This window comes from Candidatus Symbiopectobacterium sp. NZEC151 (genome assembly GCF_025962655.1).
Lineage (GTDB): Bacteria > Pseudomonadota > Gammaproteobacteria > Enterobacterales > Enterobacteriaceae > Symbiopectobacterium.
Window position 1 is genome coordinate 1 of the sequence record NZ_JAGFPE010000011.1, and the last position, 57671, is coordinate 57671.

The window sequence follows — 57671 nt, forward strand, 5'->3', positions numbered from 1 at the left end:
GTCACACCGGTTACCGTAACGACCTTGCCGTTCACGTCCGTGAACGTCAGATCGACCGTCTTCTCACTGCTGGTGCCGCTGACCGGCGTCGCGGTGGATTCTGCAGTATTGATATAGCCGTCATCGCCGGCAAAGTGCTCGATATCTACCGCAGGACCGGTGACGTCCAGCGTCGAGTTGGCGGTGTCATGCGCCTGATTGCCCGCCGGGTCAGTGGCGGTAGCTTTGGCTTCCACCTTGCCCTCGGCCAGGCTGCTCAGATCGGCCGTGGTGCTCCACTTGCCGTCCACTACCGATACGTTCTTGACCTCAACCGTCTTGCCGTTGACGTCGGTAAACACCAGATCCACGGTCTTCTCACTGCTGGTGCCGCTCACCGGCGTGGCGGTGGATTCACTGGTATTGATAAAGCCGTCGTCGCCGGCAAAGTGCTCGATATCCACGCTCGGTCCGGTGACATCCAGCGTAGAGTTGGCGGTGTCGTGCGCCTGATTACCCGCCGGGTCCGTCGCCGTGGCTTTGGCTTCCACCTTGCCTTCCGCCAGGCTGCTCAGATCGGCGCTGGTGCTCCACTTGCCGTCCACTACCGAGACGTTTTTCACTTCAACGGTCTTGCCGTTGACGTCGGTAAACACCAGATCCACGGTCTTCTCACTGCTGGTGCCGCTCACTGGCGTCGCCGTCGACTCGCTGGTATTGATAAAGCCGTCATCACCGGCAAAGTGCTCGATATCGACGCTCGGTCCGGTGACGTCCAGCGTCGAGTTGGCGGTGTCGTGCGCCTGATTGCCGGCCGGGTCCGTGGCCGTGGCTTTGGCTTCCACCTTGCCTTCCGCCAGGCTGCTCAGATCGGCGCTGGTGCTCCACTTGCCGTCCACTACCGAGACGTTTTTCACTTCAACGGTTTTGCCATTAACGTCGGTAAACACCAGATCAACGGTCTTCTCGCTGCTGGTGCCGCTGACTGGCGTCGCCGTCGACTCGCTGGTATTGATATAGCCGTCATCGCCGGCAAAGTGCTCGATATCCACGCTCGGTCCGGTGACATCCAGCGTCGAGTTGGCGGTGTCGTGCGCCTGATTACCCGCCGGGTCCGTCGCCGTGGCTTTGGCTTCCACCTTGCCTTCCGCCAGACTGCTCAGATCGGCGCTGGTACTCCATTTTCCGTCTACCACGGTCACACCAGTTACCGTGACAACCTTGCCGTTCACGTCCGTGAACGTCAGGTCAACCGTCTTCTCGCTGCTGGTACCGCTCACCGGCGTCGCCGTCGACTCGCTGGTATTGATATAGCCGTCGTCGCCGGCAAAGTGCTCGATATCGACCGTTGGACCGGTGACATCCAGGGTGGAATTGGCGGTGTCATGCGCCTGATTACCCGCCGGGTCCGTGGCGGTGGCTTTGGCTTCCACCTTGCCTTCCGCCAGATCGCTCAGATCGGCGCTGGTGCTCCACTTGCCGTCCACTACCGATACGTTCTTGACCTCAACGGTTTTGCCGTTGACGTCGGTAAACACCAGATCCACGGTTTTTTCGCTGCTGGTGCCGCTGACTGGCGTGGCGGTGGACTCGCTGGTATTGATATAGCCATCGTCGCCGGCGAAGTGCTCGATATCGACGCTCGGACCAGTCACATCCAGCGTCGAGTTGGCAGTGTCGTGCGCCTGATTACCGGCCGGATCCGTGGCGGTAGCTTTGGCGTCGATCTTGCCTTCCGCCAGACTGCTCAGATCGGCCGTGATGTTCCACTTGCCGTCCACTACCGATACGTTCTTGACCTCAACGGTTTTGCCGTTGACGTCGGTAAACACCAGATCGACGGTTTTTTCGCTGCTGGTGCCGCTGACCGGGGTCGCCGTCGACTCGCTGGTATTGATATAGCCGTCGTCACCGGCAAAGTGCTCGATATCGACGCTCGGGCCGGTCACGTCCAGCGTCGAGTTGGCGGTGTCGTGCGCCTGATTACCGGCCGGGTCCGTAGCGGTAGCTTTGGCTTCCACCTTGCCTTCCGCCAGACTGCTCAGATCCGCCGTGGTGCTCCACTTGCCGTCCACTACCGAGACGTTCTTGACCTCTACCGTCTTGCCATTGACGTCGGTAAACACCAGATCAACCGTCTTCTCACTGCTGGTGCCGCTGACTGGCGTGGCTTTGGATTCCGCGGTATTGATATAACCGTCGTCGCCGGCAAAGTGCTCGATATCGACACTCGGACCGGTGACATCCAGCGTCGAGTTGGCGGTGTCGTGCGCCTGATTGCCCGCCGGGTCAGTGGCGGTGGCTTTGGCTTCCACCTTGCCCTCGGCCAGGCTGCTCAGATCGGCCGTGGTGCTCCACTTGCCGTCCACTACCGATACGTTCTTGACCTCAACCGTCTTGCCGTTGACGTCGGTAAACACCAGATCCACGGTCTTCTCACTGCTGGTGCCGCTCACCGGCGTGGCGGTGGATTCACTGGTATTGATAAAGCCGTCATCACCGGCAAAGTGCTCGATATCGACGCTCGGGCCGGTGACGTCCAGCGTCGAGTTGGCGGTGTCATGCGCCTGATTGCCCGCCGGGTCAGTGGCGGTGGCTTTGGCCTCCACCTTGCCTTCCGCCAGGCTGCTCAGATCGGCGCTGGTGCTCCACTTGCCGTCCACCACGCTGACATTCTTGACCTCTACCGTCTTGCCATTAACGTCGGTAAACACCAGATCAACCGTCTTCTCGCTGCTGGTGCCGCTGACCGGCGTCGCCGTCGACTCGCTGGTATTGATAAAGCCGTCGTCACCGGCAAAATGCTCGATATCCACGCTCGGACCAGTGACATCCAGCGTCGAGTTGGCGGTGTCGTGCGCCTGATTACCCGCCGGGTCCGTAGCGGTGGCTTTGGCTTCCACCTTGCCTTCCGCCAGACTGCTCAGATCGGCCGTGGTGCTCCACTTGCCGTCCACTACCGAGACGTTCTTGACCTCAACGGTTTTGCCGTTAACGTCGGTAAACACCAGATCGACCGTCTTCTCGCTGCTGGTACCACTCACCGGGGTCGCCGTCGACTCGCTGGTATTGATATAGCCATCATCGCCGGCAAAGTGCTCGATATCGACGGTTGGACCAGTCACATCCAGGGTGGAATTGGCGGTGTCATGCGCCTGATTGCCCGCCGGGTCAGTGGCGGTAGCCCTGGCTTCCACCTTGCCTTCCGCCAGACTGCTCAGATCGGCCGTGGTGCTCCATTTTCCGTCTACCACGGTCACACCAGTTACCGTGACAACCTTGCCGTTGACGTCCGTGAACGTCAGGTCAACCGTCTTCTCGCTGCTGGTCCCACTGACCGGCGTCGCCGTCGACTCGCTGGTATTGATAAAGCCGTCATCGCCGGCAAAGTGCTCGATATCCACGCTCGGTCCGGTGACGTCCAGGGTGGAGTTGGCGGTATCGTGCGCCTGATTGCCGGCCGGGTCAGTGGCGGTGGCTTTGGCCTCCACCTTGCCTTCCGCCAGGCTGCTCAGATCGGCCGTGGTGCTCCACTTGCCGTCCACCACGCTGACATTTTTCACTTCCACGGTCTTGCCGTTGACGTCGGTAAACACCAGATCCACGGTTTTCTCGCTGCTGGTGCCGCTGACTGGCGTCGCCGTCGACTCGCTGGTATTGATATAGCCATCATCGCCGGCAAAGTGCTCGATATCGACCGTCGGACCAGTCACATCCAGCGTCGAGTTGGCGGTATCGTGCGCCTGATTGCCGGCCGGGTCCGTCGCCGTGGCTTTGGCTTCCACCTTGCCCTCGGCCAGGCTGCTCAGATCCGCCGTGGTGCTCCACTTGCCGTCCACTACCGATACGTTCTTGACCTCAACGGTTTTGCCATTAACGTCGGTAAACACCAGATCCACGGTTTTTTCGCTGCTGGTCCCACTGACCGGCGTGGCGGTGGACTCGCTGGTATTGATAAAGCCATCATCGCCGGCAAAGTGCTCGATATCGACCGTTGGACCAGTCACATCCAGCGTCGAGTTGGCGGTATCGTGCGCCTGATTGCCCGCCGGGTCAGTCGCCGTGGCTTTGGCTTCCACCTTGCCTTCCGCCAGGCTGCTCAGATCCGCCGTGGTGCTCCACTTGCCGTCCACCACGCTGACATTTTTCACTTCAACGGTCTTGCCGTTGACGTCGGTAAACACCAGATCAACCGTCTTCTCACTGCTGGTGCCGCTGACCGGGGTGGCGGTGGATTCCGCAGTATTGATATAGCCGTCGTCACCGGCAAAGTGCTCGATATCGACGCTCGGGCCAGTCACGTCCAGCGTCGAGTTGGCGGTGTCGTGCGCCTGATTGCCGGCCGGGTCCGTGGCGGTGGCTTTGGCTTCCACCTTGCCTTCCGCCAGGCTGCTCAGATCCGCCGTGGTGCTCCACTTGCCGTCCACTACCGAGACGTTCTTGACCTCTACCGTCTTGCCATTGACGTCGGTAAACACCAGATCCACGGTTTTTTCGCTGCTGGTGCCGCTCACCGGCGTCGCCGTCGACTCGCTGGTATTGATAAATCCGTCATCGCCGGCAAAGTGCTCGATATCGACGCTCGGGCCAGTCACATCCAGCGTCGAGTTGGCGGTGTCGTGCGCCTGATTACCGGCGGGATCGGTGGCGGTGGCTTTGGCGTCGATCTTGCCTTCCGCCAGACCGCTCAGATCAACAGAGGTGCTCCACTGGCCGTTCACCACCGGCACGCCAACGATCGTGACTACCTTGCCGTTAACGTCCGTGAACGTCAGGTCTACGGAAGACTCACTGCTGGTCCCGCTGATAACGGTCGCTGTCGACTCAGCGCTATTAATAAAGCCGTCGTCACCCGCGAAGTGGGTAATCGCAACGTCTGGGGCAGAGGTATCGACCCCGTAAGGGCGTGTAGCATTGGCAGTAGTCTGGTTACCCGCCTCATCGGAAGTGGTCACAGAGGCATTAACAGCGCTGTTACTTGCCAGCACGCTACCCGGCACGCCGCTCACGCTCCACGTTTTTCCATCCGCATTCACCGTGGTGGTATAACGTTCATTACCAATCGTCAGCGTGACGGTATCACCCGCCTTCACGTCACCCGAGACCGTTCCACCAATGGTTTGACTTTGTCCGGCCTCTTCTGCGTTAACAACATCGTCATTGGCAATGAGATCGATCGCAATGCCTGCATCAGGGGGCAACGTATCTACGGTTACCGAATCCTGCCCGCCCGTACCAGGAATGCCGTTTTCATCGCTATATGAACCATCAGGCACGGTGACAGTGACCGTCCCTTCAAAATTGGGATTTGGGGTGAGCGTACCCGTCCAGCGGGTAGGGTCGGTGGGATCCTGAACCAGATTGGTGAGCGTACCGTTGCTCACGCTCACATCACTGGCATCAAAACCGACTGGCGGCTTGGTAAAGGTGAAGGTCACCGAGCCATCAGGATTGATAACAATGGTCAACGCAGGAGGCGTAGTATCCGGTGTCGTTTCGCTGCTGGCTGCGGCGGCGCGATTGGCAACATCAGCGCCTGTCAGATCGTCGGTAGACGTCGCGGCAAATGCCAGCCCTTGGGTATCATAACCCGCAGTAGCCTCAACCACCTGCCCTGTCAAGCCAAAGACCATGTCGGCAGCATTGACGTGACTGCCACCACCGTCGCCCGCTTCGCCAACGTCAGTATTACCCGCGGCTGGCGCTTCCAGCACTTGAGTCGGGTCAGCGCCTTGTGCGATGGCATCCTGTAATGCCGCCACATCCTGAGCGTCTTGTGCGGTAGCTTGCGGCACTACGCTGGTAGTGTCACTCCACTGGCTGTTTCTCCCAACATCCAGGGTTTTTCCGTCCGGCAACGTGATAGACACCGAGCCGTCACCGCCCGTGACGATTTCTTCGCCACGATAAATTTTGTCACCTGCCGTTAATAACCGCTGTGTGCCATCAAGAGAAATGACGAAGACTTGCCCGATAACGAATTTAATGATACCGATTACGCTATTCACTACGGCTTCTCCTTGATATCTATAATTATTTTTATACAGATATTGAGTTGTTGTAAGGGGATATCAACATCATCCTGATGGGTAAATCTGCGATTTGCTCTCCTGGCCTTGAAACTGTGCAGTCATCAATCAACGCGCGTTGACCGTACACTTGCTTAAGCAAAAAAACGGCGCTCCAGAAATGTTAACCACTTAGCGTACTAATGAGTTAACCATGATGGAGAAAACCGGTTTGCCGGAGCAAAAAATGACGGTATAAGCGTCAATCACTTGACTCGCTCAGCATAATCATAAAAAATTCGGAATATTCTTGCTACAAACTTTAATACAAAAGAGCATCAAATATTTCTCAGACCTTGAATCAGAATGAGATAACAATACAATCAACTGATCATAAAGGAGTTTCAAAACTCTCGCGGTGTGCTATTGAGAAAAAAAGGCGTGAGGGTAAATTAAGAATAATCACAAAAAAAACCAAGCATTCAAATTAATCACAGCGTTTACATGCCATAAAGGAAAACAGCATTATGCTACCTGTATTTCGATACGCTTTTTTACCTTTAGGGATTATGGTCGCACAGCCCTCCAGCGCCGCGACTTTACAGGATGTAATCAAACAAACTCTTGCCACGCATCCCGAAGTCAGTGCGTCGGTGAACAGTCGGCTCTCCGCCGATCATGATTTACGCTCCGCCAAGGGCGGATACTTGCCGTCAATCAATATGAACGCAGGGACCGGTCGTGAGCAAACGGATACCGTTTCTACGCGCGCCAGCGGCGGCAAAACAGAACTGCAACGCCGTGAATCCAGTATCACTTTACAACAAACGCTGTTTGACGGGTTTGCTACGTCGAGTGAAGTCGGTCGGCAGCGCGCTACCGTTAATTCTCGCGCCTATAAAGTACTGAACACGTCTGAGAACGTGGCCTTGAATACGGTCCAGGTTTACCTTGATGTGCTGCAACGGGCAGAATTTGTCAAACTGGCACAAAACAATCTCGCTAATCACGAGCGTATCTACGATCAGATCCGGCTGCGCAGCCAGCAAGGCGTTGCGCGTCTGGCAGATCTCGAGCAGGCAGAAGCGCGTTTGGCACAGGCCAGGAACAATCTGCTTACCGAGCAGACCAATCTGGATGACGCAAAGACCAACTACTTTAGCGTTACAGGTATCGAGCCCGATAACCTGATACTGCCAGATACCGCATTGTTAACCATTCCCGCCTCGCTGGCAGAGGCCCGGCGCGTCATGCTGACCAACAGCCCGATCCTCAAATCCGCCGAATCTGACATCACAGCGACACAACAACAATATGAGGCTGCAAAGTCCTCCTATTATCCTCGTGTCAACGTCGAGCTCGACCGCAATATGAATAACAACGTGGACGGCGTACGCGGACAAAGCAACGAGTGGCAGGCGATGGTCAGAATGCGTTACAACCTCTATCAGGGAGGAAGCAATAAGGCCAACGCGGATGCAAAAGCGTATCAAATCAAAGAGGCACAGGATATTCGCAACAACACGCTGCGTCAGTTGAACGAAGAACTGCGTCTTGCCTGGACGGCGCTGAATAACGCCCGCCAGCAAATCCCCATCGCAGCCGAGTATGCCGATCGCAGCACGAAAGTTCGCACCGCCTACCAAAAGCAATTCAGCATTGGCGAACGTACGCTGCTGGATTTGCTGGACAGTGAAAATGAACTTCTCACCGCACAGCGTCGTCTGGTAGAGATTCAATTCATTGAGAGGTTTACCGAGTATCGTATCAAGGCCAGAATGGGAGACCTGCTGCGCAATCTCTCAATCCAGAGCCCAACAGCGGGACAAAGTTTGGATAACGTCACGGCAGATGTGGATTTGCCTTCGTTAAACTAGCATCTGCGTCGGAAACGACAGTGGGTTGCACGAGGCCGTGGCTCGTTTGTCTGCCGTGTTTTATCGCACCTATCAAGCGTGTGGTAAGCACGGCAGACTGTGTTATGTAAGGGAAGATCAGTGAGATGAAGTTACATTCCGTCGAGGATATCGATACTCCGGAAGCGCCCGTTGCGCATGAACACAACGATCCTCGCACCCGTCATGACGATCCGTTACTGGATGGTTTGTTGATTTTGTGCGCGCTACAGGGCAAGTCTGCGAGTCGTGCGACGCTTACTGCGGGTCTTCCTTTGGCAAAACAGCGCCTGACGGTGCCATTGCTGCCACGCGCGGCCAGCCGCGCAGGGCTGCAAGGCCGGGTATTAAAACGCCCGCTGGATGGCATTCCCGACATGTCGCTACCTGCGATGTTATTGCTGCGGGAAGGTCGCTCGGCGGTACTGCTTGGCTGGAACGACGATGGTTCCGCACGCATCATGCCGAGTGAGACGGAAGGCGGCGAGATACGCGTCGATCGCAACACGCTTCAGGAGAATTATCTTGGTCTGGTGCTGTTTGCACAACCCAGACACGCCTTTGATATCCAAAACGAATCGCTTATCCCACACACCAAATCCTGGTTCAAGGACACGCTGAGGCTGTCGCGCTTCCTGTATGCCGATGCGGTGCTGGCCAGTTTTGTTATCAATATCATCGCACTCGCCACGCCGCTGTTCGTGATGAATGTGTATGACAGAGTGGTGCCCAATCAAGCAACGGCAACCCTTTGGGTGCTGGCCATTGGCGTTATTGGTGCGTTTATTTTCGATCTTATCCTGAAAACGCTGCGTGGCATTTGCCTCGATATGGCAGGAAAAAAGACCGACCTGATCATCTCCGCCTCGCTGTTTGAACGCATCATCGGGATGTCGATGGTTGCGCGCCCGGCCCGCGTCGGCAGCTTCGCGCAAAATATTCATGAATTTCAATCGTTGAGGGATTTCCTCTCCTCGCTGACCCTGACCACGCTGATCGATTTCCCGTTCACGCTGCTGCTATTGCTGGTGATTGGCCTGATTGGCGGTCCGTTGGTGTGGGTGCCCATACTCACCTATCCCATTGCCTTAGCCGTCAGTTGGGCGCTGCAAAAACCGCTGGTTGATACCATCAGCAAGACGATGGAACTGGCAAGCGAGCGCCAAGCCACCCTGATAGAAACACTCAGCAGCCTGGATGCGCTGAAGGTCAATAATGCCCAGAGCGAGCGCCAGCACAGTTGGGAACAAACGTTGGGAAGCCTCAGCCGATTGGAAATGCGCGCTAAAGCGCTTTCTTCTCTTGCCGTCAACCTGACGATGGGGTTCCAGCAAATCGCCGGGGTGGTGATGATTATCGCAGGCGTCTACCTGTTGATTGATGGCAAACTCAGTATGGGGGGATTGATTGCCAGCTACATGCTCAGTGGCCGCGCACTCATGCCCCTTGGTCAGCTATCGGGTCTGGTCGCGCGTTACCAGCAGGCCAAGATAACCATGACCACCACGGAAGAGATGATGCAGTTGCCGCAAGAGCGCCAGGAAAATGAGCGGCCGCTTAAACGCGAACGTATTCAGGGCAGCCTGGAATTCCGCGATGTGACCTTCAGCTATCCCGAACAGAAGCACCGCTCTTTGCACAACATCAACCTCGCTATCGCCGCAGGTGAAAAAGTCGGCATCATTGGCCGAAGTGGTTCAGGCAAAAGTTCGCTGGAAAAACTGATCGTCAATCTTTATCCGCCAAGCGAAGGGAATATTTTGATCGACGGCGTGGACACACGTCAGTTGGATGTCAGCGATTTGCGCCACAACATTGGCTATGTACCGCAGGATATTCAACTGATCAGCGGCACCCTGCGCGATAACCTGATCAGCGGTGCTCGCTATATTGATGATGAATCCATGCTGCGCGCCGCTGAAATCGCCGGCGTCAACGAATTCGCCCGCCTGCATGCGGATGGCTATAACTTGCAGGTGGGAGAGCGCGGCCTGCAACTCTCTGGCGGTCAGCGCCAGGCCGTCGCCATCGCGCGTGCGCTGTTGCTCGATCCGCCGATCATGGTGTTAGATGAACCCACCAGTTCAATGGACAACACCAGCGAAGACCGCTTAAAACAGGCATTACAGCCGGTGTTGCAAAATAAAACCCTGCTGTTGGTGACGCACCGCGTTTCCATGCTGGCCCTGGTAGATCGTTTAATCATTATCGATAAAGGCCGCATTATTGCCGATGGTCCAAAGGCTATCGTGATGGATGCGTTAAAGAAAGGACAGATCAATGCATCTCGCTAAACGCACCGCGGATTTCCTTCGCTATTTCTCCCGCAGGGATCGAGAAACGCTTCAGGCAATTCCTGAGGTCAGCCGCGCGATGCTGGAAGATTCTCCCAAAGCTATCCGTATTACGCTGTGGGCGATTTTCTTTTTTTTCCTGTTTTTCATCTTGTGGGCCGCGTTTGCCAGTATTGATGAAGTCACGCGCGGCGACGGTAAGGCCATTCCGTCATCCCGTCTGCAAAAAATCCAGAACCTGGAAGGCGGTATCGTCACTGAGGTTTACGTTCACGAGGGGCAAATCGTCAATCAGGGCGATCCGTTACTGCGACTCGATGACACCCGCTTCGCCTCAAACGTTGGCGAGACGGAGGCTGACAGGCTGGGGCTGCTCTCGCGTATCGAACGGTTAACGGCTGAAATCAACGATCGCGAATTAGACTTCGCAGCAGAAATCAAAGAAAAAGCCCCTGCCATCGCCAAGGGCGAGATGGACCTGTACAACAGCAGACGCCAACAATTTCGTAATGAGATCTCGGGTCTGGAAGAGCAACTGGTGCAGAAAAAGCAGGAGCAGCGCGATTATGTGGCCAAGCAGGCACAATTTCGTAATAGCCTCAATTTGCTGCAACAAGAAATAAGAATGTCAGAGCCATTGATTGCAGAGGGTGCAATATCTAAAGTCGAAGTGTTGCGGTTGAAACGGGCTGAAGTGGAAACGCAGGGGCAGTTGGAATCCATGACGCTGGCTATTCCTCGCGCTGACTCTGCCATCAAGGAAATTGAAAACAAGGTTCAGGAAGCGCGCGGACGCTATAAAAGCGATGCACTGACCCAGTTGACTGAAGCACAAACCAGTCTGAACAAGATAGCCGCCACGGGTAAGGCGCTGGAAGATCGCGTAAACCGCACGCTGGTGGTCTCGCCGGTGAAAGGCATTGTGCAGCAGATGATGGTCAATACCATTGGTGGCGTTATCCAACCGGGCAACGACATCGTGGAAATAGTTCCGTTGGATGAAAATTTACTGGTTGAAGCAAAAATCTCACCGCGAGATATTGCCTTTCTACATGCCGGTCAGAATGCAATAATCAAACTGACGGCCTACGATTATACGATCTATGGTGGATTAAAAGGGAAAGTTGAGCAAATTAGCCCTGACACCATGACGGATAAAGAAGGCAATAGCTTTTATATCGTTCGGTTGCGCACGGATAAAAATTACTTGGGCACTGAGGATAAACCCCTGGTGATTATTCCCGGCATGGTAGCATCCGTGGATATTATTACCGGAAAGAAAACCATTCTGAGTTATTTGCTTAAACCCATCATCCGAGCAAATGCCGAAGCACTGCGGGAACGCTAATTATCACGCAGTGCTATTCAAGACTTTCATTGAACAACACAACCTGCCCTGTTAATGACAGTTTGTGTTGTTCATTTCCCTAACGTCCCTGCCATTATCACTGATGACCGTTTTGTACGACGTAGATTTGCGTTTGACTACGCCCCATCGCTTTTGCCTGGTACATGGCAGAGTCCGCGTTGATGGCTAACGTCAGTGAATCAGTGCCGTGCTCGGGATAGAGCGCAATACCGATACTGCACGATACTTCGAGCTTTTTCCCTTCAATCTCAAACGGTTTATTCATGGCATTATGAATCTTGTCCGCGACATAGATGGTGTTAGCTTCTTCTTTAATGCCTTGCAGCAAGATAATAAATTCATCGCCGCTACGGCGATAGACAGTGTCAGTATCACGTACTGAACTGCGCATGCGTGCAGCGGCTTCTTTCAACAACAAGTCACCGATGGCATGGCCAAAGGTGTCATTGATCTGTTTGAATTTATCCAAATCGAGAAACATCAGGGCGATACGGCGTCCCGTCTGTTTTGACAGCAAAATAGCCTGTTCCATCTGTTCCGCAAATGTCAGGCCGTTTGCCAGTGATGTCAGTGAATCATAATGCGCCAGTTGGCGATAATGCTCTTCACTGCGACGCAGCATATCAATGGCACTGTAGCGTTCAATGGCAATGCCAACCAATTGCGCAGATTTCTCAATGGAGAACGTCTCTTCTTCGTTTGGCACATAAGGCTTGCGGTGGTAAACACTGAGCACACCGAGGATCTCTTTATTCTGGCCGATAACGGGCTCAGACCAGCAAGAACGTAACCCGGCATAGAGTGCGAGCCCTTTATACAAGGACCAATCAGGATGAATGGAAATATCTTCCGCAATCACGCGCTTACCGGTATATGCCGCCGTACCAAAAGAGGCTGCACCGTCAGCGATTTTAACGTTATGGATGGCATTTTTATAAAAGCCGGGCAAGCTGGGTGCAGAAGCCAGTGTCAGGCATTTCTTCTCTTTATCCACCAACAACACGGAGCAGACGATCCGGCCCGGGTTTTTTTCCTCCACGCTAAACACGATGGCATCAAGGATATCTTTCAACGGTGCACCGCTGGAGAGAAGTTCTAACGCACGGTTGTAGGAGTTATCGTGGTGTTCCTTGGCTTTACGCTCCGTGATATCCAGCTTCACGCCAACATAATTGGTTGAATCTGTTACCTTGTTATACATCTTCGAAATATTGGCTTTTTCCCAATAGAGCTGGCCGTCTTTGCGACGGTTAATAAATTCACCGCTCCAGATCTCACCACGATCGAGCGTTGACCAGAGATCTTCATAGACGCTGGGGTTGGTCATTCCCGAGTTCATTATATTGGTTTTTTTGCCAATCACCTCATCTGGCAGATAACCAGACATGGTTACAAACTGACGATTTACATAAAGAATTTCACAATTCTCATTCGCAATAATGATCGAGGCCGGGCTATATTCTGTGGCATAAAAAATCGTATCGAGGAAGTCTTGCTTTTCGCGATCCTGCTTAAATTTTTGCTTACTTCCCCTGTTTCTGATAACAGAAACTAACAACAGTATTATAAGTATGGTTATTATTATCTCATACACAATAACACGCCCCTCAGTCCTCGAAAGGACTGGTCATGCAAACCACATCACGGATAGTGAAACACACAGACAAAGCGCCGCTCTCCCATACAGATTCGGGATCGGCAGTTTTCCGGAGAGCGGGAGGGAGGGATAAAAAAACGCTCCTGTGTTCAGATAAACTCAAAAACATAGGAACATCAGCATAAAGCCCCCATCTATCACTGTGTGTAAATAAAAATAACAAGTCCAAACAGAGTATCTTTAATTAGCGTTAAGGTGATGAATAATAACTAGTGTTATAAGTTTATCTAATGAAATAAAAAACTTACGAATTCCAATGTTACGTATTTTGAACATCAAAATTCTGTAAGCAAATCAATTATACCAATAGGTATCACTGTTTTAATCAATAAAATCTATCACCACACGGTAATTGATCGTTCTCATTAAATAAAAAACCCTTTTTCTCATTATATTCATAAAGTTACCATCAATGCAAAATCGTTTCACTTATCATCTGCACCTCTTGAACCCCGATGAGGATTAGGAGCGGCAAGGTTCACTCCACCAATCATTAACAATATAAAACACCATCGCTGAAAAAATTACAAGAATTAAACAATGAAAAGAGCCTATCTAACAAAATGAATCACCATTTTTAACGTTTAGGCGTCAGGCAGGACAGCAAACGGCGAAAAAGCAGCGCGCGAAGAAAGGAAAAAATAAAATGTAAATTATCGTGTCAAGTAACCACGCGCTAACAGTGATACAGGTGCATCAGATTTACCTGATCCTGCACATCGTTACAACGTAGATTTCAGCTCGCTAAAATTCTCAAAAGGCTGGGGGCGCGAAAGAAAATACCCTTGTACCGCGTCAGCCCGCGTTTGCGTTACCATGCCCCACTCTTCCTGCGTTTCGACCCCTTCAACCACTACGTGATTACAAAAGCGGGACAGAAGCGCCACCAGTGACGGGAACAACTGACGCCCCTCTTCACTTTTTTGCAGCAAAATAAACAGCTCGCGCGCCACTTTGATACAGTCGTATTGCGCCTGCATCAGCGATGAAAAATTGGCGACGCCCGCCCCGAAATCATCCAGCCACAGATGCTGCATTTCGGGAAACATCGTCAAGACTTCTTGCGAGAGTGCTCCCTGATTTTCCACGATTTCAAATCGCAGCCAGGGCATGGAGGCGATCAACTGCTTCGCTTCATGGCTCTGTTGTAACGCGTGCAACGTTTGCCCGTCCACATTGACTGACGCCAGAATGCCATCCTGAATAAAACGCGGATGCCAACGGGACAGAAGCTGCATTTGCTCAATCACCACCTGTAACCGCTCGCCCACATTGATACTGGCAAAATAGGTTTCAGGTGAAACAAACCGCTGCGGAAACGCTGGCGAAAACACAGCGGTAAGCAGCTCTATGGCTAACAGCTTGCCGCTGGTGCGGTAAATAGGCTGAAAGTTGTAGCGTCTTTGACAGTGATGCCAATAATGGCGTTCAAAAGCTGCCGCATCCCCAAGTTCAGAAGGCAGCGCCTGTATAACCCCTAAATTCCCCTGCTGCCCGATACATTTTGTCATAAGACCTGATGTGATACGTTGTTAGCTTGCTCATACTTAGAAAAATGGATATCGGCAAAGCCACAGAAAACTTTATTGGTTATTTGGCTTATTACGCTATTTTATGCGAGAGATGTCTGGGAAAGAGAGTGCTCGGCTACGCCGTTACGGGTATAATCCGCAGCTGGTTTTGCAAGGTATAGAGAAATGGCATTACTGATCACCCCTAAATGCATTAACTGCGACATGTGCGAGCCTGAATGTCCCAATCAGGCAATTTCCATGGGGTTGGATACCTATGAAATAGACCCGCTGCGTTGCACGGAATGTGTGGGCCACTACGATGTGCCTACCTGCCAAAAGGTATGCCCGATTGACAATACAATCATTCGTGACCCGCAACAAGTGGAAACGCGGGATCAATTATGGGAAAAATTTGTCGTTATGCATCACGCCGATCGTCTGTGAGCGGGCGTTTTCGCTCCCCCTCAAGGATCACCGTGGCGCAGGCATAGTGCCGTTCATCGGCGATGGTCACGTGTATCTCCGCTACCCCTAAGTTTTCCGCCATTGATTGCGCGCGCCCCCAGAGTCGTAAGCAAGGTTTACCCAACGCATCGTTAAACACGTCGAATTGATCGAAAGCCAGCCCTTGGCTAATGCCGGTGCCTAAAGCTTTCGCCGCCGCTTCTTTGACAGCAAAGCGCTTGGCAAGATAACGGGCGGATTGCGGGTGTTTTTCATAGTGCAACCACTCTTGCGCGGATAATACCCGGCGCGCCAGGCGATCGCCGGATCGCGCGATAATCGCCTCGATACGGGCGATCTCCACAATGTCCGAACCAAGTCCCAGAATAGCCATTAACGACGGGCTTCCCGCAGCAATGCTTTCATCTCCGCGACGGCCTCTGCCAAGCCACTCATGACGGCGCGACCGATAATCGCATGCCCGATATTAAGCTCATGAATTTCAGGCAGGGCTGCGATAGCCTGCACGTTGTGGTAGGTCAGGCCGTGCCCGGCATTTACCTTGAGTCCTTTGCTGGCAGCATAAACCGCCGCATCGCGAATACGCGCCCACTCTTGCTGGCGCAGCGTGTCGTCCTGTGCATCAGCATAAGCACCGGTATGGATTTCGATATAAGGCGCGCCAACGGCTACAGCGGCATCAATTTGCACACGTTCGGGATCGATAAACAGGGATACCAGAATCCCCGCCTCGTGCAAACGCGCCACGGCGGATGTCATGCGCGGCAGTTGACCCGCGACGTCCAACCCGCCTTCCGTTGTCACTTCCTGGCGTTTCTCAGGCACCAGACAACAAAAGTGAGGGCGCAGCTCGCAGGCAATCGTCAGCATCTCTTCCGTCACTGCCATTTCAAGATTCATGCGCGTCTGCAACGTTTGGCGTAACAAACGCACATCGCGATCGGTGATATGACGACGATCTTCACGCAGATGAACCGTTATACCGTCCGCCCCAGCTTGCTCGGCAACAAACGCAGCCTGCACCGGATCGGGGTACGCTGTGCCGCGCGCATTGCGCAGGGTCGCCACATGATCGATATTTACACCCAGCAAAAGCTCTGCCATGAAACCAGTCCTCAAAAAAATCACCGTTAGGCGACCAGTGTACACCGGCCTTTCGGGTTGTTACCACTGCGGTAATCATTGGGTACGGTAAGACGGAAAGGTTTACCGTTCAGGTCATTATTCTTTTGCCACAGGAGGCGTGCGGGTACGTAAAACGGCAGATTTCTGAAACAGTTCACGGCTCTTTAAGGGCTTGCCGCCCAGATAGGGTTTGAGCGCCATACGCGTAAAGCGTTTCGCAGCCCGCAGGGTTTGCACATCAGGAAACTCCCGCGCCGCCAGCGCGCGCAGCTCATAGCCGGTAAAACTGCGCTGATCCACAATCATACTGGCGATAAACCCTTTTTCTTCGCGGTAGCGGTAGGTCATGGTATCGGCAACCGGCTCCCCGCTGCCTGCACAGTGCAGAAAATCAACGCCATAACCGAGATAGCCCAACAGCGCCAGCTCAAAACGGCGCAGTGCCGGTTCCGGTGAGGAGCTCAACGCCGCCAGTTGTTGCAAGCAATGCAGGTAATCGAAGAAGAGTGCGGAAAAGTTGGTTTCGTGCTCCAGCACGCGGGCAAGCAATTCATTGACGTAGAGGCCGCTGTACAACATGATGCCAGTGAGCGGTAATGCCAGGGATACCGGTTCAGCGTTACGCAAAGTTTTTATTTCACCGCGTCCGCCCCAGCGCACCAGCAACGGCGTGAACGGTTGCAAACACCCTTTTAGCGGAGAGCGGCGTGCACGCGCGCCTTTGGCTAAAACGCGGACACGCCCTTCGTCTTCCGTGAAAAGATCCAGCAGCAGGCTGGTTTCACTGTAAGGTCGCCCATGCAAGACAAACGCGCGCTGCCAGCCTTCCATCGGCGTTGACCTTATAAATCGTCGATGTAGCCCAGGCTGCGCAGTGCCCGTTCGTCATCCGCCCAGCCGGATTTCACTTTCACCCACAGTTCCAGGTGCACCTTGGCTTCGAACATGGCTTCCATATCCTGACGCGCTTCAATACCAATCGTCTTGATTTTTGCGCCTTTGTTACCGATCACCATTTTCTTCTGACCCTCGCGCTCAACCAGAATCAACCCATTGATGTCATAGCCGCCGCGTTCGTTGGTCACGAAGCGTTCGATCTCGACAGTCACCGAATAGGGCAACTCTTCACCGAGAAAACGCATCAGCTTTTCACGAATAATCTCAGCCGCCATAAAGCGCTGTGAACGATCGGTGATGTAATCTTCCGGGAAGTGATGCTCGGCCACGGGCAGGTGTTTGCGCACAATGCTGGCAATGGTGTCAACGTTGGTGCCCTTTTCCGCAGAAAGAGGAACCACGTCGAGGAAGTTCATTTTTTCACTTAAAAACTGGATATGCGGCAGCAGCTTGGTTTTATCCGTCACATTGTCAATCTTGTTGATTGCCAACAGTACCGGATGTTTTTGATCGCGCAGCTTGCCCACGACCATTTCATCGTCGTCAGTCCAGTGCGTCCCTTCCACCACAAAGATGATCAGCTCAACGTCGCCGATGGAACTGCTGGCTGCACGGTTCATCAGGCGGTTGATCGCCCGTTTTTCTTCAATGTGCAGCCCCGGCGTATCCACGTAAATGGCTTGATAGACGCCTTCGGTGTGGATCCCCATAATGCGGTGGCGCGTGGTTTGCGGCTTGCGCGAAGTAATGGAGACTTTTTGCCCCAGCAGTTCGTTCAACAACGTGGATTTGCCCACGTTGGGTCGCCCAACTATCGCGACGAAACCGCAGTAGGTTTGTTCTTCGCTCATTCAATCTCCAGTATTTTCAACGCTTGTTCCGCTGCTGCCTGCTCCGCCTTGCGTCGGCTGGAGCCCGTACCAATCACCGGTTCATTAAAACCGCTGATCATACAATGAATGGTGAATTCCTGATCGTGTGCTTCACCGCGCACCTGCACCACCAGATAGGTAGGCAACGGCAGATGACGCCCTTGCAGATACTCCTGCAACCGGGTTTTGGGATCTTTCTGTTTATCCCCTGGACTGATTTCATCCAATCGGGTCTGATACCAATTCAGAATCAGTCTTTCGATGTTCTGGATATCGCTGTCCAGAAAAATACCGCCAATCAGCGCTTCGACCGTGTCTGCCAAAATAGACTCACGGCGGAAGCCGCCGCTTTTCAATTCCCCGGGGCCAAGGCGCAGGCATTCACCTAATTCGAATTCACGCGCAATTTCCGCCAGCGTATTGCCGCGCACCAGCGTGGCGCGCATACGGCTCATATCCCCTTCATCGACACGGGGAAAGCGATGGTAAAGTGCATTGGCAATCACAAAACTCAGGATGGAGTCACCAAGAAACTCCAGACGCTCATTGTGTTTGCTGTTGGCACTGCGGTGCGTTAACGCCTGCAATAACAGGTCGTACTGCTGGAAAGTATAGCCCAGCTTTCTTTGTAACCGATTTATTAAGATGGGATTCATGTGTTACCAATAGATCAACAATACCTATTTACCGCAGCATACGGAACAGCGCTGTTCGGGTCGCACTTACGCACGACAGGGGGAACAAAGCTGTTTCGTTTGCATTGGCTCCGAACGGAGCCTGCGTTTTTCGTTTATTCTCGTGACATTCACCGTTGCAAGAGGCTACCTGCAACGGGAATGCAGTTCGAGATACAACAATTCTACAACGTACCCGAAAATAATGCTGCGGGTTTATCACGGTGATTAATGAATTCGACCAATTCGGCTTAAACGTACGCCCGTTGGCCATTCACCTTCTTGTTTCTCAAAGCTCATCCAGATTGCCGTTGCGCGGCCGACCAGATTCTTTTCCGGCACAAAGCCCCAAAAACGGCTATCGGCGCTGTTATCACGGTTATCACCCATCATGAAATAGTGCCCGTTTGGCACCACCCACGTAGCCAGCGGCTGGCGAGACTGCTGGTAGTACATCCCCAGTTGATCCTGGCTACCGGGCACCACCAGAATGCGGTGCGAAACGTCGCCCAGCGTCTCCTGACGAACGCCCATACGCACGCCGCCCGGCTTCTCCTCACCGCGTGGCAGCGCGTAGAAACCGCTGCTCGATTCCGAACCAGGACGGCCGAACGTTTGCACGAAATCACTGGCTTCGAGGTTGCTGTACGTCACCGCGACGGCGCTGTCGCACGCCGAGCCTTCACACGCGGGACGCACCGTAACCTGTTTGCTGAGCGGATCGTAAGAAACCTTGTCGCCCGGCAGACCAATCACGCGTTTGATATAATCCAAACGCGGATTTTCAGGATATTTAAATACCGCAACATCCCCGCGTCGCGGATGCCCAGTCGGGATCAGCGTGGTCTGCGTGATAGGATCTTTGATGCCGTAGGCAAATTTCTCCACCAGAATAAAATCACCAATCAGCAGTGTCGGCATCATTGAGCCCGACGGTATCTGGAACGGTTCGTAAATAAAGGAGCGAACAACGAACACCAGCGCCAATACCGGAAACACTGACGCGCAGGTTTCAATCCAACCGGGCTGTTTGATGGTTACAACGCCCGTGCCGCCATCCTGCTGCGCACTTAGCGCCGCCTCTGCTCTCGCCTTGCGTGCCGGTGCCCATTTAAAGCGTTCAAAACACCAGACAATGCCGGTGACAAGCGTCGCCAGCGCTAAAACCAAGGCAAACATATTGGCCATGCCAACTCCTCAGGGTTTATTTGCTCTCTTTGCCAACGTGCAGAATGGCGAGGAAGGCTTCTTGCGGCAATTCAACGTTGCCGACCTGTTTCATGCGCTTCTTACCGTCTTTCTGTTTCTGCAACAGCTTTTTCTTACGGCTCACGTCACCGCCATAACATTTCGCCAATACGTTTTTACGCAGCTGTTTCACGGTTGAACGCGCGATAATGTGGTTGCCAATGGCCGCCTGAATGGCAATATCAAATTGCTGGCGCGGGATCAGCTCTTTCATTTTTTCCACCAACTCACGGCCACGATACTGTGAGTTATCGCGGTGAGTAATCAGCGCCAACGCATCAACACGTTCGGCGTTGATCATGACATCGACCCGTACCATGTCAGAGGGTTGGAAACGTTTGAAACTGTAATCCAGCGATGCGTAACCGCGCGAGGTCGATTTCAGTCGGTCGAAGAAATCGAGCACCACTTCCGCCATCGGAATTTCATAGGTCAACGACACCTGATTACCGTGGTAAACCATGTTGGTCTGCACACCGCGTTTCTCGATGCACAAAGTGATCACGTTACCCAGGTATTCCTGCGGCAACAGCATATGGCATTCCGCGATAGGTTCCCGCAACTCTTCGATGTTGTTGAGCGGCGGCAGCTTGGAAGGGCTGTCAACGTAGACAATTTCCTGACGCGTGGTCTTCACTTCGTAAATAACGGTCGGTGCCGTGGTGATCAGATCCAGATCGTATTCACGCTCCAGACGTTCCTGAATGATCTCCATGTGCAGGAGGCCCAGGAAGCCGCAGCGAAAACCAAAGCCCAACGCGGTTGAGGTTTCCGGTTCGTAGAACAGTGAGGCGTCATTGAGGCTCAGCTTGCCTAACGCATCACGGAAGTTCTCGTAATCATCAGAGCTGACCGGGAATAAACCGGCATAAACCTGAGGTTTAACCTTTTTGAAGCCCGGCAGCGCTTTGTCGGCCGGTTGACGAGCCAGTGTCAGAGTATCCCCCACCGGGGCACCAAGAATGTCCTTGATGGCGCACACCAGCCAACCCACTTCACCGCAGTTAAGCACATCACGATCGACCTGCTTCGGCGTGAAAATCCCCAGACGATCGGCGTTGTACACCTGACCGGTACTGATGACCTTCACTTTGTCGCCCTTGCGCAACGATCCGTTTTTGATACGAATCAGTGAGACCACACCAAGGTAGTTGTCGAACCAGGAGTCGATGATCAGCGCCTGAAGCGGCGCGTTAGGATCGCCCTCGGGCGGTGGAATTTCTTTCACCAGACGCTCAAGCACATCAGGAACGCCAACCCCGGTTTTCGCCGAGCAGCGCACCGCATCGGTAGCATCAATGCCGACGATATCTTCAATCTCTTCGGCCACGCGCTCGGGATCGGCGGCGGGCAGGTCAATCTTGTTGAGCACCGGGACCACTTGAAGGTCCATTTCCATCGCGGTATAGCAGTTGGCGAGCGTTTGCGCCTCTACGCCTTGCCCTGCATCCACCACCAGCAGCGCACCTTCGCACGCCGCCAGAGAACGAGAAACTTCATAGGAGAAGTCAACGTGTCCCGGTGTGTCGATAAAATTCAGTTGGTAGGTTTCGCCATCTTTCGCATGGTAATCCAACGTTACACTTTGCGCTTTGATGGTGATGCCGCGTTCACGTTCCAGATCCATGGAGTCCAGCACCTGCGCCGCCATTTCACGGTCAGATAAACCGCCGCAGAGTTGAATGATGCGGTCAGAAAGCGTCGACTTACCGTGGTCGATATGGGCAATAATGGAGAAATTTCGTATATGCTTCATTATGAAAGTTTTTCTACCTTGGTATTTCTGAAATTCTTGCCGTCTGGCATGCGCATGCGATGAAAATGGCGGCAATGCCTTCCCCTTTCACCAGAACCGATGCATTCTACATGTCAGACGCCGGAAAACCTAGTCATCAACCCGTATTCCCTTTGATTATGGCGCTTTTATTCCATCATGGCAGACAACCGGGAAAAAGAAGACGTTTAAGGGCAAGCACGCGCGCGTTGGACAGAGAATAGTTCGGTGAGAAGCTACCGGGTGGCACAGCGGCTCGCCCGGTTAAATGAGGCTTAAGATTCGATTTGCAGCGGCTGTCCCGGCAGGGCTATCTGCAAAATAACCGGGCGGTAATGACGTTTCTCGCCTAATTTAAGTGACCAGCCGCGTACCAGAATAAACGCCAACGCGGCGCCCAGCACCGCGCCCAGCACCGCCGCCAGATCGTTGGCGAACAGCGACTGCAACAATCCCGCCCCCGTGAACAACCCCAACAACGGCACCAGATAAACCAGCATGGCGGAACGCAGCAGGCTACTTTCGGAAATACCCAATTCAACACGTTGACCCGGCAGCAAGGGCTGCTCGCACGGAACGTGCAACGCCTGCTCGGCGGACAGCCCTAATTCACTCAGAAGCCCAGTGCCACAGGTTTTACGCGACTGACAACCACTGCACCCGGAACGCTGCTCACAGTGCAGCACGGCCACGCCATTGTGCCAGGAAACCACGGTCGCCCATTCTTTGATCATACCTGCGCCCTACATCTTGCGAATTTACTGCGATTGAAAAATGACATTATCCGCAATGCGTTTGGCCGTCGTAGGGGGCAATTCGCCGACTACGGTGATTTCATAACCATTGCGGATTTCTGTGTGTACGCTGCGCCGTCCCGTGGTGACATACTGCTCGGCACGGGATTCCGACGATGGCGTAATATTAACAGAAAAGCTGAATAAACCATCACTGAACAGACGCGACTCCACCGGGATGCTTATTCCGGGCAGCGTTCTGCGGGTACGCGAGATCTCCTTCATGCCCTGCGGCAGCCATTCAGGGATCCAGCTCAGGTTAACCGTTTCGGCCGACGGTGTCGTCAGCAATGGCGGTAAGCCTTCGGTTAATAATGGGCGCAACGTTTCACGGATGTCATCACTGACCACCAGCGATGTCACCAGAAATTGCTCCAGCCGTTCCCCGTTGCGATCCTGCAAATCAATACGCAACGGCAGTTTGGTGGCAACATCAAACCATACGCTGTAACTATAACGAGTCCCATCCCGGGAAATAATACGCATCCCTTCACACAGGCGATCGGCAATACGCACTCTGCCTGCCGCCGGAATGAAATCATAGAACGCGGAAAGCGATTGATGATCGGCATAAACCAGGCTGGGGAACGAATCGATGATGTGATCGCTGGAGAGCGAGAAGGGTTCGAGATCGGCATCAAAGTAACTGATGTCCCGGTCTCGCTGCACGATTTCCCGGCGAGGCCCATCCATAAACAGCAACTGTGCCACGGGACGGTTGTCTATACGGGCATGCCGATAGCGCAGAGATTCGATGCCCTGCCGTGAGATATTGATGAAATGTATTTCATAATTCAATGCCCGGATAGCATTGCCCATCTGTTGCAGCGAGGACGAGGGCTGAGGCTGCAACACCGTACCTGACGCAGGCTGCGCCAGGACGGTTGTTGAATAGGGTAAGCAACCGAGCAGAATGCAAAAAGCAAACCCAACACGCTTCATTAACGAGATTGCGTTCCTAAAGATTGAGTGCCAGGCACCTGAATAGCGGCCTGCTGTTCTTCATCTTGCTGACCTTGCAACGGCTCCGAATGGAGGCGGCGCTGCAACTCATAGTCCTGCAACATGACATTAATGCGGTTGCGCTGTGCTTCAACCTGACGTTGACCACCGTGCGACACCACGTTTTCAGACGGTACACCCAGGCTTACCGGAGAGGCAGTGCCCATGGCGGGAAGCGTACTAAACGCGGGCATATCGTTCTGTGCTTCCGGGGCTTGATCCGGGGCGCGTTGCATTTGCACGCCGACGATCACTGCCAACGAGACACAGGCGGCCACCCCAACCTGAGTCAACTGGCTTGCCCAGGGACGCACTTTGTCCCAGAACGACAAACGCGACCAGGTATCGGGATGAGGCTGTGCTTCGGGAATAGCCTGGGGCGCAATGCGCACCGGCTCTTCGGCAATCGCCTGCGCCACGCGCGCGGCAATATCGATGTCAATAACACTCTGCGCCACGTCACCACGCAGCGTATCGCGAATCAAATGGTAGCTTTGCCAACTTTTTTGCAGTTCAGCATCCCGCCCCAATGTGTTAAGCAGTTCGGTATCCGCTGCCTCGCCGTCCATTAAAGCGGAAAGTTTCTCTTTCTGCATACCCATACCCTTACCTTGTCAAATCCATCATGGTTAACGCGAAAACCGGGTTAACGTTGAATTAGCGGTTGTACTTTGTTATCGATCGCTTCTCGCGCACGGAATATGCGAGAACGAACAGTGCCGACCGGGCAATCCATAATGGCGGCTATTTCTTCATAACTCAGGCCATCAAGTTCGCGTAGCGTAATCGCCATCCGTAAATCTTCTGGCAACGCTTCAATGGTTCGAAAAACGATACTTCTCAATTCCTCTGACAACATTAAGTTCTCAGGGTTCGATATTTCTTTTAATGCGCTGGCGGTTTCGTAATTTTCAGCGTCATTGGCATCAACGTCGCTCGACGGTGGTCGCCGCCCCTGAGCAACCAGATAGTTTTTGGCCGTATTGACCGCAATGCGATACAGCCAGGTGTAGAACGCACTATCGCCGCGAAAAGACTCCAACGCGCGATAGGCTTTGATAAACGACTCCTGCACCACATCCGGCACATCCCCAGGGGGAACGTACCGTGACACCAGGTTCGCCACTTTGTGCTGGTAGCGCACCACCAGCAAATTAAAAGATTTCTGGTCGCCTTTCTGGACACGTTCGACCAGAATGCGATCCGCTAGCTGCTCGCTCATCCGAGGTAATGTCTCCTCAAACCGTTCTCCACACGTAAAATAGTACTGCCAGCCATGTCGTTATTAAATAATCGGAGCAAGCTGATAAGTCGGACATCATCGGACAAGAAAAGTTCCCGACGGCGTTTGTTCCTTCTTCTTTTATGTTGCTCAGCCTGCCCCATATCTCTTCGCGCGTCGGCGTTTACATCCGTACACGTCGCGCAGCTTTCTGTTATTTAGCTGGGACAGTCAGGGGATCATACGCGAAAAAGCGTTCAATAGCACCGTTAGCCTCTGAGGGTACCCGCGCCATTGTTAACGATAGGGAATATCCTACATAAATAAATAGAAATCCTGAGTCAATGCGCGGAAATCACAAGAGTAGCTACCATCTGCTGCGCGCACCGTCAGCGTCTGCCTCTCGCAGGGGCCAGTCTGCTTCGAGAGGGTCAACAGTTCCCGATGCGGTTTGCCCTCCTCCCGCTCACGCACCGCCAGCCGCTGACGTATCGACCACCCCTGTTGACAGGCCGTGATGCAAAAATCACTGGCTACCTGACTCGGTAGCACCACACAGAAACGCCCTTCCGGTTCCAGCAGCCTGGCGGCACACTGGAGCAACGTTTCATGGGACAAGCTCTCGGTATAGCGGGCTTTGCTGCGCGCCTCGCTCCGGCACGCACTGCCGGGTGCAAAATAAGGAGGATTACTCACGATCAACGCGTAACCTGATGCCGTTTGTGCCGTAAACGTCTCAATATCACGGTTCACCACAGTAATACGTGATGCCCACGGTGAAGCCTGCCGATTCTCTTGTGCCTGCGCACTGGCCTCAGGCTCTAGCTCAACCGCATCGATCGTCACCGCGTCTGGGCTGCGCTGCGCCAACATCAGGGTGATAACGCCGGAACCGCTGCCGATATCCAGCACACAGCCGGTTTGTGGCACCGGCGCCCAGGCACCGAGCAAAATGGCATCCGTACCCACTTTCATCGCACAACGATCGTGCGCGACAAAAAATTGTTTAAACGTGAACCCGTTGCGCCGCAATGTTTGTGCTCGCGCTGCGTGCTGATGCATGATGTGCTGCTCCTCCTGAAAACCGCCGTAGCATAAGGGAATCCCTGCAACAGGGAAAGCACCCCGCCGGGCAACCCCGGCGACATGACACAGAGGGTGTGTAAACAGATGATGAAGTGCACGCGTAATGCGTCTATAATCAGCGCCCCAAACAGAGGTAGACCATGACTGCAACCCAATTTTCCGATCTTGATCTTGATGAAAGCCTGCTAGATGCCTTGCGCGATATGGGCTATGAGCGCCCCACCGCTATTCAACTGGCGGCGATCCCACCTGCAATGGACGGGATAGATGTCCTTGGATCTGCGCCAACAGGAACAGGAAAAACAGCAGCCTATTTGCTGCCGGTGTTGCAGCATCTGATTGACTTTCCTCGTAAAAAATCAGGGCCACCGCGTATTCTGATCGTAACGCCCACGCGTGAACTGGCGATGCAGGTAGCCGATCAGGCCAAAGCCTTGGCGGCGCACACCCATCTGGACGTGGCAACCATCACGGGCGGCGTGGCGTACATGAACCACGCTGAAGTCTTCAGCGAGAATCAGGATATTGTGGTAGCGACAACGGGCCGTCTGCTGCAATACATCAAAGAAGAAAACTTTGACTGCCGCGCGGTGGAAACGCTGATTCTGGACGAAGCGGATCGTATGCTCGACATGGGATTTGCCCAGGATATTGAGCATATTGCCGGTGAAACCCGCTGGCGCACACAAACCTTGCTGTTTTCCGCCACGCTGGAAGGCAATGCCGTCAAGGATTTCGCAGAGCGACTGTTGAAAGAACCGGTAGAGATAGAAGCCGACCCTTCACGGCGTGAGCGTAAAAAGATTCTGCAATGGTTTTACCGCGCCGATGATACCGAACACAAAACCGCGCTGCTGGCACATTTGCTGAAACAGCCGGAAACCACCCGCGCCATCATCTTTGTACGTAAGCGCGAGCGCGTGCATGAACTCGCCGCCTGGCTGCGCGAAGCGGGGATCAACAGTTGCCATCTGGAAGGCGAAATGGTGCAAGCCAAGCGTAATCAGGCCATCACACGTCTGAGTGAGGGACTGGTCAATGTGTTGATTGCCACTGACATTGCCGCACGCGGGTTGGACATTAACGATGTCAGCCACGTATTCAACTTTGACTTGCCGCTCACGGCCGATATTTACTTGCACCGTATTGGGCGTACCGGACGCGCCGGCAAAAAAGGGTGTGCCATCTCACTGGTGGAAGCCCACGATCACTTGCTGCTTGGCAAGATCAGCCGTTACTTAAATGAGCCGCTAAAAGCGCGCGTCATTGATGAACTGCGTCCGAAAACCAAAGCGCCAAGCGAAAAAACCAACGGCAAGCCGTCGAAAAAAGTGTTGGCTAAGCGTGCTGAAGATAAGAAAAAGAAGAAAGAGAAAGAAAAAACCAAGGTTAAAGTGCGCCACCGCGACAGCAAGAACGTCGGCAAACGCCGCCAGCCTGCGCAGAAAGCGGACGATACGCCTTCAGGCGCAGAGTAATTCCGTTTCGATACCGTCTCCCGGCACTAGCGCCGGGAACAAAAATCGAGCACAAAAAAAAGGAGCTTTCGCTCCTTTTTTATTACCGCAACCGTGCGATTACAGGCTTTCAGTGAAAGTACGCGTAATCACGTCACGTTGCTGTTCCGGGGTCAGTGAGTTGAAACGCACTGCATAACCAGAAACACGGATGGTCAACTGCGGGTATTTTTCAGGATGTTTTACCGCATCTTCCAGCGTTTCACGGCGCAGAACGTTGACGTTCAGGTGTTGACCCCCTTCCACGCGCACTTCCGGTTTGATTTCCAACGGAACTTCACGATATTCAAACTGCCCCAGATCGCTCACTGGAACGATTTGATCTTCGCTGTAATCCGCTTTTGCGCAAACGCAGCGTGCTTCTGATTTTTCTTCATCGAGCAGCCAGAAAGAGTTAACCAGAGCGTTATTGTTAGCTTTAGTAATTTGAATGCCAGTAACCATAATTGCCTCCGTAAAACAGCAGAATCGTGTCTGAACCTGGGAAGGGTTGCAGTACTCACCAACACGAGGTTTTAACCACAAAATGAAATTCACTTACCTTGTGTAGTTATATACCAGTACCTTAGCCGCCAATCTTTGATTTAAATCAATTAATTCAGGGTGCGAAAAACACAACTGATAGCAATTAATTGTTTTACATCAATTTTAATCAAAACCCACAATGCAATTTTTTTTGTAAATTTTCAACTTTTTTATAATTTACCCTTCGCTATCATCAACTTTTCCGCCACAGTGTTTTACCTTGCGAGCAGAGATCGGTAAGCTACAGCCCTCTTTCACAACACCCGCATCGAGGACAGGATGACAACCGAACTAACGTGGCATGACGTTTTGGCACAGGAAAAAGAGCAGCCTTATTTTGTGCAGACGTTGGCGTTTGTCGGCAATGCCCGCGCCGAAGGAAAGGTAATTTATCCCCCGCAGAAAGATGTGTTTAACGCCTTTCGCTATACCGAGTTCAATCAGGTCAAGGTGGTGATACTGGGACAAGATCCCTACCACGGGCCAAACCAAGCGCACGGCCTGTCATTCTCCGTCCGCCCGGGCGTTCCTGCGCCGCCGTCATTAATGAACATGTATAAAGAGCTGGCGAACGATATTCCCGGCTTTACAATTCCCCAGCATGGTTGTCTGCAAAGCTGGGCGGAGCAAGGTGTGCTGCTGTTAAACACCGTGTTAACGGTAGAGGCCGGTCAGGCACATTCCCACGCGAACCTCGGCTGGGAAACATTTACCGATCGCGTAATCGGCGCGTTAAATGAAAAACGCGATGGTATCGTGTTTCTGTTATGGGGAGCTCATGCGCAGAAAAAAGGCAGCATTATCGATACGCAGCGCCATCATGTGCTGAAATCACCACATCCGTCACCGCTGTCAGCACACCGTGGCTTTCTGGGTTGCCACCATTTTTCCAAGACGAATCAATTACTGCAGCAGCAGGGGCAGTCGCCGATTGATTGGATGCCACAGCTACCGGGTTCAGCCGATCAGTAATGCCATCAGTTCGCAAGCAGCGCAGCGCTACAGCGATGCAAATCGCTTGCGAACTGAACCCGATACGAGAATTAAATACGTGATAGCGATGGCTTAAGGGATATAAACAGGAAAACAAGCGCTGAAATGAGAAGGAGGTGGTGGAGCTAAGCGGGATCGAACCGCTGACCTCTTGCATGCCATGCAAGCGCTCTCCCAGCTGAGCTATAGCCCCACAATGCTGGATATGTTCTATTGCATCTGTTTACCACAGCCACCGCAACAAGGTTGAAGTGGTGGAGCTAAGCGGGATCGAACCGCTGACCTCTTGCATGCCATGCAAGCGCTCTCCCAGCTGAGCTATAGCCCCATTCCATCAGACAGTGACGCTGATTGTCTGTGTGAACGGCCCGAATAATATGCAACCCGCTCAGGTGTGTCAACGGCTAAATCTCTTTCTGCCGTCAACCGCTGAAAAAGCCGCCAGCGCGCCGATTTTATCAACGCTTCTGACGCAATGCGCTGCATAAAGACAGAAAAAACGCTGGCAATGATAACGGGTTTTATTATCATCCATCTACTGACACTTAAGAACCTTAACAGGTCGTTATGCGCTATTTGCCCGTTGTGCTTATTACTCTGATCGCCTCCAGCCTGTTGCCCGCGCGGGCACAACCCCCTGTCGCCACGCTCTCTGAAAACGCAAAGCGCTACTTCAGCATTGAGCAACACGATATGGAAAGCACGCGCCAGCTTCAGTACCGTATCTTCATCGCCACGCCACGCGATATTGCCGCACAGGAGAAACGTCCGGTGCTCTACGTGCTGGACGCCAACGCCCAGTTCCCGCTGGCGGTCAACAGTTACACCCCCGCGCAGGGGCCTGCGCCGGTGATTGTCGGCATCGGCTATCGTATCGATCAGGGTTATGACATTCCTGCCCGCACCCGCGACTACACGCCCCCCGCCCCGACACCCGATCCGGATTTTGGTGCGGGAGGAGAAGCGGAGCTATTTTATCAGTTTATCCAACACAGTGTGAAACCGTGGGTAGAAACACAAGCCCCCGTTAATCCACAGCAGCAAACACTCGCCGGCCACTCCTTTGGCGGGTTATTCGTACTGTATACCCTGTTTAACCATGGGGAATCCTTCCAGCGCTATCTGGCCGCCAGCCCGTCTATCTGGTGGGGAGACGGTGTGGTCATCCCCAAACGTTCACCGCTGCTTACCGCGCAACCGACCTCAATCACGATAAGCGTAGGCGAATATGAAGAGAAGCCGCCAAAGGCCGACCCCAACCAACCGGTCGATCCAAAACGCGCCAAGCGTCAGGCACAGCGCACCATGGTGACCAAAGCGCGCGATCTGGCGGCGCAATTGCACACAGAAAACCCTGCGGCCAGCTTTATCCTGTTCGAAGGCAAACACCATGGCAGCGTGATCCCCGATGCGATGGCAAAGGCGGTAGAAGTGACCATTCAGCCACAGTGAGATCAAGATTGCCCCGAAGCCGTGAATAAAAAACGCCCCGTGCAGCGTGCTCCTTAAAAGGAGGGCCACACGGGGCGTTAATCGATCGCTGGGTTACGCGATTATTGCTGTGCTTCACGCTCGGTGATAAAGGCCAGCGCTTTATCGATGCGTGCCAATGCACGTTGCTGACCCACCGCATGCACCGTGACATCGACGCCCGGTGATTGGCCCGCGCCGGTTACCGCCACACGCAGCGGCATGCCCACTTTACCCATCCCCTGTTGCAGTTCGTCCGCCGTGCCCTGAATCGCGTGATGAATGTTTTCCGCAGTCCAGTCACTGATGGCAGCAAGTTTCTCACGCACCAACTCCAGCGGCTGGCGAGCGACCGGGCGCAAGTGTTTCTTGGCAGCATCGGCATCGAACTCGGCAAAGTCTTCATAGAAATAACGGCAGGACGCCGCAATTTCTTTCAGCGTCTTGCAGCGCTCACCCAGCAGCGTCACCAGTTCGCACAGTTGCGGCCCGGTGCGGGTGTCAATCCCCGCCTGCTCAATGTGCCATGACAGGTGCGTTGCTACATATTCAGCCGGCAGATGATTGATATAGTGGTGGTTGAGCCACTGCAATTTCTCAGTATTGAAAGCGCTGGCCGATTTGCTTACGGCGTCCAGCGTAAACAACTGCGTCATTTCGTCGATGGAGAAAATTTCCTGATCGCCATGTGACCAGCCCAAACGGACCAGATAGTTGAGAAGCGCCTCCGGCAGATAACCATCATCACGATACTGCATCACGCCCACGGCACCGTGGCGTTTGGACAGTTTCTTGCCATCATCACCCAAAATCATCGACACATGGGCATATTCCGGCACCGGCGCACCCAACGCTTTCAAAATATTGATTTGGCGCGGGGTGTTGTTGATATGATCTTCACCGCGAATAACGTGCGTGATTTCCATATCCCAGTCGTCGATCACCACGCAGAAGTTGTAGGTCGGCGAACCATCAGTGCGGCGAATGATCAGATCGTCCAGTTCCTGATTACTGAATTCGATCGGGCCACGAATACGGTCGTTGAAAATCACTGAACCGTCTTGCGGGTTACGAAAACGCACCACGTGAGGCTCATCATCGGCATGGTGCGCATGAGAATCGCGGCAGCAGCCGTCATAGCGCGGTTTTTCACCCTTCGCCATTTGATCTTCACGCAGCGCTTCCAGACGCTCACGACTGCAATAGCATTTATAGGCGGTGCCCTGCACCAGCATTTCATCAATCACCGCGTTGTAGCGGTCAAAACGTTTAGTCTGGTAGTACGGACCCTCATCCCAATCCAGGTTCAGCCAGTTCATGCCGTCCATAATGGCATCGATGGCCTCCTGCGTTGAACGCTCCAGGTCCGTGTCTTCGATACGTAAAACAAACTCACCCTGATGGTGACGGGAAAACAGCCAGGAGTAGAGCGCAGTACGAGCGCCGCCGACATGCAAATAGCCAGTGGGGCTTGGCGCGAAACGAGTTTTGATTTTCATTGGGATAATAAGCCTTGTTACTTAAGGGCGACTGGCAGACACCAGCAACGGTTCCAGTCAAACGTTGGCGATATTCTATCACTCTGCCCTGATTCCTCAACGCTGTAACCGCATTGCGCGTGGAATAGGGTTAATAATACGCCGAATTATTGACCAGGAATGCCCAGAAAAACGACGTGTTGCCTAATTTTACAACGAACACGCATTTTGCATTTAAAAACCGTTGACTCACTTTCAACTATCCCTATAATGCGACTCCACACAGCGAGGGTGATTAGCTCAGCTGGGAGAGCACCTCCCTTACAAGGAGGGGGTCGGCGGTTCGATCCCGTCATCACCCACCACTCACTTTGAGTGCCCGTTGTGTGAAGTATCACGGTATGAAGTACGACTGTGTTAGCACGGAAGTACGATGTAAGAAAAAGTGAAATTGGGTGATTAGCTCAGCTGGGAGAGCACCTCCCTTACAAGGAGGGGGTCGGCGGTTCGATCCCGTCATCACCCACCAATTTCAGCCAGCTGATTTTTCTTACAGACAATTTAGAAGTGGGTGATTAGCTCAGCTGGGAGAGCACCTCCCTTACAAGGAGGGGGTCGGCGGTTCGATCCCGTCATCACCCACCACTTCTGCGGGTCGTTAGCTCAGTCGGTAGAGCAGTTGACTTTTAATCAATTGGTCGCAGGTTCGAATCCTGCACGACCCACCATTTCCGCAGATCTCTCCTTTTTCCTCTGATGTTTTCTTATCCGTACTTTCTCATCTGCATGAAACATCGCAACAAACACCGGTCTGTGTTTAGGCTTGAGCCAAAAGCGCGTTAGCGTCGATCGCAAAAGATAACCTAATCCCGATTAACCTTGCCTCCCGCCGTTTTAGTAGCACCTTTTTCAAGTCGAAACATCACCCTTCGTTTAGGCAAGAAGCGTTACTGTTGTGTAGATCATAGTCAGAATCAGTGATAAAATATCAAAAACTTAATAAAAAACGATTATTGAATGCTTAAATTATTCACTAAATATGTGAGCATCGGGATTATCAATACGGTTATTCACTGGGCTGTATTCGGCGCGCTGGTTTATCTTGCCGCATACGATCAATCGGTAGGAAACCTGATTGCATTTTTGGTTGCAGTCACATTTTCATTTTTTGCCAATGCAAAATTCACCTTTCAAGCCAGAGCTTCTGGCAGAAGATATTTCCTTTTCATCACGTTCATGGGGATACTGAGTTTTATTTCAGGTCAATTATCAGACCATTATAATATCCCCCCCTTGATCACAATGATTGAATTTTCTGCAATTAGCCTGATCTGCGGTTTTTTCTACTCGAAGCTCATTGTCTTTAGGAAAGAGAAATGAAAATCTCACTGGTAGTTCCTGTCTTTAATGAGGCAGATACCATACCAATCTTTTATAAAGCGGTTAGAGAGATGGAATCTCTCAAACAGTACCAAGTAGAAATTCTTTTCATTAACGATGGCAGCACCGATGCCACAGAGTCAATCATCAATGCACTCGCCGTGTCGGATGAATTGATTTATCCGCTGTCGTTTACCCGTAATTTTGGTAAAGAGCCTGCTATTTTTGCAGGATTGGAGAATGCAACCGGTGATGTCATTATTCCCATTGACGTTGACCTTCAGGATCCAATTGAAATAATCCCTGCACTTATTGAAAAATGGCAACGCGGCGCAGACATGGTGCTGGCTAAGCGCTCGGATCGCTCTACGGATGGTCACTTAAAGCGAAAAACGGCAGAATGGTTCTATAAACTTCACAACAAAATTAGCACACCTAAGATCGAAGAAAACGTGGGTGACTTTCGCTTAATGTCTCGTGGGATTGTTGAAGATATCAAGCTTATGCCGGAGCGTAACCTTTTCATGAAAGGGATACTCTCTTGGGCCGGGGGTAAAACAGACATTGTTGAATACACCCGTGCAGAACGCATTGCAGGAAACACCAAGTTTAATGGTTGGAAACTCTGGAACCTCGCCCTCGAAGGTATTACCAGTTTTTCAACGATCCCGTTAAGGGTGTGGACCTATATTGGCCTGTTTGTAGCAGGGCTATCCTTCCTTTACGGTTCCTGGATGGTTTTTAACACTCTGGTTTTTGGGAACCCGGTGCGCGGTTATCCTTCCCTTTTAGTTTCTATTTTGTTTCTCGGTGGTATTCAACTTATCGGCATTGGGATTTTAGGTGAATATATCGGAAGGATCTATGTAGAAGTAAAACAAAGACCAAGATACATCATTAAAAAACAAGCACCAAAATGAGATAGATCAAAAAGATGAACAAGACACTGACAATATCAATATCAGCTGCTATTTTTTTAGCAATATTTTTAATTGAGTGGTATACACCTATTCATTCAGATGATTATCACTACACACTGTTAGGCATATCTTTAGACACTCACTACCAACACTACATGACATGGAGTGGGAGAGTGGTCGCTGATTACATCAGCACATTGTTACTATATATCAACTCTCGTATTATCTACTCTATTTCAATTGCAACAGCCGTATTGTCTTTTTGCCTTTTCATTGCAAAGACCCCATCGGGTTCGTTCAAATGGAATAAAAATGACAGTATAGTCATTTTGTTAGTATTTCTTACCTATTGGATAGCCAATCCTAATATTGGAGAGACAATATTTTGGGTGGTTGGTAGCGCCAACTATCACTGGACAAATCTTTTTGTTGCTGCATGGATATATGGAATAAGCCATACGCTTCAAAATAATGATAAAAAGATCCGCATATTGATGATAATCATCAGTCTGTTAGCCGGATGCTCTAATGAAAGCGTGGCTCCATTCGTTATCGGATTATCCTTATTGGCGATTTGTTACGATTTTTGGAAAAGAAAAAGCACTGATATCAACAAAGTAATTTACGCCTTTATGACAATAGTGGGTGCTTGCATACTCATCCTTGCACCTGGAAATTTTATCAGAGCAAAAGAAACCCCGGTTTGGTTAGGTAAATCATTTTTAGAAAAAATTGTATTTCATTTTACAGAACGACTCTCTGGACATCTTGCACTGATATGGATTAGCTATGTTGTTTTAGCATTGCTTGCTTTGATTGCAGTGATAAGCGCTCGCAAAGGAACCGCTGTTTCCAGAAAGAGAATCTACGCTACTTACCTGATGATAGCTATTGCGGTGGGGACAAGCTTTATCATGTTCATCTCCCCCTCTTACCCCGATAGGGTTGTCAATGGAACATTGATGTTTCTTCTCTTTGCAATATCATTCCTTGGCCATGGCATCCTGGAAACGGCTGAAAGAAGAAATATTTTAAATATCAGCATTGTTACCTTTCTTTGTCTGGCAACCTTCCTATGGTCTTATTCGCTAATGTATAGCGCTTACACACGTGTTTATGTGCAAGACAAAGTCAGAATGAAGATCATTGCGGATGAAATAGCCAAGAATCAAGAGAGCTTTTCCATTCCAGAGTTCTATTTCTCCAAACTCCAGAACAGCGGAGGGCATTTCGGCCTGTTTCATGCTCCAAATCTTTACGGACGATATTTTGGTGCGAAAGAGATTTTTAAAACCATTGTCAAATTTGACTATTCAGTCATGTACAGTGGCCAAAAAGGGGTTTTGGATGACCACACCGCTTACTACACCAATCAGTCTGGTGATTTTATGTTGGTGAGCACTCAACCACTAGAGGGAGAGATAGCGATAACAATCAATGGCAGCAAAGTGAGTTATGCGCTGGGAACATTTACCAAAGCAACCGTCAATGATGAATACTGGTATTATAAAAAAATGCCCTCAGGTCTGTTCGACGCCGTCAAAATGGTCAAATAACGGCGACGGCCAGTACAACAAATAGCGAACAGTGGCTGAAAATTAATGTCGGTAGTAGCTTACCGACATCATCCTTCATACAGCGGACCAACATCCAACACTCAACCGCCGTCCAGCCCAAATCTACGCCTATCCGTACCCCTACTATATTCATTTCAACATCGCGGTCACACTGCCACTCGCTGATACCTCAGCAATTTTTTTGATTAGCTATGTCAAATAAATTTGTTTTCACTGCGTCACTAAAATGGCGACACTACGTCCTGTTGTCCTTCCCACCATTTTTGTGAACATACATAGGGTTAATTATTATGATTGCTCAGCTCAATCGGTCATTCAATCGCCTCGCAGACCATCAGGATGCCGGTATTCTGCTACTGCGTCTGACCATTGGTATTTTGTTGCTGTTTCACGGTGTCGCCAAAATAGAGCACGGTGTGGGTTGGATTGTGCAGATGCTGCAAGCAGCTGGCCTGCCGGGCTTTATCGCTTACGGCGTATACATCGGTGAAGTGGTTGCCCCGATCCTGATTATTTTGGGTGTCTTTACTCGCGTTTCCGGCCTGATTGCTGCGTTAACACTGGTGGTTGCTACGCTGATGGTCGGTATCGGTAATTTCTTTACCCTGACCAAAGTCGGTGCCTGGGCGCTGGAAGTGGAAGCACTGTACTTCTTCGGTGGCCTGATCATCACGCTGGTAGGCAGTGGCCGTTACTCTGTGGTATCAAACCCAGATTACCGCTGATTTTACCGTCAAAGAAATTGAATGAAAAACGCCCGCGATTGCGGGCGTTTTTTTATGAACCGTTTGGTCTTTTTTTCGAAACGGTAGCTGTCGTTTAGATTTCCCAATCGTGGTTATACACTTTGGGTTTGAACTGGATAACATCGCCACGTTTCAAGCCGTTGAGGTTGATATCATCCTGTGCCACTTCGGCTTCGATCAGTTCGGGTTCACCTTCAACTTTCAGCGACAGACGGGTCAATGCCCCCAATGGACGAATATCTCGCACTACCACCGGCTGAAACCCTTCTCGCGCTTCGGAAGCGATCGCCACTTCATGAGGGCGGAACAGGATAGGTTTCTCACTGTGCGCCACTTTCAGGCGATTACTGTCACCCAGGAAGTGATAGACAAACTCACTGGCCGGGTGGTTATACACCTCAGCAGGCGAGCCAATCTGCTCGATAACCCCTTTATTCATCAGCACAATACGGTCAGCAACTTCCATCGCCTCTTCCTGATCGTGCGTCACAAACACCGATGTCAGGTTGATGTTCTCGTGTAACCGTGACAGCCAACGGCGCAGCTCTTTACGCACTTTGGCATCTAACGCACCAAACGGCTCATCCAGCAGCAAAATACGCGGTTCAACAATCAGCGCACGCGCCAGCGCAATACGCTGGCGCTGACCGCCAGAAAGCTGCTCAGGATAACGATCCGCGAGCCAGTCTAACTGCACCATGTTCAGCAGCTCATGCACTTTCGTTTCAATATCGCGCTTGGAAGGACGGATACTGCGCGGTTTCATGCGTAAGCCAAAGGCCACGTTGTCAAAGACGGTCATGTGACGAAACAGCGCATAGTGCTGGAACACAAATCCCACGTTGCGATCGCGCACATCGTGCACCGACACATCTTCACCGTGAAAAACAATCTGTCCGCTGTCCGGCTTTTCCAGGCCAGCAATAATGCGCAGCAAGGTGGTTTTGCCACAGCCCGACGGCCCGAGCAGTGCCACCAGCTCGCCGCTGTTGATCGCCAGATTGATTTCATTCAAGGCCCGGAACTGGCCAAACTGTTTGTTTATATTACGGATATCAATGCTCATTTGGAGCCAGCTCCTGTTGGTGTTTCTCAACCTGTTTTGCCAGACGCCCTTCACTCCATTGGCGCAGCAGCAATACCACTAACGACATCAGCAACAATAAAATCGCCACGCTAAAAGCGGCTACAATGTTGTATTCGTTGTAAAGGATCTCAATGTGCAACGGTAAGGTGTTGGTCAAACCACGAATATGGCCAGATACCACGGATACCGCGCCAAACTCGCCCATCGCTCGTGCCGTACAAAGCACCACGCCGTAAATCAGCGCCCATTTCACATTGGGCAGCGTGATGTGCCAGAACATCTGCCAGCCGTTGGCGCCCAGCAAACGGGCCGCCTCCTCCTCCTGAGTGCCCTGCTGCTCCATCAAAGGAATCAGCTCGCGCGCCACATAAGGCAAGGTGACAAAAATGGTTGCCAGCACGATCCCCGGCACGGCATAGACGATTTCAAGATGGTGCGCGGTCAGGAAAGGGTAAAAGTAGCTTTGTGCACCAAACAGCAGCACATACACCAACCCCACCACCACCGGCGATACCGAGAAAGGCAAGTCAATCAGTGCCAGCAGTAAGGTTTTGCCGCGAAATTCAAATTTGGTCACGCTCCAGGCTGTCGCCAAACCAAACACCACGTTAAGCGGTACGGAGATAACCGTCGCCAGCAGCGTCAATTTCAGCGCAGAAATCGCATCTGGTTCCGAAATCGCCTGCCAAAATGCACCTACGCCTTTCGCCAACCCCTGCGTCAGCACCATCAATAGCGGCAGTACCAGCACCAGAAAGAATACCAGCCAGGCCAGCGTCACCAGTACGTAATAGGTCGTTGCGCGTTTTTTGCTCTTAGGAGCACGCGCAGCGGTAGCAATTACCTGTTCCATTGTCACCGCCTTACAGTTTGGGCTGAATACGACGCTGCAACAGGTTAATCAGCAGCAGCATAATGAAAGAGACCAACAGCATAAATACGCCGATACCGGTAGCGCCTTTGTAGTCATACTGATCGAGCTTGGAGACAATCAGCAGCGGCAGTATTTCGGTTTTAAAGGGAATGTTGCCCGCAATAAACACCACCGATCCGTATTCACCTACCCCACGTGCAAACGCCAGTGCAAACCCCGTCAACCAGGCCGGCAGCAGAGCAGGTAGCAGTACATGCCAGAACACCTGAGCCGGTTTTGCGCCCAGACAGGCCGCCGCTTCCTCCACTTCGCGAGGAATATCAGCCAGTACCGGTTGCAGCGTTCGCACCACAAAGGGCAAGGTGACAAAAATCAACGCCAGCGTGATACCCAAGCTGGTGTAGGCAATCTTGAAAGGAAACAGTCCGCCAATCAGCCCATTCGGTGCATACAGCGCCGTGAGTGCAATGCCCGCCACCGCCGTGGGCAGCGCAAAAGGCATGTCGATCATGGCATCGATCACCTTACGGCCCGGAAACTGATAGCGCACCAACACCCAGGCCAGCAAGGTTCCCAGAATGCCATTAACAAAAGCCGCCGCCAGCGCCGTGCCAAAAGAGAGTTGCAGTGAAAACAGCACCTGGCGGCTGGTGATCAACGTCCAGAATTGCGTGAGTGTAAGCTGACTGGCGTAGACAAACATGCCCGCCAGCGGGATCAACACAATCAAACTTAAGTAGCTGAGGCTAAACCCTAAGGTAAGGCCAAAACCAGGAATGACGGGAGAAATGCGTCGTGACATACCAAGCCTTTCTTAATGCAATAGTCCAGTGAACCAGCCCCATCCACATGGCAAAGCCGCTATCGACGTAGCGGCCAGCCAGCAGGAATTTTAAAAATTATTTATTGATTTCATTGAAAATCTTGTCAAAAACGCCACCGTCGTTAAAGTATTGGTCCTGCACTTTGGTCCAGCCGCCAAACTCTTCATCGATGGTCACCAGTTTCACCGGTGCAAATTGACCTTTAAATTCTTCAGCAATCTTGGCATTGCGCGGACGGTAGAAGTTCTTACCGATAATGCGCTGCGCATCGTCGCTGTAGAGGTATTTCAGGTAGGCTTCAGCCTGTTTTTGTGTGCCTTTGCGTTCAACCACTTTGTCCACAACGGCAACCGGTGGCTCAGCCAGAATAGACAGCGACGGTGTGACGATTTCCAACTGATCGCCGCCCTGCTCTTTCAGTGAGAGATAGGCTTCGTTTTCCCACGCCAGCAGCACATCGCCCAGTTGGCGTTGTACGAAGCTGATGGTGGCACCGCGCGCACCGGTGTCTAATACCGGCGCATGGCGATAAAGTTCAGTCACGAATTTCAGTGCAGTCGCATCACTCCCACCCGGCAGGTGCTTGGCATAAGCCCAGGCCGCCAGGAAGTTCCAACGCGCACCGCCGGAGGTTTTCGGGTTCGGCGTAATCACTTCCACGCCCGGTTTCACCAGATCGCCCCAGTCTTTGATGTTTTTCGGGTTGCCTTTGCGCACCAGGAACACAATGGTAGAGGTGTAAGGCGTGCTGTTATCCGGCAGGCGTGCCTGCCATTTGGGATCGATCAGCGGCTGATTCAGGTTCAGGGCATCAATATCCCCCGCCAGCGCCAGCGTCACCACGTCCGCCTGCAAACCATCGATGACCGAACGCGCCTGTTTGCCGGAGCCACCGTGGGAGTTTTTAATGGAAAGTGTTTCACCGGTGGTTTCTTTCCAATGTTTGATGAAGGCAGCGTTATATTCCTGATACAACTCACGCGTTGGGTCATAAGACACGTTCAACAATTCCGTTGCCGCAGACGCAGCACCCGCAAATAATACCGTTGCTGCTGCAAGAGATACTCCCAGACGGCGTATTGACATTATTATCACTCCCTCAACATTTCTCGTAATTTGTGTAGTGTGTTTGGCGTAGTGCGGGCAATGGGCTCACAACATGGAGTGACAATAGAGGATAGGGGGTGGGGGCAAAAATATTGTTTCGCGATAATTTATGCTCTCGCGTTATATTCTTTGACCTTATTCATTTTTTTAAATCTAAGCAGATTGCCGGCTCGCAGGCAGCAAAAAGGGGCCATAGGCCCCTTGGATCAATCAGATAGCAACTTATTCTTCTTCATCCAGCTGCAATGCCACATAGAGCAGCAAGCGGTCATCGAAGTTGCCCAAATCCAGTCCGGTCAGCTCGGAGATACGGTTCAGGCGATATTCGAGCGTATTACGATGGATAAACAGCGCTTTAGCCGTGGCCCCCGGTTGAACATTATTGCGAAACCAGGCGTTAAGCGTGCGTCGCAGCAAGCCATTGCCGTCCATCGCTTTCAGTTTTGCCAGCGGACGAACCAGTTCATTGGCCTGCCAGCCACCGCGCAGGCTATCGAGCAGCACCGGCAGCATGAGATCCTGATAATAGTAGCAACGCTGGCTAGGCATACGCTGTTTCCCAACGCTCATGGTGGTGCGCGCAGTACGATAAGAACGCGCAATGCTGCCAGGTCCGGTAAAATAGTTGCCCAACGCCATCCGTACCCGCAGGCGGCCGCTTTCGGTCATGCGAGAAAACAGGTTATCCACTCGACGCCGATGCTCTTCGGCATCCCAGCGGCCATGGCTGTTCAGCGCGGGTTTCAGCACTACCATTTCGGTCAGAGACACGATAGCGATCAGGTTGTTGCGTTCGGGCGTGGTCAACAGCGTTTGCAACTGCTGCAATTCTGCCATGGCACTGTCTACGCCCAATTGGCCGCTATCGACTTCGACAACCGCCACCACGCGCGGCGTATTGAGATCGATCCCCAAACGTTGTGCCCACTCCATCAGCGCAGGCGACAGCTCGTCGGTACGAATCAGGTTGAGCACCAGCTCTTCACGCAAACGGCTATCCTGCGCCAGCATGTGCAACAGTCGGGCCTGTTCCAGCATCATCTCTGCGGTCATGCACACCAGTTCACCAAACTGGCGCAAATGGGCGGGATTACCGGTCAGGCCGATGACGCCGACGATTTCACCGTCAATGCGCAGCGGCAAGTTGATACCGGGCCGCACGCCGTGCAGATGGCGGGCAACCGCATCGTCGATATCGACCACACGCCCCTGTGACAAGGCCAGCAGCGCACCTTCATGCAATTCCCCGACACGTTCCCGATCGCCACTGCCTATGATTCGTCCACGTGCATCCATCACGTTGATATTACTATCAATAATTTGCATGGTGCGCGCAACGATGTCCTGCGCCAGCTTTGCGTTGAGATGATATGACGCCATTCCCGCCCCTGGAAAGAGAAAGTGACAATTGCACTATCATAGCGTTGCCCTGAAAGCTGGACATTGTGCAATTTCACAAACATCAGCCCAATTCATTAGAATTGCGGGAAATATCACAAAATAAGAGCGAGGCGGCGCAGGGCAAAAGCGGAAATAAAAAAGGAGCGTCAAGAATACGCTCCTTTCAGTCTGAAACCGCTAGCGTTTATTGTGCCAACAGATAAAGCGTGGTATTACCGCGCAACACATTCAGCGCCAACACCGGAGGTTTGCTGTCCAGAATTTTACGCAGTTCACCGAGGTTCTGCACCGACTGCTGATTGACCCCGAGGATCACGTCATCCTTCTTCAAGCCGATTTTCGCCGCCGCCGAACCGGCTTTCACCTCGTCCACCTTGACGCCTTTCTGACCGTCGATTTCGGTGTTGCTGAGCGATGCGCCGCTGATGCCGGTGTAGAGATTGCCGGATGCGACCTGTGTCTGACTGGTCTGCTGCAAAGTGACTTCTACCGTTAACGGTTTACCTTCACGCAGCAGCCCCAGTTTGACCTTGCTACCAACCGGCAAGGACCCAACCTGGGCACGCAGTGCCGCAAAGCTACTTATCGGCTTGTCGTTCAGCGTCAAAATAACGTCACCGGCTTTGATGCCTGCTTCGTCCGCAGCGGATTTCGGCCTGACCTGGCTGACAAATGCCCCGCGCTGCGCATCCACTTTCATCGCTTGCGCCAGATCGGAATTCAGCTCGGTGCCGGTAATGCCCAGTTCGCCGCGTTTCACGTCGCCAAACTCAACCAATTGCGCCGTGAGGTTTTTCACCATGTTACTCGGAATGGCAAAACCGATACCGATGTTTCCGCCATCCGGTGCCAGAATCGCGGTGTTCAGGCCGATTAGTTCACCGTTGAGGTTAACCAGCGCGCCGCCGGAGTTGCCTCGGTTGATCGCCGCATCGGTCTGGATAAAGTTTTCATAGTTTTCGATATTGAGCCCGCTGCGCCCCAGCGCTGAAACAATACCGGACGTGGCCGTTTGACCCAAACCATAGGGGTTACCGATTGCCACAGTGTAGTCACCCACGCGCAACTGATCGGAATCAGCGATCTTGATGGCGGTAAGATTTTTAAAATCAATCAGTTGAATCAACGCGACATCGGTACGCGGGTCTTTGCCAATCACTTTGGCATCGTACTTACGCCCGTCATAGAGCCGCACCTGAATCTTGTCGGCGTTGTCGACCACGTGGTTATTGGTTACCACATAGCCTTTCTCCGCGTTGATCACCACGCCTGAACCCAATGCCTGGAAGTTCTCACGCTTTGCAGGCGCGCCTTCTTCCCCTTCATCTTCGGCCCCCTGACAAATCGGGGAATTTTGGAAGGGGGAACCCTCCTGACAGAATGGCGAATTCTCACCGAAGAAAGGCTGCATCTGCTGCGGAATATTGCTGCGCTTGACGTCGGTATGCCCTTCAATGGAGATGCTGACGACGGAAGGCATCACTTTCTCGAGCATCGGAGCCAGACTTGGCATCTGGCTGGATGTCGATACTACCGCCTCAGTCGCCGCAAAGACCTGCCCCATGCTCATTGCCAGGCTCAGCGCCAATGCACTCAGAACCAATGATTTTCTTTTCATGATCTCTTATCTCGTCGTATCAACAGGTGAATCCCACGTCGCCGAACCTGTTTACCATCCCACCCTCTCGATGTCGCGCTGGCGGGTTCGTAAACAGGCTCAATTGGCGTTCGCGCTATATCAGATAAACAAGAAAGCACAAAGTTCATCGCCGCGCGCTGGCCCAAACGTAAGCAAGTATGGAGCCGCTTTACATAAATTGTTATTCCGCCGCCATCAGCCGCCGGTATTCGTCGTAAGCGTAAAGATCTGTCATTCCGCTGATATAATCTTGAATCAATCGTGCCCGATAATAGTATTCCCATATCTCCTGTTCGTCGCGAGACAGGGAGGAGAGCCGGAGCGTGGCTTCACGATAGGCCAGGCAATGTTTGCTGGACAGTTTGTGGTACAGCCGGGTTTCGATGGGATAGTGCGGATGCGTATCGTCATTCACCATCAGGCTGAAGGCGTCATAAGACATTTCCAGCAGCGGATGGTAGATATCCAATAGCCCCCCGATAACGCGATAGCCTTGCAGCTCCAGCTTTTCGACTTCTGCGTTATTAAACACATACTTGCGCGCCACCTCTTTGAATACCCGCAACAGCTTGGCCTGCGCACCCTTGTCCTCCAGCAACGCTTCATCAAAAGCGCCAGCGTAAATTGCAGGCAGATTTTTGAGAAAACGGTGTGCCGCGTAAGGCACCAGCCTTGCCACGGTATTGACGCGCAACTGCATAAAAAATTGATCGTCGGTGCTGCGCCAACGGTGCCGTTTTCGGCTTTCGTAAGCCTGCTCTACGGTTTTGGCAAACAGATCCGAAGGATCGACGGTACCCCAGGTCTGGCGCAGGTACAGATAAAGCTGTTCGGTGCTGAGGATCTCTTTTTCTACCGCATCCTCCAGATCGGCGACGCAGTAGGAGATGTCGTCAGCGGCTTCCATGATGTAGGTGAGCGGGAAGCGGTGGTATTCGTCCAGCGACAACGCCTGGCGCAAATCGGCAACAAAATCCTGTTCGGAAAGATAGTAGCCCGGCTTTTTCATCAGATAGCGGTAGTTGTCAGGCACCTCGCCGACCCAATACGCTGGCCGGGTATATTTGAGAATACAGCCCACCTGGCTGTAGGTAAGATTCAGTTTAAGCAACGTATGCACCAACCGAATCGCCTGCGCATTGCCTTCAAAATGGCTGAGGTCCTGCCGCACCTGACGCCGCAATGCATCATGGGCATCGCCTTTCAGGCGCAGGGCTTCAGCCTGGCAGGCATCATCACGCGGCAATGCCTCATCCTGAATATAAGCGGCATCCAACCGTTTTCTAAACCAGTTATTGATGGCGGATTCACCAAAATGGCCAAAGGGTGGGTTACCGATGTCATGCATCAGGCAGGCCATTTCCACCATGCTTTCAAAGGGGGTTTGCCAGAGAGACAGGCCGAGGGCATCCAGTCGATTTTCGCCTTTTATCCGCACCAGAATATCTTTGGCGATGTAACGACCGACCTGCTGCACTTCCATAGAGTGTGTCAGTCGCGAACGCACCGCGGCGTTACGCTCCAGAGGAAACACCTGCGTCTTCTGTTGTAAACGGCGGATCGCGGCAGAGTTGATGATACGCCCCCTGTCGCTTTCGAACAGGCGCACGATGTCATATTCACTCTCAGCCGTAATCGGTTTGCTCAGCGGCCGCTGAACGCTGAACTTCTTTGAAAAATCGATATCGGACATCCCCTTCCTCCTTTACCGCCGCCAAAATCACGCCTGGGTTCCATTTCCCCCCGTTAGCCATGATAGACTACACAACACACACTACGGCTAACTATTCGAAATACTATTCGAAATTTTGTGGGGAATCTTATGAAAGTCGGCATTATCGGGGCCATGGAACAAGAAGTGACGCTTCTGCGCGATCGCATCGAAAACCTCAAAACCTTCACGCGCGCCGGGTGCGAAATCTACAGCGGATCGCTGAACGGCGTCGACGTGGCGCTGTTAAAATCGGGTATTGGCAAGGTTTCTGCGGCAATGGGCACCACGCTACTGCTGGAACACGCTCAACCGGACCTCATCATCAACACCGGCTCTGCGGGTGGTCTGGCACCGACCCTGAACGTCGGCGATATCGTGGTATCCGGTGAAGCGCGCTATCACGATGCCGATGTCACCGCTTTCGGTTATGAAGCAGGTCAGATGGCAGGTTGTCCAGCGGCGTTTCCCGCCGATGCGTCCCTGATTGCGCTGGCCGAGCGCGCCATTGTGTCTCTGCAACTGAATGCCGTGCAGGGGCTTATCGTCAGTGGTGATGCGTTTATCAACGGTGCCGAGCCGCTGGCCCGCATCCGTCGCACCTTCCCGCAGGCCGTCGCGGTCGAAATGGAAGCCACCGCAATTGCTCACGTTTGCCATCAGTTCGGCGTGCCTTTCGTGGTAGTACGCGCTATCTCCGATGTGGCTGACAAAGCGTCGCACCTGAGTTTTGATGAGTTTCTGGCCGTGGCGGCCCAGCAATCGTCGCGCATGGTGAGTGCCATGCTGCAAGAGCTTGCCGGAAAAGCCTGATGCGCGTTCGCGGGTTCGCTCTTCTGGCAATACTGTGCCTGCTCATTAGCGGGCGGGTCAGCGCAGACGCTGTCGCTCAGCGCATTATCAGCCTGGCCCCGCACGCTACGGAGTTGGCCTTCGCCGCTGGCATGGGCGATCAGGTGATTGGTGTAAGTGCCTGGTCAAACTACCCGCCCGAAGCAGAGCAGCGAGAACAGGTTGCGTCCTGGCAAGGTATCAATCTGGAACGGGTGCTGGCGCTGAAACCGGACTTAATTCTGGCCTGGCGTGAAGGAAACCCGCAGCGACCGCTTGAACAGCTCTCTGCCTTTGGCATCCCAGTGGTCTATCTGGATCCCACCTCGCTGGATGCGATACCGACCATGCTGGAACAGCTTGGGCAATACAGCGCGCACCCTGACGTAGCGCGGCAAAATGCACAGGCCCTGCGCCAGCAGTTGGCCGATTTGAAAGCGCGCTACGCCGATGCGCCGAAACATCAGGTGTTTTTGCAATTTGGTACACACCCGCTGTTTACCTCAGGCAAGCAGTCGTTGCAAAACCAGGTGCTGGCCCTGTGTGGCGGCGTCAATGTTTTTGACGACAGCAAAGTGCCCTGGCCACAGGTCAGTCGTGAACAGGTGTTGCGGCGCAAACCACAGGTGATCATTACTACGGGTACTGCCGCCGATGCGGCCGCCACCCGTGATTTTTGGTCGCCGCAGTTGTCCGTGCCGATCATTACGGTAGAGGAAGATTGGTTTAATCGCAGCAGCCCGCGCCTGCTGCTGGCAGCCCAGTACATTTGCCAGCAACTCTCCGCCCTCCCCGCCCAGTAAATCACAGGGTAATGCCTGCGCTCATGCAGGCATTACTGCATGCTTTTCATCCAGAAAAAAACCGGTTATCATGTCGGTAATGGTCAAAATGCAACCATGTTTAGACAAGAAACAAACCAAAACATAACGATTTGATAACGCACTATTGTGCACTGAGCCGGTAACGGCTCTTTTTAACACCAGGTAGAAAAAGTGATAAAAATAAGTCTGCTTACTGCGGGCCTGCTGATGCTGGCCTGCAATACTGCGTGTGCAGCAAGCACCAGCGGGCAAATCAATGTGGGGTTGAGCGTGGTTCCTGCCTGTGAAGTCAAGGAAACCGCAACATCAGCCCGCGTCGAGTGCCCGGCCGCAAAAGCGTTGATGCCGAAGATTACGCAAACGTCTCTCAGCGCAGGGGCTCGTACGGTAACCCATCAGGAACAGCGGCTGATCACCATTGAATGGTGATGGTTGGTTTATTCGGCCCGTTAAAACAAAAAACCGCGTTGCAAGCAGCGCGGTTTTTTCTCGCCATTAGGTGGCTGGATAATCAGATGCTGAAAGAAGAGCCGCAGCCGCAGGTGCTTTTCGCATTCGGGTTAGTGACCACGAAGCGCGAACCTTCCAGGCCTTCGGTGTAATCCACCGCGCCACCGACCAGATATTGCAGACTCATCGGGTCTACCACCAGCGCCACGCCCTGTTTTTCAATGGTCATGTCGCCGTCGTTAATCTTATCGTCAAAAGTGAAACCGTATTGGAAGCCGCTACAGCCGCCCCCGGTGATGTAGACGCGGAGCTTCAGCTCCGGATTCTCTTCATCAGCAATCAGGACTTTCACCTTTTTTGCCGCCGCATCAGTGAATTGCAGCGGCACAGCCATTACTTCATCGCTCATTGTCGTACTCCCAGCTTGTCTTTTATTGGGCGGCGCACGCCGTTTGCCTTATCCCAATCATACGCTCATTATCCAACAGCGGGAAACAAGGTTCAAGATGTGACACATTTTGTTCACTTCAGCATCGAATTTGATAACGCGACAGCGTTGTTTACAATAGGCAAAACTCCGCTCTCTTTTCAGGACCCTTTCCATGAATAAATCAGAAAGTCTCTACGCTGCGGCACAGCAGCTTATTCCAGGCGGCGTCAACTCGCCGGTACGCGCGTTCAACGGCGTCGGCGGCGTGCCGTTGTTTATCGAGCGGGCGGAAGGATCGCGTCTCTACGATGCAGACGGTAACGCCTATATCGATTATGTCGGCTCCTGGGGACCGATGGTGTTGGGGCATAACCACCCGGCCATTCGTCAGGCGGTGATCGCCGCCGCAGAGCGCGGATTGAGCTTTGGTGCGCCAACCGAAATGGAAGTGCACATGGCACGGTTGGTGACCTCACTGGTACCGTCAATGGACATGGTGCGCATGGTGAATTCGGGCACTGAAGCCACCATGAGCGCCATCCGTCTGGCGCGCGGCTTCACCAGCCGTGACAAAATCATCAAATTTGAAGGCTGCTACCACGGCCACGCGGACTGCCTGCTGGTCAAGGCGGGCTCAGGCGCATTGACGCTGGGCCAGCCCAACTCCCCCGGCGTACCCGCTGATTTCGCACGCCACACACTGACCTGCATCTACAACGATGTGGATTCAGTCCGTCAGGCTTTTGAGCAATACCCAGATGACATTGCAGCGATTATCGTTGAGCCGGTAGCGGGCAACATGAACTGTATTCCGCCGCTGCCAGCGTTTCTGCCGGGATTGCGCGCATTGTGCGATGAATTTGGCGCGCTGCTGATCATTGATGAAGTGATGACAGGCTTTCGCGTGGCATTGGGCGGCGCGCAAGCGCATTACGGCGTGGTGCCCGACCTGACCTGCCTGGGTAAAATCATTGGCGGTGGCATGCCGGTGGGCGCGTTTGGCGGACGGCGTGATGTGATGCAGGCGCTGGCACCGACCGGCCCGGTGTATCAGGCGGGGACGCTGTCCGGTAACCCAATTGCCATGGCAGCGGGCTTTGCCTGCCTGAGCGAAGTGGCTAAGCCCGGTGTGCACGACACCCTTACCGCCTTGACCACACAGTTGGCACAGGGGCTGGAGGCCGCGGCTAAAGCGCAGAATATTCCTCTGGTGGTGAATCACGTGGGCGGCATGTTCGGTCTGTTTTTCACCGACGCACCGAGCGTAACCTGCTATCAGGATGTGACGCAGTGTGATGTGGAGCGCTTTAAGCGTTTCTTCCACCTGATGCTGGCCGAAGGCGTTTATCTGGCGCCGTCAGCGTTTGAAGCGGGCTTTATGTCACTGGCACACAGCCAGCAGGATATTGAGAACACTATCGCGGCAGCACGCCGCTGCTTTGCCCAGTTGTAATCGCAGCCAAGAGAAACGCCCCGATTGCACGATCGGGGCGTCTGCGCATCAGAAGTTGTAATTCACACTCATCGACACGCTGCGCGGCGCGCCATAGGCATAGTTGTCACTGAGGGCGCTGTAATAGTTCTTATCCAACAGATTGTTGACGTTGGCCTGCACCGCCAGCTGTTTGTTGATCTGGTAGCGACCAAACAGGTTAACCAACGGATAGCTTCCCTGATGCACACGCGTTGCCCCATTCGGCCCCGAGGTATCCACAAAGGTGCCGTTCTGCCAGTTTACCCCGCCACCCAGCGTCAGTTCCGGCAGCATCGGCAACTGGTAGCGCGTAAACCATTTCAACGAGGTTTGCGGTAGCTGGCTGTTTACCCGGTTATCCGCCGCGTCTTTGGCAACGTAACGTGCGGCACCGAACGTCATCTGCCAGTTATCCGTCAGGGCACCGTTCAGTTCCAGCTCCACGCCTTTACTGGTTACGCCTTGCGCACCGTAGTAAGCCTGATCGCTCGACCCAGTGACCTTGTTACTGCCATCGGTCTGCGCCAGATTATCCTGCTCGATGCGGAACAGCGCCATGGATGCCGTCAGGCGACCATCAAACCAGTCGGATTTCAGACCGGTTTCATAGTTTTTGCCTTCAATCGGTGCCAGGTAGTTGCCGTTAACACTGCGGTTATCTTGCGGCTGGAAGATAGAGGTGTAGCTGACATAGGCAGAGAGGGTGTCATTGATGTCGTAAATCAACCCGGCATAGGGCGACACCTTGTCTTTGCTGAAGCTGGAGGTCATGCCGCCCGTGCTCCATTCGGTATAGCGCGCACCAGCCACCAGCGCCAGCGGGTCGGCCAGCGAAAAACGGGCCGCACTGTAGACCGACCGTTGATGCACGGTATCATCCGAACTTTTGATCTGCGCCTGCCAGTTCGGTTCCGGCGCACTGCCGTTCCAGTTGTAGTAATTGCCCATATCCGCAACCGTCACCGCATCGTTCGAGGCGTAGTAGTAGTTGCGCTGGCGACTGAAACCTACCCCGGTAACCAGCTCATGCTGGCGCCCCAGCAGTTCGAACGGACCGCGCACGTAAGTTTCCAACGCGTCCAGTTTGCGTGTGCCAGTAAACCAGCCAGCACCGCCCGCCAAGCCCTCGCCGGTGGTTTGATCGGGGAAGGTGCCTGATTTGGCAGGATCTTTCACGCCATTAGCATCATAATAATCATAAGGTGAAGCGTACATCAGCTTGTCATCAAACTTGGTTTCCGCATGGGTACTGTTGATATGCCAGTCCCAGCCGTTATCAAACATATGGCTGAACTGGGCGAAAACCTTGTTGGTCTCGATGTTGTAATAGGCCCAGTTTGGGGCGGGATTGAAGCTGCGATCGAAGTGGGTACGGTTGCCGTTACTGAACCAGGTCGGCAAGCCGCCCCAGGTTGAACCGGGGGTTTTGCTTTCCTGATAATCGTAGCCGAATGACAGCGTGGAATTATTGGCCAGATCCGCATCGACAATGCCGGAAATAAATTTTTTGCGCTTATGGTAACGATCGAGCCAGCTATCCTGATCCTGATAGCCGGCAATAATACGCCCGCGCACGTTGCCGGATTCGGTCAAGGGCGCGGAAAGATCGGTCACATAGCGTTGGTTATTCCACGAGCCGTAACTGGCGGAAACATTGCCGGTCACTTCCTTGCTGGTGGCGTGTTTGCGCACCATATTCACCGTTGCGGAGGGATTACCGGTTCCGGTTAGCAGGCCGTTGGCACCGCGCACCACTTCGATGCGGTCATAGATCGCGGTATCTCCCAGCGCGTCACCAAAATTCCAGGCTTCGGATACCGAAGTGGGGATATCGTCAATGACGAAATTGTTGATGTAGAAACCGCGCGCATAGTAGCCAATGCGTTCACTGTCGGTATAGTTGCCGGTGACACCAACCACGTTATCCAACACGTCGCCCACCGTTTGCAGGTTCTGATCCTGCATGCGCTGTTTATTCACGATGGTGATGGATTGCGGAATATCACGCGGACTTAACAGCAAGCGCGTCCCCGCCGAGGTCAATTTGGTGCTGTAGTCGCCGGGCACATCCTGCCCCGCAGCCCCCCCGGTGGCGGTGACCACCAGCGTGTCGCCACTTTTTTTACCCGGTGATGAGGCAGATTGTGCAGCGCTCTGATGGGTGTTGTCACCCACCGCAGTGCTGGTCTGTGCCGCCCCCGCCAGAGCGGGCCACAGTGCAGCGCCCACACACAGCGCCAAAACAGAAAAACCGCTTACCGATTCCATTGCCTGAACCGACTTCGCACAGCCAAACCCTTTTCCTTTCATAACGATCCCTTAAGCGTACATCATGCTGACACGACACCGTGTTACCTGGCTATCATCGGTTTAACGCCCGACAATGGTCGTGCCCCTGAAGCACCAATCTACATATTGAGCCTACATAATATTAGATAATGGGAATCACAGTGAGAAGGATTTGCATTTGATATGTAAATAGGATTTACCTGTTGGCACGGTTTTTCCTGCCAACAGGGGGTTAATGGGTGTGTTTACGCAGCAGATAAATAAAGTAAGGCGCGCCGATAAAGGTCGCCAGCAGGCCAGCGGGCACCTGATTAGGAAACAGGATCATGCGGCCCGCCCAATCGGCCAACAGCATCAATATGCCGCCAATCAATGCCGAGCAGCAAAGCTGAGGGATCACGCGGGAAAATCCCATCATGCGCGCCAGATGCGGCGCCATCAACCCGACAAAGCTGAGTGGTCCCACCGTCAGGGTTGCCATCGCGGTCAACACCGATGCCAACAGCAAAATCAGCAAGCGCACTGGCGTGACAGCAACGCCCAACGCCTGAGCCGTCACGCTGCCCAACGGCAAAATGCGCAACCAACGCTGGCACAATGGCACCATAAGGGCTAACACCAGTGCCACACCCGCGGTGTTGATCGCCTGTTCAGATTCAACGCCGTAGGTTGAACCGGAAATCCAGGTGATGACACCGCTCATGCGCGGATCGCCGCTCGCTAACAGCAGCGTAAGCACGGTGGAAAATGCGGTACTCAGAGCAATCCCGGCCAATAGCATGCGCTGCGTAGAAAACCCACCGCGACTGGCGATGGTGATCATCACCAGCAATGTCAACGCCGCGCCCGCGCTGCCCGCTGGCAACTGCCATGCGCTGGTGTCTCCCGGTATCAGGAACAGCAATAGAATGACCCCGGTCGCGGCACCCGCACTGATGCCCAACACTTCCGGGCTGCCCATCGGGTTAGCCGTCAGTTTCTGAATCAGTGTGCCTGCCATCGCCAGCATCATGCCCGCCGTCAGTGCCGCCACCGCGCGCGGCCAGCGCCAGGGCAACAGCTGTGCCAGCTCCTCACCGTGGCTCCATTGCCAGCCTTGTGCGCCTTTACCCAGCATCAGCGCTATTGCCAAAGCGCCCAGCAACAACACTATCCCTGCCAGCAGCCAGCGTCCCCAACGGGGTGCGGCGGCGTTAATCTCTCCAGATGGCACCAGCGCAGGCTGGTGCGTGGTGCGTAAGCGCGGCAGCAGCCATAGCAGCAGTGGAGCACCAATCAGCGCCGTCACCGCGCCAGTCGGTACTTCACGCCAGACGCGGGTCAGCCACAGCACGGTTTGATCGGTCAATCCCAGCAACAACGCCCCTAACAATGGCGCCAGCCAGAGCCGTTGCCACACGCGGCGAGCGCCCAGCATGCGGGCCAGCAACGGGGCAAACAGGCCAACAAAGCCGATAATCCCCGCCACGTTCACCAGTTGTGCGCTGAGGAAAATCGCGACGCCGAGCGTGGTTAAGCGCGCCAGCACCAATCCCAATCCCAGATTACGTGCCACGCCATCATCCAGCCCCAGCAGGGTCAGCGGGCGCAACAGCAGCAACGCTAGCGCAAAGCACACCAGCAACCGGGGAAGCAGAAACGCCACGCGGCTCCAATCCTGCTGGTTCAGCATGCCGCTGCTCCACAAAAACAGGTTTTGTAGCTGCTCATGGTTAAACAACACCAGCAGTTGATTGACGGCAGCACAGTAAAAACTCAGCACCAGCCCAGCGAGCAGCAACGTAATCGGTGACATCTGCTTGCCCCATGAAAGGCCAAACACCAGTACGCCGATACCGAGCGCCCCCGCCATCGCCATCCACTGCTGCGCCGCTTCGCCGCCCGGCAGCATCCATAAGGTTGCAACCGTCACCCCGAGTTGAGCGCCGGTGGCAATGCCCAGCGTAGCCGGTTCCGCGAGCGGGTTGCGCAGCACCTGCTGAAACAGCAGCCCCGCTAACCCCAGCCCCGCACCGACCAGCAGCGAGAGTGCCACACGCGGCAACAGGCTGTAATGGAACAGCAGTTGGCGCAAATCCTCCGGTTCAGGGTTTGTCACGGCCTGCCACCACGTCGCCGTTGGCAATGCCTGGCGCAGATTGACAGCCATCATCAACAGCAGCAACGCCAGCAGGCTGGCAACCGTCAGCACCGCGCCAGAGCGCTTAGACGCTGGCATCATGGCGAGCCTCCTGCGCATCCTGCAATACCTGACAAAAACGCATTGCAGACAGCGTGCTGCCATACAACCACACCGCGGGCACCCGCTGCCAGCGCTGTTGGCGCACAAACGGCAGCGCCTGCCATAACGGGCTGCGTTCTACCTGCGCCATCATGGCCTCGTCGCCGTGACCAAAACAGATGGCGTTGGCATCCTGAATGTCTGCCAGACGCTCAACGCCCACCACCACGCTGCCCCAGAAACTGGTTTCTTCACGCCAGGCATTTTCAATGCCAAGTTCATCCATCACTTCCTGAAACAGGCTGTTCTTCGCGATAATCAAGACGTGCGTGCTGTCGATAAAAGAGAACAGCAGCAGCGGACGACGGGTGTAGGACTGCAACTGCACCTTGGCCTGCTGCATAAACGTTGAGAAGGTGTGCAGATGCTGCTCTGCGGCATCAGGGATGGCTAACCGCTGCGCCAGTTGGCGCAGCGACGCTTTTGCCATAGTCAACGGCCGCCCGGCGTCGTTGTTAAAGGTGAACCCCATGGTCGGGGCAATACGCGACATTTTCTCTACCGACGGGCCGTAGCCCGCAGAGTAGACCATCAACGAAGGCCGCAACTGCGCCAACAGTTCCATATTAGGTTCAGTACGGAAGCCGACATCAATCACCGACTCGGGCAGTTGCGGCTCCGCAACCCACAGCCGATAATTCGGGATTTCAGCCACACCCAGCGGCGTAATGCCCAGCGCCAGCAGCAGCTCAGCAGGCAACCACTCTAGCGCCACGATACGACGCAGATCTGGCGGTGTCTCGGTTTTTGCCCAGGCAGAGAAGCACAGAGGGGAAAGCAACAGCGCCGTCAGCACGCGACGGCGATCGTGATTAATGTGATGGGATAACGAAGCCATGTTTAGCACACAAAGCTGACTGGCGCACCGCCGCCAGGATGCGGCAGGATCCCCATCGGAATGCCGTACACCGCCTCAAGCACCTGCGGCGTCATGATGGCATCAGGCGTCCCCTGTGCAATCATTTCCCCACCGCGCAGCGCTACCAGATAATCGCAGTAGCGCGCCGCCATATTGATATCGTGCAGCACGGCGATCACCGTCAGCCCCTGCTCACGGCTCATACGTTGAATCAGGGCCAGTACCTCAACCTGATGCGCAATGTCTAACGCCGATGTCGGCTCATCCAGCAGCAGACAACGGCTGTCCTGCGCCACCGTCATTGCCAGCCAGGCGCGTTGACGTTCACCGCCGGACAGGCTGTCCACCAGACGGTGAGCGAACGGCTTCAGCCCCACGACGGCGATAGCATTTTCCACCTTTTCGCGATCGGTACTGCCAAAGCGCCCGAGCGCGCCGTGCCACGGATAACGCCCTAGCGCCACTAGCTCACGCACCGTCATGCCTTCCGCAGCCGGGAGCTGTTGGGGCAGATAAGCAACCTGTCGGGCAAAGGATTTGCTGTCCCAGCCGGGCAACGGCGTGTCCTTGACCGATATCACCCCGGTACTCGGCGTTTGATGACGCCCCAGCATCTTCAACAACGTTGATTTGCCTGAGCCGTTGTGACCAATCAACCCGCACACTTTACCGATGGGAAATGTCAGAGAAAGCGGATGCAGCAGGGTGCGACCAGGCACAGAGAAGCTGACATCGTCGAGACGAAAGGTGGTATCCGGCCCATTATCAGCCCGCACCGATTCATGAAAAGACGTGTCTGGATTTTGCATAACCGTCGTAACCCGTTGTTGCTGTCCGCCGTTCGTCAGGTAGCGGCGCTTTTCACCGTGGCGCTACCGACGCAAAAGAGAACGATAATGATTATTATCAAGAGCGGGAATGATAGGCGGACAGGATCCCTCTCGCAAGAGTTTTAAACCCAAAAAGCACAACGCCCCGGCGCAGGTCGCGTCGGGGCGTTGTTCATCAACCTAAACCACGTGGTTACTGACCAAACATCTCTTTGATCCAGTCAGCGACACCGCTGTCGTTTTGCTGGGCAGGCGCCTGTTGTTGCTGTTGGGAACTCTGGCACAGCGCCTGCGGATTCTCCGTCCACACCGGCAATGCCCGGCCTGCGCTGCCATTACAGATAAACTGACCACCACCGTCAACGGTCATGGTGGCGATGCCTTCCGGCGGCGTCAGCATCAGCGCCAGCGGCGTCTGGTTTTCCAGATAGCGGCGATAAAGGGTTAACGCACCGTTGGCACCGGTCAGTTTTGCCGGACCGTTGTTATCACGCCCCACCCAGGCGATCGCCACTTCTTTGCCATCAATACCGGCAAACCAACTGTCGCGCAGGTCGTTGGTGGTCCCGGTTTTCGCCGCCAGATGGTAATTGGGGAACTTCACCGCCAATGAGCGTGAGGTACCGCGCTCAACCACTTGCTGCATGCCATACAGCGTCAGGTACGCCGCCTGGGCTGGCACCGCACGCTCGGCCTGCGGGAAGCTTTGATACAGCACGCTGCCGTCTTCCGCAATCACCGAACGCAGCGCCGACAACGACGCGCGATTACCGCCGCTGGCGATGGTTTGATACTCCTGCGCCACTTCCATCGGCGTCAGGCTGATGGCCCCCAGCAGCATGGCGGGCACCGGTTGGATCACTTCTTTCGGGATCCCGAGGCGTTGGAGCGTGATGCTGATCTGATCCAGACCGACCTTCATCCCCAGATTGACCGTCGGCACGTTAAGCGAGTTGGCTAATGCATCCACCAACATCACACGTCCACGGAACTGACGATCGTAGTTGTTCGGCTGCCACACCTGCCCGTTCGGTTGCTTGAGCGAGAGCGGCTCATCCGCTAACCAGGTGTTGAGACGGAAGGTGTCGGGCTGACTCAACGCGGTCAGGTAAGTCGGGGGTTTTGCCAGTGAACCCACAGGACGACGCGCCTGCATCGCACGGTTAAAACCGGCGTATTGGGTTTGAGCACCGCCCACCATGGCGCGAATTTCACCGCTGAAACGATCGACAACCACCATGGCCGATTCCAGATCGTTAACGTTACGCGCCGCGCGCAACGCCGGAATCCCCTCCTCCACCGCTTTTTCAGCCGCATCCTGCGACACCGGATCCAGCGTGGTGAAAATCTTCACGCCAGAAAGATCCTTTACCTTATCCCCCAGGCGCTGCTGCAACTCTTGGCGCACCAGTTGCATAAAGGCGGGCTGCGGTGTGATCACCCCCCCTTTCGGCTGCACCCCTAACGGGCGAGCGCTCAGCATGTTGTAGAGGTCTTCGTCAATAATCTGCTGGTTTTGCAGCAAACGCAGCACCAGATTACGGCGCTCTAATGTCAGTTGCGGGTTACGCCACGGGTTATACAGCGAAGCGCCTTTTACCATGCCGACCAACAGCGCCTGCTGATCCAGACTCAGTTCATTGACCGGACGACCGAAGTAGTAAAGGCTGGCAAGCGGGAAACCGCGAATCTGATCGTTGCCACTCTGGCCGAGATACACTTCGTTCAGGTACAGCTCAAGAATGCGATCCTTGCTGTAGCGGTAATCCATGATCAACGCCATGTAGGCTTCGTTCGCCTTACGCCACAGGGATCGTTCATTGGTGAGAAACAGGTTTTTCACCAACTGCTGCGTCAGGGTACTCCCGCCCTGCACCGCACGGCCTGCCGTGATGTTCGCCAGAAAAGCACGGCCAATAGAAAGGAAGCTGATGCCGTCATGCTGATAGAAATGGCGGTCTTCGGTCGCGACCAGCGTGTCGACCAGTAAATCAGGGAAACCGGAGCGCTGCACAAACAGTCGCTGCTCCCCGTTGGGGGATTGCATCATGGTGATCAGACGCGGATCGAGGCGGAAGAAACCAAAATTGCGTTGGTTCTCCAGATTTTGGATCTGAGCCAAACGATCGTTGGTAAAGATCAGTCGGGCGTTGATCTGCCCTTCCTTGCCATCGGGGAAATCAAACGGGCGACGAAGTATATCAATGGTGTTGCCACGCACGCTGAATTCGCCCGGCCGGGTGATGCGCGATACCTGACGGTATTGCATCCCTTCCAGC

46 protein-coding genes, 6 tRNA genes and 1 pseudogene (1 of these 53 running past the window's edge) are annotated in these 57671 nt (G+C 53.5%); 19 read left to right on the forward strand and 34 right to left on the reverse strand.

Features of this window, described 5'->3' with window-relative positions; all coding sequences use genetic code 11:
• On the reverse strand, positions 1–5987 hold a 5987-nt coding region (locus J5067_RS22415; protein WP_264652058.1), incomplete at its 3' end, for a retention module-containing protein.
• 527 nt (positions 5988–6514) lie between these two features.
• Here J5067_RS22415 and J5067_RS22420 point away from each other — a divergent pair.
• The 3 genes from J5067_RS22420 (at position 6515) to J5067_RS22430 (ending at position 11524) form a co-directional block, all read left to right on the forward strand.
• Positions 6515–7864: a TolC family outer membrane protein gene (locus J5067_RS22420; protein ID WP_264646045.1), complete on the forward strand. Its 1350-nt coding sequence runs from the start codon at positions 6515–6517 to the stop codon at positions 7862–7864.
• Positions 7865–7989: 125 nt separating this feature from the next.
• Positions 7990–10176 (forward strand): type I secretion system permease/ATPase, encoded by a 2187-nt coding sequence (locus J5067_RS22425; protein ID WP_264646044.1) that lies wholly within the window; start codon positions 7990–7992, stop codon positions 10174–10176.
• Positions 10163–11524: an HlyD family type I secretion periplasmic adaptor subunit gene (locus J5067_RS22430; protein ID WP_264646043.1), complete on the forward strand. Its 1362-nt coding sequence runs from the start codon at positions 10163–10165 to the stop codon at positions 11522–11524. The genes J5067_RS22425 and J5067_RS22430 overlap by 14 nt, the downstream gene beginning before the upstream one ends.
• Before the next feature lie 97 nt (positions 11525–11621).
• Here the strand turns inward: J5067_RS22430 and J5067_RS22435 are convergent, their stop codons facing one another.
• On the reverse strand, positions 11622–13139 hold the full coding sequence (locus J5067_RS22435) for a bifunctional diguanylate cyclase/phosphodiesterase (RefSeq protein ID WP_264646042.1): 1518 nt from the start codon (positions 13137–13139) through the stop codon (positions 11622–11624).
• Positions 13140–13924: 785 nt separating this feature from the next.
• Positions 13925–14713 (reverse strand): cyclic-guanylate-specific phosphodiesterase, encoded by a 789-nt coding sequence (gene pdeH / locus J5067_RS22440; RefSeq protein WP_264646041.1) that lies wholly within the window; start codon positions 14711–14713, stop codon positions 13925–13927.
• A gap of 186 nt (positions 14714–14899) precedes the next feature.
• Between pdeH and J5067_RS22445 the strand changes: the two genes are divergently transcribed.
• A complete protein-coding gene (locus tag J5067_RS22445; RefSeq protein WP_264646040.1) occupies positions 14900–15160 on the forward strand; it encodes a YfhL family 4Fe-4S dicluster ferredoxin in 261 nt (86 codons plus the stop codon).
• Here the strand turns inward: J5067_RS22445 and acpS are convergent.
• From acpS to J5067_RS22505, 12 genes are all read right to left on the reverse strand, one after another.
• Positions 15135–15554, reverse strand: a complete 420-nt coding sequence (gene acpS, locus J5067_RS22450) for a holo-ACP synthase (protein ID WP_264646039.1) — start codon at positions 15552–15554, stop codon at positions 15135–15137. The genes J5067_RS22445 and acpS overlap by 26 nt on opposite strands.
• Positions 15554–16285, reverse strand: a complete 732-nt coding sequence (gene pdxJ, locus J5067_RS22455) for a pyridoxine 5'-phosphate synthase (protein ID WP_264646038.1) — start codon at positions 16283–16285, stop codon at positions 15554–15556. Before pdxJ ends, acpS begins: the two co-directional genes overlap by 1 nt.
• A 117-nt stretch (positions 16286–16402) precedes the next feature.
• Positions 16403–17137 carry a DNA repair protein RecO gene (recO, locus tag J5067_RS22460; RefSeq protein WP_264646037.1) on the reverse strand — a complete coding sequence of 245 codons (735 nt, stop codon included), beginning with the start codon at positions 17135–17137 and terminating at the stop codon, positions 16403–16405.
• 11 nt (positions 17138–17148) lie between these two features.
• Entirely contained in the window at positions 17149–18054 is a 906-nt protein-coding gene (gene era / locus J5067_RS22465; protein ID WP_264646036.1) for a GTPase Era, read from the reverse strand.
• Entirely contained in the window at positions 18051–18731 is a 681-nt protein-coding gene (gene rnc / locus J5067_RS22470) for a ribonuclease III (RefSeq protein ID WP_264646035.1), read from the reverse strand. Before rnc ends, era begins: the two co-directional genes overlap by 4 nt.
• Positions 18732–18977: 246 nt before the next feature.
• Entirely contained in the window at positions 18978–19937 is a 960-nt protein-coding gene (lepB, locus tag J5067_RS22475) for a signal peptidase I (protein ID WP_264652059.1), read from the reverse strand.
• 16 nt (positions 19938–19953) lie between these two features.
• Positions 19954–21753, reverse strand: coding sequence for a translation elongation factor 4 (lepA, locus tag J5067_RS22480; protein ID WP_264646033.1), 1800 nt, complete (start codon positions 21751–21753; stop codon positions 19954–19956).
• A gap of 293 nt (positions 21754–22046) precedes the next feature.
• Positions 22047–22505, reverse strand: a complete 459-nt coding sequence (gene rseC / locus J5067_RS22485) for a SoxR-reducing system protein RseC (RefSeq protein WP_264646032.1) — start codon at positions 22503–22505, stop codon at positions 22047–22049.
• Positions 22506–22529: 24 nt separating this feature from the next.
• Positions 22530–23507, reverse strand: a complete 978-nt coding sequence (gene rseB / locus J5067_RS22490; protein ID WP_264652060.1) for a sigma-E factor regulatory protein RseB — start codon at positions 23505–23507, stop codon at positions 22530–22532.
• The gene (gene rseA / locus J5067_RS22495; protein ID WP_264646030.1) at positions 23507–24163 is read right to left on the reverse strand and encodes an anti-sigma-E factor RseA; all 657 of its coding nucleotides are present in this window, start codon (positions 24161–24163) and stop codon (positions 23507–23509) included. The genes rseB and rseA overlap by 1 nt, the downstream gene beginning before the upstream one ends.
• 50 nt (positions 24164–24213) lie before the next feature.
• Positions 24214–24789: an RNA polymerase sigma factor RpoE gene (gene rpoE, locus J5067_RS22500; protein WP_195316346.1), complete on the reverse strand. Its 576-nt coding sequence runs from the start codon at positions 24787–24789 to the stop codon at positions 24214–24216.
• 315 nt (positions 24790–25104) lie between these two features.
• Positions 25105–25851 (reverse strand): tRNA1(Val) (adenine(37)-N6)-methyltransferase, encoded by a 747-nt coding sequence (locus J5067_RS22505; protein WP_264652061.1) that lies wholly within the window; start codon positions 25849–25851, stop codon positions 25105–25107.
• A 164-nt stretch (positions 25852–26015) separates the two neighbouring features.
• On the opposite strand from J5067_RS22505, the gene srmB reads away from it, so the two are divergent.
• Entirely contained in the window at positions 26016–27353 is a 1338-nt protein-coding gene (gene srmB / locus J5067_RS22510; protein ID WP_264652062.1) for an ATP-dependent RNA helicase SrmB, read from the forward strand.
• A gap of 99 nt (positions 27354–27452) precedes the next feature.
• On the opposite strand, the gene grcA is transcribed toward srmB, so the two are convergent.
• Positions 27453–27836 carry an autonomous glycyl radical cofactor GrcA gene (gene grcA / locus J5067_RS22515; protein WP_195316349.1) on the reverse strand — a complete coding sequence of 128 codons (384 nt, stop codon included), beginning with the start codon at positions 27834–27836 and terminating at the stop codon, positions 27453–27455.
• Positions 27837–28196: 360 nt separating this feature from the next.
• Between grcA and ung the strand changes: the two genes are divergently transcribed.
• Entirely contained in the window at positions 28197–28889 is a 693-nt protein-coding gene (gene ung, locus J5067_RS22520) for a uracil-DNA glycosylase (RefSeq protein WP_264646027.1), read from the forward strand.
• A 138-nt stretch (positions 28890–29027) separates the two neighbouring features.
• Here ung and J5067_RS22525 read toward each other — a convergent pair.
• From J5067_RS22525 to J5067_RS22535, 3 genes are all read right to left on the reverse strand, one after another.
• A tRNA-Ala gene (locus J5067_RS22525) sits at positions 29028–29103 on the reverse strand.
• Positions 29104–29162: 59 nt separating this feature from the next.
• Positions 29163–29238 (reverse strand) — tRNA-Ala (locus J5067_RS22530).
• A 69-nt stretch (positions 29239–29307) separates the two neighbouring features.
• A complete protein-coding gene (locus J5067_RS22535) occupies positions 29308–29445 on the reverse strand; it encodes a hypothetical protein (protein WP_264652063.1) in 138 nt (45 codons plus the stop codon).
• 32 nt (positions 29446–29477) lie between these two features.
• Between J5067_RS22535 and J5067_RS22540 the strand changes: the two genes are divergently transcribed.
• On the forward strand, positions 29478–30362 hold the full coding sequence (locus J5067_RS22540) for an alpha/beta hydrolase (RefSeq protein ID WP_264652064.1): 885 nt from the start codon (positions 29478–29480) through the stop codon (positions 30360–30362).
• A 101-nt stretch (positions 30363–30463) separates the two neighbouring features.
• Here J5067_RS22540 and gltX read toward each other — a convergent pair whose 3' ends face one another.
• Positions 30464–31879: a glutamate--tRNA ligase gene (gene gltX / locus J5067_RS22545; protein WP_264652065.1), complete on the reverse strand. Its 1416-nt coding sequence runs from the start codon at positions 31877–31879 to the stop codon at positions 30464–30466.
• Positions 31880–32147: 268 nt separating this feature from the next.
• Here gltX and J5067_RS22550 point away from each other — a divergent pair.
• The 8 genes from J5067_RS22550 to J5067_RS22585 all read left to right on the forward strand — a co-directional run bounded on the left by J5067_RS22550 (position 32148) and on the right by J5067_RS22585 (position 36460).
• Positions 32148–32223 (forward strand) — tRNA-Val (locus J5067_RS22550).
• Between the two features lie 88 nt (positions 32224–32311).
• Positions 32312–32387 (forward strand) — tRNA-Val (locus J5067_RS22555).
• A 40-nt stretch (positions 32388–32427) separates the two neighbouring features.
• A tRNA-Val gene (locus J5067_RS22560) sits at positions 32428–32503 on the forward strand.
• A gap of 7 nt (positions 32504–32510) precedes the next feature.
• Positions 32511–32586 (forward strand) — tRNA-Lys (locus tag J5067_RS22565).
• 289 nt (positions 32587–32875) lie between these two features.
• On the forward strand, positions 32876–33238 hold the full coding sequence (locus tag J5067_RS22570) for a GtrA family protein (RefSeq protein ID WP_264646024.1): 363 nt from the start codon (positions 32876–32878) through the stop codon (positions 33236–33238).
• On the forward strand, positions 33235–34158 hold the full coding sequence (locus J5067_RS22575) for a glycosyltransferase family 2 protein (protein WP_264652066.1): 924 nt from the start codon (positions 33235–33237) through the stop codon (positions 34156–34158). The genes J5067_RS22570 and J5067_RS22575 overlap by 4 nt, the downstream gene beginning before the upstream one ends.
• Before the next feature lie 14 nt (positions 34159–34172).
• Positions 34173–35714, forward strand: a complete 1542-nt coding sequence (locus tag J5067_RS22580) for a DUF6056 family protein (RefSeq protein ID WP_264652067.1) — start codon at positions 34173–34175, stop codon at positions 35712–35714.
• A 311-nt stretch (positions 35715–36025) separates the two neighbouring features.
• Positions 36026–36460 carry a DoxX family protein gene (locus J5067_RS22585; protein ID WP_222157814.1) on the forward strand — a complete coding sequence of 145 codons (435 nt, stop codon included), beginning with the start codon at positions 36026–36028 and terminating at the stop codon, positions 36458–36460.
• 94 nt (positions 36461–36554) lie between these two features.
• Here the strand turns inward: J5067_RS22585 and J5067_RS23250 are convergent, their stop codons facing one another.
• From J5067_RS23250 to dgt, 8 genes and pseudogenes are all read right to left on the reverse strand, one after another.
• A complete protein-coding gene (locus J5067_RS23250; RefSeq protein WP_319802406.1) occupies positions 36555–36815 on the reverse strand; it encodes a TOBE-like domain-containing protein in 261 nt (86 codons plus the stop codon).
• Positions 36816–37547 (reverse strand): annotated as a pseudogene (locus J5067_RS22590) (sulfate/molybdate ABC transporter ATP-binding protein); the annotation flags it as partial.
• The gene (gene cysW / locus J5067_RS22595; RefSeq protein ID WP_264646020.1) at positions 37537–38421 is read right to left on the reverse strand and encodes a sulfate ABC transporter permease subunit CysW; all 885 of its coding nucleotides are present in this window, start codon (positions 38419–38421) and stop codon (positions 37537–37539) included. The pseudogene J5067_RS22590 and the gene cysW, both read right to left, overlap by 11 nt.
• A gap of 10 nt (positions 38422–38431) precedes the next feature.
• Complete coding sequence (cysT, locus tag J5067_RS22600) at positions 38432–39244, reverse strand: sulfate ABC transporter permease subunit CysT (protein ID WP_264646019.1); 813 nt, start codon at positions 39242–39244, stop codon at positions 38432–38434.
• Between the two features lie 97 nt (positions 39245–39341).
• A complete protein-coding gene (locus J5067_RS22605) occupies positions 39342–40352 on the reverse strand; it encodes a sulfate ABC transporter substrate-binding protein (RefSeq protein WP_264646018.1) in 1011 nt (336 codons plus the stop codon).
• Between the two features lie 243 nt (positions 40353–40595).
• Positions 40596–41753: a CdaR family transcriptional regulator gene (locus J5067_RS22610; protein ID WP_264646017.1), complete on the reverse strand. Its 1158-nt coding sequence runs from the start codon at positions 41751–41753 to the stop codon at positions 40596–40598.
• 205 nt (positions 41754–41958) lie between these two features.
• Positions 41959–43392, reverse strand: coding sequence for a serine endoprotease DegP (degP, locus tag J5067_RS22615; protein ID WP_264646016.1), 1434 nt, complete (start codon positions 43390–43392; stop codon positions 41959–41961).
• A 202-nt stretch (positions 43393–43594) separates the two neighbouring features.
• Positions 43595–45106, reverse strand: coding sequence for a dGTPase (gene dgt / locus J5067_RS22620; protein WP_264652068.1), 1512 nt, complete (start codon positions 45104–45106; stop codon positions 43595–43597).
• Between the two features lie 129 nt (positions 45107–45235).
• On the opposite strand from dgt, the gene mtnN reads away from it, so the two are divergent.
• The 3 genes from mtnN (at position 45236) to J5067_RS22635 (ending at position 47208) form a co-directional block, all read left to right on the forward strand.
• Positions 45236–45937, forward strand: coding sequence for a 5'-methylthioadenosine/S-adenosylhomocysteine nucleosidase (gene mtnN / locus J5067_RS22625; protein WP_264646014.1), 702 nt, complete (start codon positions 45236–45238; stop codon positions 45935–45937).
• A complete protein-coding gene (gene btuF / locus J5067_RS22630) occupies positions 45937–46758 on the forward strand; it encodes a vitamin B12 ABC transporter substrate-binding protein BtuF (protein ID WP_264646013.1) in 822 nt (273 codons plus the stop codon). Before mtnN ends, btuF begins: the two co-directional genes overlap by 1 nt.
• A gap of 192 nt (positions 46759–46950) precedes the next feature.
• Positions 46951–47208, forward strand: a complete 258-nt coding sequence (locus J5067_RS22635; protein WP_264628881.1) for a hypothetical protein — start codon at positions 46951–46953, stop codon at positions 47206–47208.
• A gap of 82 nt (positions 47209–47290) precedes the next feature.
• Here the strand turns inward: J5067_RS22635 and erpA are convergent, their stop codons facing one another.
• Positions 47291–47638 carry an iron-sulfur cluster insertion protein ErpA gene (gene erpA, locus J5067_RS22640; RefSeq protein ID WP_264646011.1) on the reverse strand — a complete coding sequence of 116 codons (348 nt, stop codon included), beginning with the start codon at positions 47636–47638 and terminating at the stop codon, positions 47291–47293.
• 193 nt (positions 47639–47831) lie between these two features.
• Here erpA and hemL point away from each other — a divergent pair, with 193 nt between their 5' ends.
• Positions 47832–49112 (forward strand): glutamate-1-semialdehyde 2,1-aminomutase, encoded by a 1281-nt coding sequence (gene hemL / locus J5067_RS22645; protein WP_264652069.1) that lies wholly within the window; start codon positions 47832–47834, stop codon positions 49110–49112.
• Between the two features lie 48 nt (positions 49113–49160).
• On the opposite strand, the gene fhuE is transcribed toward hemL, so the two are convergent.
• From fhuE to mrcB, 5 genes are all read right to left on the reverse strand, one after another.
• Positions 49161–51443 (reverse strand): ferric-rhodotorulic acid/ferric-coprogen receptor FhuE, encoded by a 2283-nt coding sequence (gene fhuE / locus J5067_RS22650; protein WP_264652070.1) that lies wholly within the window; start codon positions 51441–51443, stop codon positions 49161–49163.
• 211 nt (positions 51444–51654) lie between these two features.
• Positions 51655–53640 carry a Fe(3+)-hydroxamate ABC transporter permease FhuB gene (gene fhuB / locus J5067_RS22655; protein WP_264652090.1) on the reverse strand — a complete coding sequence of 662 codons (1986 nt, stop codon included), beginning with the start codon at positions 53638–53640 and terminating at the stop codon, positions 51655–51657.
• Positions 53627–54541, reverse strand: a complete 915-nt coding sequence (gene fhuD / locus J5067_RS22660; protein ID WP_264652071.1) for a Fe(3+)-hydroxamate ABC transporter substrate-binding protein FhuD — start codon at positions 54539–54541, stop codon at positions 53627–53629. The genes fhuB and fhuD overlap by 14 nt, the downstream gene beginning before the upstream one ends.
• A 2-nt stretch (positions 54542–54543) precedes the next feature.
• A complete protein-coding gene (gene fhuC, locus J5067_RS22665; RefSeq protein ID WP_264652072.1) occupies positions 54544–55371 on the reverse strand; it encodes a Fe3+-hydroxamate ABC transporter ATP-binding protein FhuC in 828 nt (275 codons plus the stop codon).
• 214 nt (positions 55372–55585) lie between these two features.
• Positions 55586–57671, reverse strand: the 3' portion of a protein-coding gene (mrcB, locus tag J5067_RS22670; RefSeq protein WP_264652073.1) for a bifunctional glycosyl transferase/transpeptidase. Its footprint extends 392 nt past the window's final position; 2086 of the gene's 2478 nt are visible here — the last part of the coding sequence; the start codon falls outside the window, past its right edge; its stop codon occupies positions 55586–55588.

Excerpts from the sequence above, each read along its gene's own strand:
- pdxJ (WP_264646038.1), bottom strand. The coding sequence starts at position 16,285 with ATGGCAGAGCTTTTGCTGGGTGTAAATATCGATCATGTGGCGACCCTG.
- cysW (WP_264646020.1), bottom strand. The coding sequence starts at position 38,421 with ATGGAACAGGTAATTGCTACCGCTGCGCGTGCTCCTAAGAGCAAAAAA.
- lepA (WP_264646033.1), bottom strand. The coding sequence starts at position 21,753 with ATGAAGCATATACGAAATTTCTCCATTATTGCCCATATCGACCACGGT.
- lepB (WP_264652059.1), bottom strand. The coding sequence starts at position 19,937 with ATGGCCAATATGTTTGCCTTGGTTTTAGCGCTGGCGACGCTTGTCACC.
- rseA (WP_264646030.1), bottom strand. The coding sequence starts at position 24,163 with ATGCAGAAAGAGAAACTTTCCGCTTTAATGGACGGCGAGGCAGCGGAT.
- J5067_RS22575 (WP_264652066.1), top strand. The coding sequence starts at position 33,235 with ATGAAAATCTCACTGGTAGTTCCTGTCTTTAATGAGGCAGATACCATA.
- J5067_RS22585 (WP_222157814.1), top strand. The coding sequence starts at position 36,026 with ATGATTGCTCAGCTCAATCGGTCATTCAATCGCCTCGCAGACCATCAG.
- btuF (WP_264646013.1), top strand. The coding sequence starts at position 45,937 with ATGCGCGTTCGCGGGTTCGCTCTTCTGGCAATACTGTGCCTGCTCATT.
- J5067_RS22535 (WP_264652063.1), bottom strand. The coding sequence starts at position 29,445 with ATGGATGATAATAAAACCCGTTATCATTGCCAGCGTTTTTTCTGTCTT.
- fhuB (WP_264652090.1), bottom strand. The coding sequence starts at position 53,640 with ATGCCAGCGTCTAAGCGCTCTGGCGCGGTGCTGACGGTTGCCAGCCTG.
- ung (WP_264646027.1), top strand. The coding sequence starts at position 28,197 with ATGACAACCGAACTAACGTGGCATGACGTTTTGGCACAGGAAAAAGAG.
- pdeH (WP_264646041.1), bottom strand. The coding sequence starts at position 14,713 with ATGACAAAATGTATCGGGCAGCAGGGGAATTTAGGGGTTATACAGGCG.
- srmB (WP_264652062.1), top strand. The coding sequence starts at position 26,016 with ATGACTGCAACCCAATTTTCCGATCTTGATCTTGATGAAAGCCTGCTA.
- hemL (WP_264652069.1), top strand. The coding sequence starts at position 47,832 with ATGAATAAATCAGAAAGTCTCTACGCTGCGGCACAGCAGCTTATTCCA.
- fhuD (WP_264652071.1), bottom strand. The coding sequence starts at position 54,541 with ATGGCTTCGTTATCCCATCACATTAATCACGATCGCCGTCGCGTGCTG.
- fhuE (WP_264652070.1), bottom strand. The coding sequence starts at position 51,443 with ATGAAAGGAAAAGGGTTTGGCTGTGCGAAGTCGGTTCAGGCAATGGAA.
- erpA (WP_264646011.1), bottom strand. The coding sequence starts at position 47,638 with ATGAGCGATGAAGTAATGGCTGTGCCGCTGCAATTCACTGATGCGGCG.
- acpS (WP_264646039.1), bottom strand. The coding sequence starts at position 15,554 with ATGGCTATTCTGGGACTTGGTTCGGACATTGTGGAGATCGCCCGTATC.
- grcA (WP_195316349.1), bottom strand. The coding sequence starts at position 27,836 with ATGGTTACTGGCATTCAAATTACTAAAGCTAACAATAACGCTCTGGTT.
- rseC (WP_264646032.1), bottom strand. The coding sequence starts at position 22,505 with ATGATCAAAGAATGGGCGACCGTGGTTTCCTGGCACAATGGCGTGGCC.
- J5067_RS22610 (WP_264646017.1), bottom strand. The coding sequence starts at position 41,753 with ATGGCGTCATATCATCTCAACGCAAAGCTGGCGCAGGACATCGTTGCG.
- rpoE (WP_195316346.1), bottom strand. The coding sequence starts at position 24,789 with ATGAGCGAGCAGCTAGCGGATCGCATTCTGGTCGAACGTGTCCAGAAA.
- J5067_RS22570 (WP_264646024.1), top strand. The coding sequence starts at position 32,876 with ATGCTTAAATTATTCACTAAATATGTGAGCATCGGGATTATCAATACG.
- J5067_RS22445 (WP_264646040.1), top strand. The coding sequence starts at position 14,900 with ATGGCATTACTGATCACCCCTAAATGCATTAACTGCGACATGTGCGAG.
- cysT (WP_264646019.1), bottom strand. The coding sequence starts at position 39,244 with ATGTCACGACGCATTTCTCCCGTCATTCCTGGTTTTGGCCTTACCTTA.
- rnc (WP_264646035.1), bottom strand. The coding sequence starts at position 18,731 with ATGAATCCCATCTTAATAAATCGGTTACAAAGAAAGCTGGGCTATACT.
- J5067_RS22605 (WP_264646018.1), bottom strand. The coding sequence starts at position 40,352 with ATGTCAATACGCCGTCTGGGAGTATCTCTTGCAGCAGCAACGGTATTA.
- gltX (WP_264652065.1), bottom strand. The coding sequence starts at position 31,879 with ATGAAAATCAAAACTCGTTTCGCGCCAAGCCCCACTGGCTATTTGCAT.
- J5067_RS22425 (WP_264646044.1), top strand. The coding sequence starts at position 7,990 with ATGAAGTTACATTCCGTCGAGGATATCGATACTCCGGAAGCGCCCGTT.
- J5067_RS22430 (WP_264646043.1), top strand. The coding sequence starts at position 10,163 with ATGCATCTCGCTAAACGCACCGCGGATTTCCTTCGCTATTTCTCCCGC.
- recO (WP_264646037.1), bottom strand. The coding sequence starts at position 17,137 with ATGGAAGGCTGGCAGCGCGCGTTTGTCTTGCATGGGCGACCTTACAGT.
- J5067_RS22540 (WP_264652064.1), top strand. The coding sequence starts at position 29,478 with ATGCGCTATTTGCCCGTTGTGCTTATTACTCTGATCGCCTCCAGCCTG.
- fhuC (WP_264652072.1), bottom strand. The coding sequence starts at position 55,371 with ATGCAAAATCCAGACACGTCTTTTCATGAATCGGTGCGGGCTGATAAT.
- rseB (WP_264652060.1), bottom strand. The coding sequence starts at position 23,507 with ATGAAGCGTGTTGGGTTTGCTTTTTGCATTCTGCTCGGTTGCTTACCC.
- degP (WP_264646016.1), bottom strand. The coding sequence starts at position 43,392 with ATGAAAAGAAAATCATTGGTTCTGAGTGCATTGGCGCTGAGCCTGGCA.
- J5067_RS22420 (WP_264646045.1), top strand. The coding sequence starts at position 6,515 with ATGCTACCTGTATTTCGATACGCTTTTTTACCTTTAGGGATTATGGTC.
- era (WP_264646036.1), bottom strand. The coding sequence starts at position 18,054 with ATGAGCGAAGAACAAACCTACTGCGGTTTCGTCGCGATAGTTGGGCGA.
- J5067_RS22580 (WP_264652067.1), top strand. The coding sequence starts at position 34,173 with ATGAACAAGACACTGACAATATCAATATCAGCTGCTATTTTTTTAGCA.
- mtnN (WP_264646014.1), top strand. The coding sequence starts at position 45,236 with ATGAAAGTCGGCATTATCGGGGCCATGGAACAAGAAGTGACGCTTCTG.
- J5067_RS22505 (WP_264652061.1), bottom strand. The coding sequence starts at position 25,851 with ATGCATCAGCACGCAGCGCGAGCACAAACATTGCGGCGCAACGGGTTC.
- dgt (WP_264652068.1), bottom strand. The coding sequence starts at position 45,106 with ATGTCCGATATCGATTTTTCAAAGAAGTTCAGCGTTCAGCGGCCGCTG.